Genomic DNA, 52,799 nt, shown 5'->3' on the forward strand with positions numbered 1-52,799 from the left:
GTACGCTGGTGTAGAGCAGCAGAAGCTGCATTATCAGGCTGCTGACGGCAAACAGACTACCGCCGATAATCAGGCGTTTAAAGAAGCGTTTGTGGGGTGTGTCCAGCCCGGCGATGTTGCAGCAGGCGGGAACTAATGAGAACAGCAGGCCGTTTTGCAGGCTGCCGAGTACCAGACCGACGGCGACGGGAAGGCACAGCACCAGCGTTTGCCGCAGGGCGTAGTTAACCTCGGGATGGTAAATTAATCTTTTCCACATAGCCTGAATTGTAGAGACAAAAAAGGCGTGTTACCGAAGCGACACGCCTTTTTTTGCACTGATTAACGAGTGCCGTAGACGACAATCGTTTTCCCGTGTGCGGAGATGAGGTTTTGATCTTCCAGCATTTTCAGAATACGGCCAACGGTTTCGCGGGAGCAGCCCACGATCTGGCCAATTTCCTGACGGGTGATTTTGATCTGCATACCGTCCGGGTGGGTCATCGCGTCCGGCTGTTTAGCCAGGTTGAGCAGCGTCTGTGCGATACGGCCGGTTACGTCGAGGAAGGCGAGGTTGCCGACTTTCTCGGAAGTTACCTGCAGACGGCGAGCCATCTGGGATGAGAGACGCATCAGGATATCCGGGTTAACCTGAATCAGCTGACGGAATTTTTTATAAGAAATTTCAGCTACTTCGCAGGCCGATTTGGCTCGAACCCAGGCGCTACGCTCCTGACCTTCTTCGAACAGCCCTAATTCACCAATGAAATCACCCTGATTCAGATAAGAAAGGATCATCTCCTTGCCTTCTTCATCTTTAATCAGAACAGCTACGGAGCCCTTGACGATGTAGTACAGCGTCTCCGCCTTTTCACCCTGGTGAATCAGCGTGCTCTTCGACGGATACTTATGAATGTGGCAATGAGACAAGAACCATTCGAGAGTCGGGTCTGTTTGCGGTTTGCCAAGCACCATGCGCGGTTATCCTCTGTTGTAAACTGGCTACCAAAGACAAGACTCGGAACCTCTTGTCTGGCGTTGCAATCGTGAAATTTTCCCAAGCCCTGGGAGCTGGCGAGCAGGTCAATCCTGCGGCCTGTAATTAGTCGTTTCCTCTGCTTACGTGCATCAACGTCTCTGTCCCGCAGCAGCATCCGGATTGTTTTAGCATAGCTTTTGGTAAGTGTCTTGTATTGTCTCGTTTCAGCATGACCTGGATCGCCTTACGTTGCCAGTTTTGGCCCAGGCGCGTAATCTGAAAGAAATTTTTCTCAACTGGGAGTACGCAAATGCAGGCACGAGTTAAATGGGTGGAAGGCATGACCTTCCTCGGTGAATCCGCTTCCGGCCACCAGGTTTTGATGGACGGTAACTCCGGAGATAAAGCACCAAGCCCGATGGAAATGCTGCTGATGGCCGCCGGGGGCTGTAGCTCGATTGACGTGGTTTCTATTTTGCAAAAAGGCCGCCACGCGGTGACCGACTGCGAAGTGAAGCTGACGTCCGAGCGCCGTGAAGAAGCGCCGCGCCTGTTCACGCATATCAACCTGCACTTTGTGGTTACCGGCAAAGACCTGAAAGACAGCGCGGTCGCTCGTGCCGTCGAGCTGACGGCAGAGAAATACTGCTCGGTCACGCTGATGCTGGAGAAAGCGGCAGAGATAAGCCACAGCTATGAAGTGATCGAAGGGTAATATTCGGGATGGGCGGTGTCGGCACCGCCCATGTCGGATTAAGCTATCTTCCTGCCCTGCGCCAATTTCTCTACCAGCGGCGCCATAATCAACTCCATCGCCAGCCCCATTTTCCCTCCCGGCACCACCAGCGTGTTGATGTGGGAAATAAACGATCCCTGCAACATTGCCAGTAAATACGGGAAGTCGATATCGTCGAGCCCGCGGAAGTGGATGACCACGAAGCTTTCATCGAGAGAAGGGATCGCGCGGGCGGCAAAGGGATTTGAGGTATCCACCGTGGGCACGCGCTGGAAGTTAATGTGTGTGCGGGAGAATTGCGGCGTAATGAAGTTGATGTAGTCTTCCATCGAGCGCACAACCGAGTCCATCACCGCCTCGCGTGAATGCCCGCGTTCGCCGGTGTCCCGCACCAGCTTTTGGATCCACTCCAGGTTGACGATAGGCACCACGCCAACCAGCAAATCTACGCAATCGGCCACGCTGTGTTGCGGCGTAACAACCCCGCCGTGTAGCCCTTCATAAAACAGCACATCGGTTGGCTCCGGCAGCGGCTGCCACGGGGTAAACGTTCCCGGCACCTGATTCCACGGCACGGCTTCGTCGTAGGTATGCAGGTATTTACGGGATTGGCCTTTGCCGCTCTGGCCGTATTCGATAAAGGTTTGCTCCAGCAGCCCAAAGTCGTTGGCTTCTGGCCCGAAGTAGCTGATATGGCGGCCTGAATCACGGGCTTTGCGGATCGCCATATCCATTTCAGGGCGGGTATAGCGATGAAAGCTGTCGCCTTCCAGTTCCGCAGCGCGCAGGCCGAGCTGCTGGAATATCTTACGAAAGGCGAGGCTGGTGGTGGTGGTTCCGGCACCGCTGGAACCTGTTACCGCAATAACCGGGTGTTTGGCTGACATAGGGCTACAACTCCATGGGTAATCAGAAAGGGAGCCTGCATCTGATAGTTATACTTTTTGGAAAGTATAGATTACCCCAGAGAGTCGCAGTTAGCCCCGAAGCTGGCCGCGCGGCATAATATTGACCGTTTCATGGAGTTCAGACCAGACCAGCACGGCTTCGCCGCTCTGCAATTGACGCTTCACGTCGGCGACTTTTTGCGTCAGCGATCGCTCCTGCTCACCATAATCCGTGCCTTCGCGTAATACAAAAGATTCGATCAGATTATCGAGAGTTTCCGGGTCCAGCTCTTGCCAGGGAAGAATCATTTCAGTTGTCCAGGTAGCGGGTTAGCCAGTCGGGAATACGCTGTTCCAGCCACATTTGCGGGCGCAGCAGCGTGCCGCCGACAAAGCCAACGTGGCCGCCGTAGGTGGTGAGCTGGTATTGGATGTTTGCCGGTAGCGACTCGCGGTCGGGGATGACGTGATGATCCATAAAGGGATCGTCCTTCGCGTGAATAATGAGGGTCGGGCTGGCGATGTCCGGCAGAAGCGGCATGGCGCTACACTGGCGGTAATAGTCCAGCGCGTCGGCAAAACCGTGGATCTTTGAGGTAATTAAATCATCAAATTCGCGTATCCGGCGCAGGCTTTTTAGCTTACGCAGGTCAATAGGCAGTGAGCCAGGGTAGCTTTTCAGCTTGCGCGCCGCGTTCTTCTTCAGCAGGTTCAACAGATAGTGCTGATAGAACCGCGAGAAGCCTTGCTCCATGTGGTAGCAGCACTGCTCGAGCATCAGCGGGGCGGAAACCACTACGCCCGCTTTGAGCGTGCAGGCCGCGCCCTGTTTAGCCATCAGGCAGGCAAGCATATTGCCGCCGAGCGAGAAACCTACCGCCGCGGTCGGTACTTCGCCATAGCGCTGATTCAGCCAGTCCAGGAAGTAGCTGCCGTCTTCGGTTTCGCCGGAATGATAGATGCGTTCTTTGCGGTTAGGTACGCCGCTACAGCCGCGAAAATGCATCACTACGCCTAACCAGCCGCGTTTTTTAGCGGCCTCAATCATGCCGTGGGCATAAGGACTGTGCAGGCTTCCCTCCAGTCCGTGAAACACCACCAGGCGCGGCTTGTGTGCGGCTGCCTGCGGGTCTTCGCTCCACGCGAGATCGACAAAATCCCCGTCCGGCATGTCCAGACGCTGCCAGTGGGGTTTGAAATTGATCCGTCTGCGAATCAAACGTGGGATCATGGTTTGCAGATGCGGGTTACTCAGCCCGCGCATAGGGCGGAAATCGTCACCTTCATCATGATGAATATTCAATTCTAAAGGGCTTGTACTGGCCATATCACACTGTTAGTTTCGTTTAGTTCGCTAATTATTCTATCGGGTGTGGAGCGCCCACTTAATGGACTCAACGCTTTTTCTTTCGATGCTGGGCTTTCTCTGGGTCGCCGCTATTACACCTGGCCCTAATAATACGTTACTTACCGCGTCCGGGGCGAATTACGGTTTCTTCCGCAGTCTGCCGCTGATGATAGGCATTATGCTGGGCATGCAGTGCATTTTAGTGCTGGTTGCCTTTGGCGTCGGCAGTTTGATCCTGCTGTACCCGGCTTTGCACCTTATCCTGAAGATTGCAGGGAGCGTTTATCTTTTGTGGCTGGCCTGGAAAATCGGCACCGCAAAATATGAGCGCCTGGAAACCGGTGCCGCGCCGCCTGCGCCTGTGCCGTTCTGGCAGGGCGGGCTGTTGCAGGTTATCAACCCCAAAGCCTGGTTAATGGCGCTCGGTGCGGTCGCCAGTTTTAGCCTTGCCGGTGCTACTTATCTGCATTCGGTGGCGATGATAAGCGTCGGCATTGCGCTGGTGAACATCGTCGCAGGCGTTATCTGGATTGCCTTTGGCAGCTTGATAGGCCTGTTCCTGCGCAGCCGTCGCTCCTGGGCTATTTTCAACGTCAGCATGGGCGTATTAACCGCCGCCTGCGTGCTGCTTATCTGGCGTTGATGCTGCTAACCCTCTCCCGCCGGGAGAGGGTTAATCTTAACTGTTACTCGCCCTGTAGCATCTGCTCGAGCTGTTCCTGAGCATCCAGCCATTCCATCTCGCACTCTTCCAGCGCCGATTTCACTTTTGCCTGCGTCTGCAAGCATTCGTTCATTTCAGCTTTGCGGCTTTGCTCGTAAATCGCGCTGTCCGCCAGTTTCTCTTCTACCTCAGCAAGCTGGGCGTTGAGCTTTTCCATCTGTTTTTCTAGCTGGGTAATTTGCTTGCGCAGCGGCTGGGTCTGAGTGCGAAGTTCTGCCTCGCGGCGCTTCTGATCTTTACGCGCCTGAGCGCTGTTGGCGTTGTCTTTTGCAGTATCCGCAGGCTGATTTTCCTGTTTTTGCAGGTCGCTCAGCCATTGCTGATAATCTTCCAGGTCGCCGTCGAAGGCCTCAACTTTACCATCGTGAACCAGATAGAGGTCATCGGTGGTGGAGCGCAGCAGGTGGCGGTCGTGCGAAACCACAACCAGCGCGCCTTCGAAGTCGATCAGCGCTTCGGTCAGCGCCTGACGCATATCGAGGTCGAGGTGGTTAGTCGGTTCATCAAGCAGCAGCAGGTTAGGGCGCTGCCAGACAACCAGAGCCAGTACCAGACGCGCTTTTTCACCGCCGGAAAAACGTGCCGTCACCTCGGTAACTTTGTCGCCCTGGAAGCCAAAGCCGCCAAGGTAGTCGCGCAGCTGCTGCTCCAGCTCGCGAGGAGCCAGGCGAGCAAGATGCTGAAGCGGTGACTCGTCGGCCCGTAGATACTCAAGCTGGTGCTGGGCGAAGTAGCCAAGTTTGATGCCCTTCGCCAGGCCAATTTCACCCTGCAATGGCTCAAGCTCACCGGCCAGCAGCTTGATAAGCGTAGATTTACCCGCGCCGTTACGACCCAGCAGGCCGATGCGAGAGCCGGGCACCAGGTTGAGCTTTATCGAGTTGAGAATAATGCGCTCGCCGTAACCGGCGCTCACTTTTTCCATTCTCAACAGCGGGTTCGGCAGGTTCTCCGGGGCGCGGAAGCTAAACTGGAACGGGTTATCGACGTGCGCAGGAGCAATCAGCTCCATGCGTTCCAGCATTTTCACGCGGCTTTGAGCCTGCTTGGCCTTGGACGCTTTAGCTTTAAAGCGGTCGATAAAGCTTTGCAGGTGCGCAACCTTCAACTGCTGGCTTTCATACATCGACTGCTGCTGAGACAGGCGCGTGGCGCGCTGGATCTCGAACGAAGAGTAGTTGCCGGTGTATTCGAACATGCTTTGCTGTTCGATATGGATAATTTTGTCCACCACCGGGTCAAGGAAATCGCGGTCGTGGGAGATAAGGATCAGCGTGCCCTGGTAGCTCTTCAGCCAGCGCTCGAGCCAGATTACCGCGTCTAGGTCGAGGTGGTTGGTTGGCTCATCGAGCAGCAGCAGGTCAGAGCGGCAAATCAGCGCCTGGGCCAGGTTAAGGCGCATGCGCCAGCCGCCCGAAAAGTCGCTGACCGGGCGCTCCAGCTGCTCATTGCTGAAGCCCAGACCGTGCAGCAGGCTGGAGGCGCGGGAGCGAATAGTCCACGCATCTACCGCATCCAGCTTGCCGTGAACCAGCGCGATGGCGTGGCCGTCGTTGCGCTCGTTGGCCTGCGCCAGCTCGGCTTCCAGCTTGCGGAATTCACGGTCGCCGTCGATGACATACTCAATGGCGGGCATGGCAAGAGCGGGCGTTTCCTGGTTAACCCAGGCGAGCTGCCAGTTGCCGGGGAAGCTTGCGCTGCCGCCGTCGGCGCTTATCTCGTTTTTTAATAACGCCAGCAGCGTGGATTTTCCGCAGCCGTTTTTACCCACCAGGCCGACTTTCTGCCCTGGGTTGATGGTGGCGGTGGCGTTATCCAGCAGAACGCGGGTGCCGCGACGAATTTGTAACGAGGAGAAAACAATCATAAAGCGCCGTATGTTCAGAGTATGTTAAATTGTCATTGTAATTCGTTAACATGTCGCCTCGGCAACAGGTCGGGCTGCATGGTAGCCCAAAATAATGACTATGACGACGCCCTGGAGGGTAATGATGTCGCAGCCGCCGAAAGTTTTGCTGCTATATACCCATCCGGAATCCCAGGACTCGGTTGCCAACCGGGTTTTGCTCAAACCGGCTCTGCAGCTTGCAAATGTTACCGTGCACGATCTTTACGCGCACTATCCTGATTTTTTTATCGACATTTATCACGAACAGTCATTGCTGCTGGAGCACGATGTCATTGTTTTTCAACACCCTCTCTACACCTATAGTTGCCCTGCGTTACTGAAAGAGTGGATGGATCGCGTTCTGAGCCGCGATTTTGCCAGCGGAGTGGGGGGCAATGCGCTGGCGGGAAAGTACTGGCGCAGCGTGATAACGACCGGTGAGCCGGAAGGTGCCTACCGCTACGATGGCTATAACCGCTTTCCGCTGACTGAAATTTTGCGCCCTTTTGAGCTGACTGCCGCGATGTGCAAAATGCACTGGATGACGCCTATCGTCGTTTACTGGGCTCGCCGCCAGTCTAAGCAGGAGCTGGAAAACCATGCAAAAGCCTATGGCGAATGGCTGGCGAATCCGCTGCCGATGGGAGGCCGCTAATGGAAGGTTCTGATTTATTGTTAGCCGGCGTGCTGTTTCTGTTTGCGGCGGTGGTGGCGGTGCCGATTGCGGCCCGCCTCGGCATTGGCGCGGTGCTGGGCTATTTGCTGGCCGGGATAGCGATTGGCCCATGGGGCCTGGGTTTTATCAGCGACGTCGATGAAATCCTGCACTTCTCCGAGCTTGGCGTTGTGTTTCTGATGTTTATCATCGGCCTTGAACTGAATCCCTCTAAGCTGTGGCAGCTCAGGCGTTCGATATTCGGCGTCGGCGCGGCACAGGTTATTTTAAGCGCCGTGGTGCTGGGCGGCCTGCTGATGCTGACAGATTTCTCCTGGCAGGCGGCGGTCATCGGCGGGATTGGTCTCGCTATGTCCTCTACGGCAATGGCGCTGCAGCTGATGCGCGACAAGGGCATGAACCGCAATGAGTCCGGGCAGCTGGGTTTTTCGGTGTTGTTATTCCAGGATCTCGCGGTTATTCCGGCGCTGGCGTTGGTGCCTTTGCTGGCGGGAAATGGCGATAATCATACCGACTGGATTAAAGTCGGGCTCAAGGCGCTGGCGTTTATCGGCATGTTGCTGGGCGGACGTTACCTGCTGCGCCCGGTGTTTCGCTTTATCGCCAGCTCCGGCGTGCGCGAAGTGTTTACCGCCGCGTCGCTGTTATTGGTGCTTGGCTCGGCGCTATTTATGGACGCGCTCGGTTTCTCAATGGCTCTGGGGACGTTTCTGGCTGGCGTACTACTGGCGGAAAGCGAGTATCGCCACGAGCTGGAAATCGCTATCGATCCCTTTAAAGGGTTGCTGCTGGGGCTGTTCTTTATCTCGGTGGGCATGGCCCTGAATCTTGGTGTGTTGTTTACCCATTTGCTGTGGATAGCGGTTAGCGTGCTTGGGCTGGTGGCGGTGAAGGCTTCCATTTTGTACGGCCTGTCACGCGTCTACGGCCTACGTAGCTCTGAGCGGCTCCAGTTTGCTGGCGTACTGAGCCAGGGCGGGGAGTTTGCCTTCGTGCTGTTTTCCGCCGCGGCCTCGCAGAAGCTTTTTCAGGGCGAGCAAATGCCGCTCCTGCTGGTGACTGTTACGCTGTCGATGATGACTACGCCGCTGTTGATGAAAGGCGTGGATGCCATTCTGGCTCGGCGCTTTAATAGCGGCGAAGAGACGGATGAAGCCCCTTATGTGGAAGACGATCAGCCGCAGGTCATTATCGTTGGTTTTGGGCGTTTCGGGCAGGTTATTGGCCGTTTGCTGATGGCCAATAAAATGCGCATTACGGTGCTGGAACGCGACATAAGTGCGGTAAGCCTGATGCGCAAATACGGCTATAAAGTCTATTACGGCGACGCGACCGAGCTGGAACTGCTGCGTTCGGCTGGCGCAGAGGCGGCAAAATCCATCGTCATTACCTGTAATGAGCCGGAAGATACGATGCGGATTGTGCATCTCTGTCAACAGCACTTTCCACATCTGGCCATTCTGGCCCGCGCTCGCGGGCGCGTTGAGGCGCACGAATTGCTCCAGGCCGGGGTTAAACTGTTCTCGCGTGAAACCTTCTCCAGCGCCCTTGAACTCGGGCGTAAGGCGCTGTTAACTCTGGGTATGCATCCGCATCAGGCGCACCGCGCTCAGCTGCACTTCCGCCGTCTGGATATGCGCATGCTGCGCGAGCTGATGCCCATCCATACCGACACTGCGCAGATTTCCAGGGTGCGTGAAGCCCGCCGCGAACTGGAGGAGATTTTTGAGCGAGAAATGCAGCAAGAACGGCGCCAGCTGGACGGCTGGGATGAATTTGAATAGTAAGCCAGCCCGTTGAAGAAATACCTACGATAGAGATTTGATCGGCGGAAGCAAGAAATAAACCAGGAAAATCAATTTATTGATTTTCGCCAGATAACCAAAAAGAGGGAAAAACCACGCTTTTTCCCTCTTTTTCAGAACATCAGGTGAAGCCAATGTCAGTGCGTAAACGTTTTATTGCCGGAGCGGTTTGTCCCAAGTGCCAGGCTAAGGATTCTCTCGCCCTGTGGCGCGAGAACAATGTTGATATCGTTGAATGTGTTAAGTGCGGCCACCAGATGCGCGAGGCGGATAAGCAGGTTCGCGAGCACGTTCGCGAACAGGAACAAGTGATAGGGATTTTTCATCCTGACTAGCGGGATGAGGCAGCTTTTTTTAAGCTAGAGGGTACAGCGGCGCAGATTTCCGTTACAATCTGCGCCAGTTTTTTCCCCACGCTCGTTCAGGAGATATCATGAAAGTAGCAAAAGACCTGGTGGTCAGCCTGGCTTATCAGGTACGTACAGAAGACGGTGTGTTGGTCGATGAGTCTCCGGTGAGCGCGCCGCTGGACTACCTGCACGGCCACGGCTCCCTGATTTCTGGCCTGGAAACAGCGCTGGACGGTCACGAAGTTGGCGATAAATTTGACGTTGAAGTGGGCGCAAACGACGCTTACGGCCAGTATGACGAAAACCTGGTGCAGCGCGTACCGAAAGACGTCTTCATGGGCGTTGACGAACTGCAAGTTGGTATGCGCTTCATGGCGGAAACCGATCAGGGCCCGGTGCCGGTAGAAATTACCGAAGTGGAAGACGAGCACGTAGTGGTTGACGGTAACCACATGCTGGCTGGTCAGAACCTGAAATTCAACGTTGAAGTTGTGGCGATCCGCGAAGCGACCGAAGAAGAGCTGGCTCACGGCCACGTTCACGGCGAACACGACCATCACCATGACCACGATCACGACGGCTGCTGCGGCGGTCACGGCCACGATCACGACCATGAGCACGGTAAAGGTGGTTGCGGTAACGGCGGGTGCGGCTGCCACTAATTGCAGCAAAAGAAAAAAGCGGTGATACCAATCACCGCTTTTTTTATGCCCGCAATTCAGTAATGCGGCGGCGGCGTCTCTTCCGCCTCAGAAGCAACCATTGACGGCTGGCTGGCCTTTAGCTTTTCAACCAGCAGACGGAAATGCTCGCGTAGTTTGGCCATCTCAAGTTCGTGCGCCGTGACGGTCTGGTTCAACTCTTCAATCGTTATCTCCTGAAACGCGAGACGACTTTCGAGCTCTTCCAGCCGCTGTTCGGTGGATTTAGTGTGCATGGCGATTCCTCTTTCTGCCTGCTCGATGGACAAGATGCGGCGATTTTACTGAAAATGACTCAGCTTTACAGCGCAGATGCACGTGGAAGGAAACTTCTTTAAACAAAAAGAATCTGAATTTGACTCGATAACGTACTGAGAGATTGTGTAGATTTCTTTCACGACGTTATAGTACGTCACTTAGTTTATTTGAAACCCTGGGGTGAGAGGCCCCGGCCCTGGAGAAATGGATGAAATCATTATTTAAAGTAACGCTTCTGGCGACCACGATGGCCGTTGTCCTTAATGCTCCTGCGTTTGCTGCTCCGGCTGCCGCAAAGGATGCCGCTCCTGCCGCCGCTCAGGCCGACAGCAAAGCCGCCTTTAAGAACGATGACCAGAAAGCAGCCTACGCACTGGGCGCATCGCTTGGCCGTTACATGGAAAACTCCCTTAAAGAGCAGGAAAAACTGGGCATCACCCTGGATAAAGCTCAGCTGATCGCAGGCGTGCAGGACGCGTTTGCCGACAAGAGCAAACTCTCTGACCAGGAAATTGAGAAAACCCTGCAGGCGTTTGAAACCCGCGTAAAAGCCTCCGCTCAGGAGAAGATGGAAAAAGACGCTAAAGAAAATGCGGACAAAGGCAAAGCCTACCGCGACACTTTCGCTAAACAGAAAGGCGTGAAAACCTCTTCTACCGGCCTGCTGTACAAAGTAGAGAAAGAAGGCACCGGCGATGCGCCGAAAGATACCGATACCGTGGTAGTAAATTACAAAGGTACGCTTATCGACGGTAAAGAGTTCGACAACTCCTATACCCGCGGCGAGCCGCTTTCCTTCCGTCTTGACGGTGTTATCCCTGGCTGGACCGAAGGCCTGAAAAACATCAAGAAAGGTGGCAAAATCGAGCTGGTTATCCCACCGGAGCTGGCTTACGGTAAAACCGGCGTTCCGGGCATTCCGGCTAACTCTACGCTGGTGTTCGAAGTTGAACTGCTGGACATCAAACAGGCACCAAAAGCTGACGCTAAGCCTGATGCAGCAGCGGCCGCCAAAGCCGGCGACGCGGCAAAAAGCAAATAATTTGCTGACCGTCTCCACCGCCGCCCTCCGGGCGGCGGTTTTGTTTTCAGGCTCCCACTTCGGCCATCTGACCCATCCAGGCTAGAATAAAGACTGGAAAGCACGTCTGACGTTGTATTACCTTAGCGGGCAGCGTTTCAACCGAGTATGAGTCTGCCCTGACACCAATAAAGCGCGACAGGCTCTCATTAGAGGGTGGTATTTTTACATGTCCAATTCGCTTTTAACCAACGAAACCAGTGAACTCGATTTACTGGACCAGCGTCCTTTTGAGCAAACCGACTTCGAAATCTTAAAATCCTATGAAGCGGTGGTGGACGGGTTAGCGATGCTGATTGGTTCACATTGCGAAATCGTTCTGCATTCTCTGCAGGATCTGAAATGCTCGGCAATTCGTATTGCCAACGGTGAGCATACCGGGCGAAAAATCGGCTCGCCGATTACCGACCTGGCGCTGCGTATGCTGCACGATATGACCGGCGCCGACAGCAGCGTGTCCAGATGTTACTTTACCCGCGCCAAAAGCGGAGTGCTGATGAAGTCGGTGACGATTGCTATCCGCAACCGTGACCAGCGCGTGATTGGCCTGCTGTGTATCAACATGAACCTCGATGTTCCGTTCTCCCAGATTATGTCGACCTTCATTCCGCCTGAGACTCAGGATCAGGAAGTGCCGTCTTCGGTTAACTTCGCTTCTTCCGTTGAAGACCTTGTGATGCAAACCCTTGAGTTCACAATCGAAGAGGTGAACGCCGATCGCAACGTGTCAAATAACGCGAAAAATCGCCAGATAGTTTTGAATCTGTACGAGAAGGGCATCTTCGATATTAAAGATGCGATTAACCAGGTGGCAGATCGCCTGAACATCTCCAAGCACACGGTTTATCTCTACATTCGCCAGTTCAAAAATGGCGATTTCCTCGGCCAGGACAAGTAATGCGGTTTGCGTTAATGGTTACCGGCCCCGCTTACGGTACGCAGCAGGCGAGCAGCGCGCTGCTGTTTGCCCGTGCGCTGTTGGCGGAAGGGCATACGCTGGAGAGTATTTTTTTCTATCGCGAAGGTATTTATAACGCGAACCAGCTAACTTCTCCGGCCAGCGATGAAGTTGACCTGGTGCGCGAGTGGCAGGCGCTGAACCAGCAGCATGGCGTAGCGCTGCATATCTGTGTTGCGGCGGCGCTGCGCCGCGGAGTGACGGATGAAGAGCAGGCGAAGTCGCTGGGGCTAAGCGGTAATAATCTTCAGCCGGGATTTACGCTGAGCGGCCTCGGCGCGCTGGCGGAAGCCGCGCTCACCTGCGAAAGAATGGTGCAATTCTGATGAAGCGTGTCGCATTTGTTTTTCGCACGGCGCCGCACGGCAGTACGGCCGGTCGTGAAGGTTTAGATGCGCTGCTAGCTACCTCCGCGCTTTCTGAGGATATCGGCGTGTTCTTTATCGGCGATGGCGTTTTGCAACTGTTGCCGGGCCAGCAGCCTGCGAAGGTGCTGGGGCGGGATTACATTGCTACTTTCCGTGTTCTGCCGCTTTACGATATCGAGCAATGCTTTCTGTGCGCAGACTCTCTGTGCGAGCGCGGCTTATCGACCGAGTCGCCGTGGGTTATCGAAGCTGAACCGCTGGCGTCCGATGTTTTGCGCGAAAAGCTGAACCAGTTCGATGTGGTATTAACTTTCTGAGGCGCCCATGCTCCATACCCTACGTCACTCGCCGTTTCAGTGCGATCTAGCTGAAATATTGCGCTTTATGCAGCCCGGAGATGACCTGTTGCTGATTGAGGACGGCGTGATTGCCGCGCTCGGTAACAGCAGGGCGCTTGAATTACTGCTTAGCGCCCCCATCTCTGTAAGCGCTCTGCAGGAAGATATCGAGGCCCGTGGCCTGATTGCTCAAATTTCATCCAAAGTTGAGTGTGTCAGCTATACTGATTTCGTCAGATTAGCGGTAAAACACGACCAGCAGTTCGCCTGGTGATGGCAGATTGTTGTATATTTCTTGACACCTTTTCGGCTCAGCCCTAAAATTCTGCGTCCTCATATTATATGAGGCCGTTTTATTACGTGTTTACGAAGCAAAAGCTAAAACCAGGAGCTATTTAATGGCAACAGTTAACCAGCTGGTTCGCAAACCACGCGCGCGCAAAGTTGCAAAAAGCAACGTGCCTGCGCTGGAAGCTTGCCCGCAGAAACGTGGTGTATGTACCCGTGTATATACCACCACTCCTAAGAAACCAAACTCCGCACTGCGTAAAGTTTGCCGTGTGCGTTTGACTAACGGTTTTGAAGTCACCTCCTACATCGGCGGTGAAGGTCACAACCTGCAGGAACACTCCGTGATCCTGATCCGTGGTGGTCGTGTAAAAGACTTGCCAGGTGTTCGTTACCACACCGTTCGTGGTGCGCTTGACTGCTCCGGCGTTAAAGACCGTAAGCAATCTCGCTCCAAGTATGGCGTGAAGCGTCCTAAGGCTTAATGGTTCTCCGTTAAGTAAGGCCAAACGTTTTAAATAAATGTCAAAATAAACTCTTTGAGTTTTGGACAATCCTGAATTAACAACGGAGTATTCCCATGCCACGTCGTCGCGTCATTGGTCAGCGTAAAATTCTGCCGGATCCTAAGTTCGGATCAGAACTGCTGGCCAAATTTGTAAATATCCTGATGGTAGATGGTAAGAAATCTACCGCAGAATCTATCGTTTATACCGCGCTGGAAACCCTGGCTCAGCGTTCTGGTAAAAACGAGCTGGAAGCATTCGAAGTCGCTCTGGACAACGTCCGTCCGACCGTCGAAGTTAAGTCCCGCCGCGTTGGTGGTTCTACTTATCAGGTTCCAGTTGAAGTTCGTCCGGTTCGTCGTAATGCCCTGGCAATGCGTTGGATCGTAGAAGCTGCTCGTAAACGCGGTGATAAATCCATGGCTCTGCGCCTGGCGAATGAACTGTCTGATGCTGCAGAAAACAAAGGTACTGCAGTTAAGAAACGTGAAGACGTTCACCGTATGGCAGAAGCCAACAAGGCGTTCGCTCACTACCGTTGGTAACAAATCCTTCGTAGTGTTAGTCCCAGAGCGGGTGCTTCATGTGAGCTGCCCGCTTTGGGTTACTTAACTTGAACGTCCCAGGATATAGAGGAATCAAATGGCTCGTACAACACCCATTGCACGCTACCGCAACATCGGTATCAGTGCACACATCGACGCCGGTAAAACCACTACTACCGAACGTATTCTGTTCTACACCGGTGTAAACCACAAAATCGGTGAAGTTCATGACGGCGCTGCAACCATGGACTGGATGGAGCAGGAGCAGGAGCGTGGTATTACCATTACCTCCGCTGCAACTACTGCATTCTGGTCTGGTATGGCTAAGCAGTATGAACCGCACCGCGTAAACATCATCGACACCCCAGGGCACGTTGACTTCACCATCGAAGTTGAACGTTCCATGCGTGTTCTTGACGGTGCAGTAATGGTTTACTGCGCAGTTGGTGGTGTTCAGCCACAGTCTGAAACCGTATGGCGTCAGGCTAACAAATACAAAGTTCCACGCATCGCGTTCGTTAACAAAATGGACCGTATGGGTGCAAACTTCCTGAAAGTTGTAGGCCAGATCAAATCCCGCCTGGGCGCGAACCCTGTTCCGCTTCAGCTGGCAATTGGTGCTGAAGAAGGTTTCACCGGCGTTATCGACCTGGTGAAAATGAAAGCCATCAACTGGAACGATGCAGATCAGGGCGTTACCTTCGAATACGAAGATATCCCGGCTGACATGCAGGACCTGGCTGACGAATGGCACCAGAACCTGATCGAGTCCGCTGCAGAAGCTTCTGAAGAGCTGATGGAAAAATACCTGGGCGGCGAAGAGCTGACCGAGGAAGAAATCAAGACTGCTCTGCGTCAGCGCGTTCTGAACAACGAAATCATCCTGGTTACCTGTGGTTCTGCATTTAAGAACAAAGGTGTTCAGGCGATGCTGGATGCGGTAATTGATTACCTGCCAGCACCAACTGACGTACCTGCTATCAACGGTATGTTGGACGACGGTAAAGACACTCCATCTGAGCGTCACGCTAGCGACGAAGAGCCATTTGCTGCTCTGGCATTCAAAATCGCTACCGACCCGTTCGTAGGTAACCTGACGTTCTTCCGCGTGTACTCTGGCGTGGTTAACTCCGGTGATACCGTATACAACCCGGTTAAATCGGCTCGTGAGCGTTTCGGTCGTATCGTTCAGATGCACGCTAACAAACGTGAAGAGATCAAAGAAGTTCGCGCGGGCGACATTGCTGCGGCAATCGGCCTGAAAGACGTGACTACAGGTGATACCATCTGTGATCCGGACAACGTGATCATTCTGGAGCGTATGGAATTCCCTGAACCGGTAATCTCCATCGCCGTTGAGCCGAAAACCAAAGCTGACCAGGAAAAAATGGGTCTGGCTCTGGGCCGTCTGGCTAAAGAAGACCCATCATTCCGCGTATGGACTGATGAAGAATCTAACCAGACCATCATCGCGGGTATGGGTGAGCTGCACCTCGACATCATCGTTGACCGTATGAAGCGTGAGTTCAACGTTGAAGCGAACGTCGGTAAACCACAGGTTGCTTACCGTGAAGCGATTCGCGCGAAAGTTACCGATATCGAAGGTAAACACGCCAAGCAGTCTGGTGGTCGTGGTCAGTACGGTCATGTTGTTATCGACATGTACCCACTGGAGCCGGGCTCTAACCCTAAAGGTTACGAGTTCATCAACGACATCAAAGGTGGTGTGATTCCTGGCGAATACATCCCTGCTGTTGATAAAGGCATCCAGGAGCAGCTGAAATCTGGTCCTCTGGCGGGCTACCCGGTAGTCGATCTCGGCGTGCGTCTGCACTTCGGTTCTTACCACGACGTTGACTCCTCCGAGCTGGCGTTTAAACTGGCCGCTTCTATTGCCTTTAAAGATGGCTTTAAGAAAGCTAAACCAGTTCTGCTTGAGCCTATCATGAAGGTTGAAGTTGAGACTCCGGAAGAGAACACTGGTGACGTTATCGGTGACCTTAGCCGTCGTCGTGGTCAGCTGAAAGGCCAGGAATCTAACGCTACTGGCGTACAGATTCATGCTGAAGTTCCGTTGTCTGAAATGTTCGGGTACGCAACTCAGCTGCGTTCTCTGACCAAAGGTCGTGCATCTTACTCCATGGAATTCCTGAAGTATGATGACGCACCTAACAACGTTGCTCAGGCCGTAATCGAAGCTCGTGGCAAATAAGCCAACGCTTTTAACACAATGATCCCGTGCTCTCTCCACGAGGGGCGAGCACAATAGTAAGGAATATAGCCGTGTCTAAAGAAAAATTTGAACGTAAAAAACCGCACGTCAACGTTGGTACTATCGGCCACGTTGACCACGGTAAAACCACTCTGACTGCTGCAATCACTACCGTTCTGGCTAAAACCTACGGTGGTTCTGCTCGTGCATTCGACCAGATCGATAACGCACCAGAAGAAAAAGCTCGTGGTATCACCATCAACACTTCCCACGTTGAATATGACACCCCGACTCGCCACTACGCGCACGTTGACTGCCCAGGGCACGCCGACTACGTTAAAAACATGATCACCGGTGCTGCTCAGATGGACGGCGCTATCCTGGTTGTTGCTGCGACTGATGGCCCAATGCCACAGACCCGTGAGCACATCCTGCTGGGTCGTCAGGTTGGCGTTCCGTACATCATCGTGTTCCTGAACAAATGCGACATGGTTGATGACGAAGAGCTGCTGGAACTGGTAGAAATGGAAGTTCGTGAACTTCTGTCCCAGTACGACTTCCCGGGCGACGATACTCCAATCGTTCGTGGTTCTGCTCTGAAAGCGCTGGAAGGCGAAGCAGAGTGGGAAGCTAAAATCGTTGAGCTGGCTGGCTACCTGGATTCTTACATCCCTGAGCCAGAGCGTGCTATCGATAAGCCGTTCCTGCTGCCAATCGAAGACGTATTCTCCATCTCCGGCCGTGGTACCGTTGTTACCGGTCGTGTAGAGCGCGGTATCATCAAAGTTGGTGAAGAAGTTGAAATCGTTGGTATCAAAGATACTGCGAAATCTACCTGTACCGGCGTTGAAATGTTCCGCAAACTGCTGGACGAAGGCCGTGCTGGTGAGAACGTTGGTGTTCTGCTGCGTGGTATCAAACGTGAAGAAATCGAACGTGGTCAGGTACTGGCTAAGCCAGGCTCTATCAAGCCACACACCAAGTTCGAATCTGAAGTGTACATCCTGTCCAAAGACGAAGGCGGCCGTCATACTCCGTTCTTCAAAGGCTACCGTCCACAGTTCTACTTCCGTACAACTGACGTGACCGGTACCATCGAACTGCCAGAAGGCGTTGAGATGGTAATGCCTGGCGACAACATCAAAATGGTTGTTACCCTGATCCACCCAATCGCGATGGATGACGGTCTGCGTTTCGCAATCCGTGAAGGCGGCCGTACTGTTGGCGCGGGCGTTGTTGCTAAAGTTATCGCTTAATCGCGGATAATCTTTGACACAATGTGCAAGAAAAGGGCATCTTCGGATGCCCTTTTTTATGCTCTAAATATCCCCCTGAACTCCGTTCGTCCCTCAATTTGCATTTAGCCACTTTTCTTAGCATTCTGCCATGCGGCAACCCTTGTAAAGCCAATCATTCTCATTTACACTTTGCGCAATTTTTGAGCGGGAGTGATTATGTACGTTTGCTTGTGTAACGGTGTAAGCGATAAGACAATTCGTCAGGCGGTGCGGCAGCACCATCCTCAGTCTTTTCAGCAGCTTAAAAAATTTATCCCGGTTGGAAACCAGTGTGGAAAGTGTGTTCGTCAGGCGCGAGAAATCATGCAGGATGAACTGATGCAGATCCCGGAATTTAAAGAGATCGCTTAAAATACGCCCATTTTTTTGACTTACTCTGTGCGACATCTACGCTTCATGTAGTGGAAGCGGAGGAAGTCAAAATGAAAGGTGATGTTAAGATAATAAATTATCTCAATAAATTATTGGGAAACGAGCTTGTCGCAATTAACCAGTATTTTCTGCATGCCCGCATGTTCAAAAACTGGGGTTTAAAACGTCTTAACGACGTCGAGTATCATGAGTCCATTGATGAAATGAAGCACGCAGATAAATACATCGAGCGTATTCTGTTTCTTGAAGGGCTACCGAATCTACAGGATCTTGGCAAGTTGGGCATCGGTGAAGATGTCGAAGAAATGTTGCGCTCCGACCTGAAGCTTGAGCTGGATGGCGTGAAGGATTTGCGTGAGGCAATAGCTTACGCCGATAAGGTTCATGATTACGTCAGTCGTGATTTGATGATTGAAATCCTGGCCGATGAAGAAGGCCATATTGACTGGCTTGAGACGGAACTGGATTTGATTCAGAAGCTGGGTATCCAGAACTATCTGCAGGCGCAGATACGCGACGAATAGCCCAGGACAGCCCGGACAGAGGGGCTCACCCTCTGTCTGCATACAGCACCTCACCAGAACGCCTGCCAGACGAACTCCCCCCAACCCGCAGCCGCCAGGCACGGTCCAAACGGTATAGTTTTTAGCAGCCGTTGTTTAGCGATATAAATGAAGCCCACTGAAGCCAGGCCCAACAGCGATGCCGCCGTAATCACTACCGGAAGGCTTTGCCAGCTGTTCCACGCCCCGATTGCCGCCAGTAACTTGAAGTCGCCATAGCCCAGCCCCTCCTGCCCGGTTTTCCAGCGGAATAGCTGAAACACGACCCACAGAGAAAGATAACCTGCGGCCGCGCCATAAACGGCATCATCCACGGTGCGAGGATCCATCAGGCAATGGAAAAGTAATCCCAGCCAGAGCAGGGGAAGGGTGAGTCTGTCGGGCAGCAGCTGGCTTCGAATGTCGATGAGGCTAAGCGCCAGAGCCAAAGCAAAATAGAGTAGCGTGCCGGCCATCAATAGCCAGAAGAGTGTGTCGCCGCTGTTTGTCATGTTTTCAACTCGCTGGCCAATAGGTTGCAGCATCCTGGCCCGTCAGGTTCTCCTGGCCAAGAAATAATAGATATCGGAGATGAATGCTGCGCAGCCTCTCGCAAAGAGGCCGGAATACGCCATCTGTGCCCCGCTGAAAAACTAAATTCAGGGAATCGGCGAAATTTCGACCCGGGCAGCTTGCAAGCGCGTTGGAAACCCGTATAATGCGCGGGCTGTCTTTATAGACAGCTGGTTCGATATGAACCCCGATAGTAGTCAGTTGAAGAGATTCAGTTGCTATCAAACAATGTCCCCAATTGGGGGACTATGTATGAACGATTACACTCCCCCATCAATCGTAATGGGTGCGAGTAGTAATTTTTTTCGTCTATAAAATAATTGGAGCTCTGGTCTCATGCAGAACCAAAGAATCCGTATCCGCCTTAAAGCGTTTGATCATCGTCTGATCGATCAATCAACTGCGGAAATCGTCGAGACTGCTAAGCGCACTGGTGCGCAAGTCCGTGGTCCGATCCCGCTGCCGACCCGCAAAGAGCGCTTTACCGTTCTGATCTCCCCGCACGTCAACAAAGACGCGCGCGATCAGTACGAGATCCGCACTCACAAGCGTCTGGTTGACATCGTTGAGCCAACTGAGAAAACCGTTGATGCTCTGATGCGTCTGGATCTGGCTGCCGGTGTAGACGTGCAGATCAGCCTGGGTTAATCAGGTCATTGACGATTGAGAGGTTGAAACAATGATTGGTTTAGTCGGTAAAAAAGTGGGTATGACCCGTATCTTCACTGAAGATGGCGTTTCTATCCCAGTAACCGTAATTGAAGTTGAAGCAAACCGTGTTACTCAGGTTAAAGACCTGGCTAACGACGGCTACCGTGCAGTTCAGGTTACCACCGGTGCTAAAAAAGCTAACCGCGTAACCAAGCCGGAAGCTGGTCACTTCGCTAAAGCTGGCGTTGAAGCTGGCCGTGGTCTGTGGGAATTCCGCCTTGCTGAAGGCGAAGAGTTCACCGTAGGTCAGGACATTAGCGTTGAGCTGTTTGCTGAAGTTAAAAAAGTTGACGTAACCGGTACCTCTAAAGGTAAAGGTTTCGCAGGTACCGTTAAGCGCTGGAACTTCCGTACCCAGGACGCTACTCACGGTAACTCCTTGTCTCACCGCGTTCCGGGTTCTATCGGTCAGAACCAGACTCCGGGCAAAGTGTTCAAAGGCAAGAAAATGGCAGGCCAGCTGGGTAACGAACGTGTGACCGTTCAGAGCCTGGACGTAGTACGTGTTGACGCTGAGCGCAACCTGCTGCTGGTGAAAGGTGCTGTTCCGGGTGCAACCGGTAGCGACCTGATCGTTAAACCAGCTGTGAAGGCGTAAGGGGATAGCAATGGAATTAGTATTGAAAGACGCGCAAAGCGCGCTGACTGTTTCCGAAACTACCTTCGGTCGTGACTTCAACGAAGCGCTGGTACACCAGGTTGTTGTTGCTTATGCAGCTGGTGCTCGTCAGGGTACTCGTGCTCAGAAGACCCGTGCTGAAGTAACTGGTTCCGGCAAAAAGCCGTGGCGCCAGAAAGGTACCGGCCGTGCGCGTTCAGGTTCTATCAAGAGCCCGATCTGGCGTTCCGGTGGCGTAACCTTCGCTGCACGCCCGCAGGACCACAGTCAAAAAGTTAACAAAAAGATGTACCGCGGCGCGCTGAAAAGCATCCTGTCCGAACTGGTACGTCAGGATCGTCTGATCGTTGTTGAGCAGTTCTCTGTTGAAGCACCGAAAACCAAGCTGCTGGCTCAGAAACTGAAAGATATGGCTCTGGAAGATGTGCTGATCGTGACCGGTGAACTGGATGAGAATCTGTTCCTGGCAGCTCGCAACCTGCACAAGGTTGACGTGCGCGATGTAGCAGCAATCGACCCAGTTAGCCTGATCGCCTTCGACAAAGTCGTTATGACTGCGGAAGCAGTTAAGCAAGTTGAGGAGATGCTGGCATGATCCGTGAAGAACGTCTGCTGAAAGTAGTGCGTGCACCGCACGTATCTGAAAAAGCATCTACCGCGATGGAAAAAACCAATACCATCGTACTCAAAGTTGCGAAAGACGCGACCAAAGCAGAGATCGTTGCTGCTGTACAGAAGCTGTTCGAAGTTGAAGTTAAAGACGTGAACACCCTGGTTGTTAAAGGGAAAACTAAACGTCACGGACAGCGTGTTGGTCGTCGTAGCGACTGGAAAAAAGCTTACGTCACCCTGAAGGAAGGCCAGAACCTGGACTTCGTCGGCGGCGCTGAGTAAGTCGGAGGAGAAAGACAATGGCAGTTGTTAAATGTAAACCGACATCTCCGGGTCGTCGCCACGTAGTTAAAGTGGTTAACCCTGAGCTGCATAAGGGCAAGCCTTTTGCTCCGTTGCTGGAAAAAAACAGCAAATCCGGTGGCCGTAACAACAATGGTCGTATCACTACCCGTCATATCGGTGGTGGTCACAAGCAGGCTTACCGTATTGTTGACTTTAAACGCAACAAAGATGGTATCCCGGCAGTTGTTGAGCGTCTTGAGTACGATCCGAACCGTTCCGCGAATATCGCGCTGGTTCTGTACAAAGATGGCGAACGCCGTTACATCCTGGCCCCTAAAGGCCTGAAAGCTGGCGACCAGATTCAGTCTGGCGTTGATGCTGCAATCAAAGCTGGTAACACCCTGCCGATGCGCAACATCCCGGTTGGTTCTACTGTTCATAACGTAGAAATGAAACCTGGTAAAGGCGGTCAGCTGGCACGTTCCGCTGGTACCTACGTGCAGATCGTTGCGCGTGATGGTGCTTACGTTACCCTGCGTCTGCGTTCTGGTGAAATGCGTAAAGTCGAAGCTGACTGCCGCGCGACCCTGGGCGAAGTTGGCAACGCTGAGCATATGCTGCGCGTTCTGGGTAAAGCGGGTGCTGCTCGCTGGCGTGGTGTTCGTCCTACCGTTCGCGGTACTGCGATGAACCCAGTAGACCACCCACATGGTGGTGGTGAAGGTCGTAACTTTGGTAAGCACCCGGTTTCTCCGTGGGGCGTTCAGACCAAAGGTAAGAAGACCCGCAGCAACAAGCGTACTGATAAATTTATCGTACGTCGCCGTAGCAAATAATTTTAGAGGATAAGCCATGCCACGTTCTCTCAAGAAAGGTCCTTTTATTGACCTGCACTTGCTGAAGAAGGTAGAGAAAGCGGTGGAAAGCGGTGACAAGAAGCCCCTGCGCACTTGGTCCCGTCGTTCAACGATCTTTCCTAACATGATCGGTTTGACCATCGCTGTCCATAATGGTCGTCAGCACGTTCCAGTCTTTGTTTCCGACGAAATGGTCGGCCACAAGCTGGGTGAATTCGCACCGACTCGTACTTATCGCGGCCACGCTGCTGATAAAAAAGCGAAGAAGAAATAAGGTAGGAGGAAGAGATGGAAACTTTAGCTCAACATCGCCATGCTCGTTCTTCTGCTCAGAAGGTTCGCCTTGTTGCTGACCTGATTCGCGGTAAGAAAGTGTCGCAGGCTCTGGATATTCTGACCTACACCAACAAGAAAGCGGCTGTATTGGTTAAGAAAGTACTGGAATCTGCCATTGCTAACGCTGAACACAACGATGGCGCTGACATTGACGATCTGAAAGTCGCGAAAATCTTCGTAGACGAAGGCCCTAGCATGAAGCGCATTATGCCTCGTGCAAAAGGTCGTGCAGATCGCATCCTGAAGCGCACCAGCCACATTACTGTGGTTGTGTCCGATCGCTGAGACTCTGGAGACTAGCAATGGGTCAGAAAGTACATCCTAATGGTATTCGCCTGGGTATTGTAAAACCATGGAACTCTACTTGGTTTGCGAACACCAAAGAATTCGCTGACAACCTGGACAGCGATTTTAAAGTACGTCAGTACCTGACTAAGGAACTGGCTAAAGCGTCTGTATCTCGTATCGTTATCGAGCGTCCAGCTAAGAGCATCCGTGTGACTATTCACACCGCTCGCCCTGGCATCGTTATCGGTAAGAAAGGCGAAGACGTTGAAAAACTGCGCAAGGTCGTAGCGGATATCGCTGGCGTTCCTGCACAGATCAATATCGCCGAAGTACGTAAGCCTGAACTGGACGCAAAACTGGTTGCTGACAGCATCACTTCACAGCTGGAACGTCGTGTTATGTTCCGTCGTGCTATGAAGCGTGCTGTACAGAACGCCATGCGTCTGGGCGCTAAAGGTATTAAAGTTGAAGTTAGCGGCCGTCTGGGCGGCGCCGAGATCGCACGTACCGAATGGTACCGTGAAGGTCGCGTGCCGTTGCACACTCTGCGTGCTGACATTGACTACAACACCTCTGAAGCGCACACCACTTATGGTGTAATCGGCGTTAAAGTGTGGATCTTCAAAGGTGAGATCCTGGGTGGGATGGCTGCTGTTGAACAACCGGAACCGGCTGCTCAACCTAAAAAGCAGCAGCGTAAAGGCCGTAAGTAAGGAGAGTCGCTGATGTTACAACCAAAGCGTACAAAATTCCGTAAAGTGCACAAAGGCCGCAACCGTGGTCTGGCGCAGGGTACGGATGTTAGCTTCGGCACTTTCGGTCTGAAAGCTGTTGGCCGTGGTCGTCTGACTGCACGTCAGATCGAAGCAGCACGTCGTGCAATGACCCGTGCAGTTAAGCGTCAGGGTAAGATCTGGATCCGTGTATTCCCGGACAAACCGATCACCGAAAAGCCGCTTGAAGTGCGTATGGGTAAAGGTAAAGGTAACGTGGAGTATTGGGTTGCCTTAATCCAGCCGGGCAAAGTCCTGTATGAAATGGACGGCGTTCCTGAAGAGCTGGCCCGTGAAGCCTTCAAGCTGGCAGCAGCGAAACTGCCGATCAAAACCACCTTTGTAACTAAGACGGTGATGTAATGAAAGCAAAAGAGCTGCGTGAAAAGAGCGTCGAAGAGCTGAACACCGAGCTGCTGAACCTGCTGCGCGAGCAGTTCAACCTGCGTATGCAGGCTGCAAGTGGCCAGCTGCAACAGACTCACCTGCTGAAGCAGGTTCGTCGTGATGTTGCTCGTGTTAAGACTTTACTGACTCAGAAGGCGGGTGCGTAATGACCGATAAAATCCGTACTCTGCAAGGTCGCGTTGTCAGCGACAAAATGGAGAAATCCATTGTTGTTGCCATCGAACGTTTTGTGAAGCACCCAATTTACGGGAAATTCATCAAGCGTACGACCAAACTGCACGTACATGACGAGAACAACGAATGCGGTACCGGTGACGTGGTTGAAATCCGCGAATGCCGTCCGCTGTCCAAGACTAAGTCCTGGACGCTGGTTCGCGTTGTAGAGAAAGCGGTTCTGTAATACAGTAAGCCTTCTCAAACAGATAAACGGCTCAGCGATGAGCCGTTTATTTTTTCTACCCATTCACAGGAACCGGTGTTATAATGCCGCGCCCTCGTTTATGGGGCTTTTTAACGACCTGAATTTCAGGTCCCGAAGTAGTAGTTGACATTAGCGGAGCACTGAAATGATCCAAGAACAGACTATGCTGACCGTGGCCGACAACTCCGGCGCACGTCGCGTAATGTGTATCAAGGTTCTGGGTGGCTCGCACCGTCGCTACGCAGGCGTCGGCGACATCATCAAGATTACCATCAAGGAAGCAATTCCTCGCGGTAAGGTGAAGAAAGGCGATGTGCTGAAAGCGGTAGTGGTGCGCACCAGGAAGGGTGTTCGTCGCCCGGACGGTTCTGTCATTCGCTTCGATGGTAATGCATGCGTTATTTTAAACAATAACAGCGAGCAGCCAATCGGCACGCGTATTTTTGGGCCGGTAACTCGTGAACTGCGTAATGAGAAGTTCATGAAAATTATCTCTCTGGCACCAGAAGTACTCTAAGGAGCGAATCATGGCAGCGAAAATCCGTCGTGATGACGAAGTTATCGTGTTAACCGGTAAAGACAAAGGTAAACGCGGTAAAGTAAAAAATGTTCTGTCTTCCGGCAAGATCATTGTTGAAGGTATCAACCTGGTTAAGAAACATCAGAAGCCGGTTCCGGCCCTGAACCAACCAGGTGGCATCGTTGAAAAAGAAGCTGCAATTCAAGTTTCTAACGTTGCGCTCTTCAACGCGGCAACCGGCAAGGCTGACCGTGTAGGCTTTAGATTCGAAGACGGCAAAAAAGTCCGTTTCTTCAAGTCTAACAGCGAAACTATCAAGTAATTTGGAGTAGTACGATGGCGAAACTGCATGATTACTACAAAGACGAAGTAGTTAACAAACTCATGACTGAGTTTAGCTACAATTCTGTCATGCAAGTCCCTCGGGTCGAGAAGATCACCCTGAACATGGGTGTTGGTGAAGCGATCGCTGACAAGAAACTGCTGGATAATGCAGCAGCAGACCTGACAGCAATCTCCGGTCAAAAGCCGTTGATCACCAAAGCACGCAAATCTGTTGCAGGCTTCAAAATCCGTCAGGGCTATCCGATCGGCTGTAAAGTAACTCTGCGTGGCGAACGCATGTGGGAGTTCCTTGAGCGTCTGATCACTATTGCTGTACCGCGTATCCGTGACTTCCGTGGCTTGTCCGCTAAGTCTTTCGACGGTCGTGGTAACTACAGCATGGGTGTCCGTGAGCAGATCATCTTCCCAGAAATCGATTACGACAAAGTCGATCGCGTCCGTGGTTTGGATATTACCATTACCACTACTGCGAAATCTGATGATGAAGGCCGTGCTCTGCTGGCTGCCTTTAACTTCCCGTTCCGCAAGTAAGGTAGGGTTACTTCATGGCTAAGCAATCAATGAAAGCACGCGAAGTAAAGCGCGTTGCTTTGGCTGATAAATTCTTCGCTAAACGCGCAGAATTGAAAGCTATCATTTCTGATGTGAACGCGTCCGACGAAGACCGTTGGAGCGCTGTTCTCAAGCTGCAAACTCTGCCGCGTGATTCCAGCCCGTCCCGTCAGCGTAAACGCTGCCGCCAGACTGGTCGTCCACATGGTTATGTGGGCAAGTTCGGGTTGAGCCGTATCAAGCTGCGTGAAGCCGCCATGCGCGGTGAAGTGCCTGGCTTGAAAAAGGCTAGCTGGTAATTGTCACCAATTGAATCACGGGAGTAGAGACAGATGAGCATGCAAGATCCGATCGCGGATATGCTGACCCGTATCCGTAACGGTCAGGCCGCGAACAAAGTTGCGGTCACCATGCCTTCCTCCAAGCTGAAAGTGGCAATCGCCAACGTGCTGAAGGAAGAAGGTTATATTGAAGAATTTAAAATTGAAGGCGACATCAAGCCTGAACTGGAACTGACTCTTAAGTATTTCCAGGGCAAGGCTGTGGTAGAGAGCATTCAGCGAGTCAGCCGCCCAGGCCTGCGCATCTATAAGAAAAAAGATGAGCTGCCTAAAGTTATGGCCGGTATGGGTATTGCTGTCGTTTCTACCTCTAAAGGTGTTATGACTGATCGTGCAGCGCGCCAGGCTGGTCTTGGTGGCGAAATTATCTGCTACGTAGCGTAATTGGAGGAATAAAATGTCTCGTGTTGCTAAAGCACCGGTCGTTGTTCCTGCAGGCGTAGAGGTAAAACTCAACGGTCAGGTTATTTCGATCAAAGGTAAAAACGGCGAGCTGACTCGTACTATCAACGATGCTGTTGAAGTAAAACACGCTGAAAATGCACTGACTTTCGCTCCGCGCGAAGGTTTTGCAAACGCGTGGGCCCAAGCGGGTACCACTCGTGCGTTGTTGAACTCAATGGTTGTCGGTGTTACCGAAGGCTTCACTAAGAAGCTGCAGCTGGTTGGTGTAGGTTATCGTGCAGCCGTTAAAGGCGACGTGGTGAATTTAGCCCTGGGCTTCTCTCACCCTGTTGAGCATAAGCTGCCTGCGGGTATCACTGCTGAATGTCCGACTCAAACTGAAATCGTGCTGAAAGGCGCTGATAAGCAGGTGATCGGTCAGGTTGCAGCTGATCTGCGCGCCTACCGTCGTCCTGAGCCTTATAAAGGCAAGGGTGTTCGTTACGCCGACGAAGTCGTGCGTACCAAAGAGGCTAAGAAGAAGTAAGGTAACACTATGGATAAGAAATCTGCTCGTATCCGTCGTGCGACCCGCGCACGTCACAAGCTCAAGGAACTGGGCGCGACTCGTCTGGTGGTACATCGTACCCCGCGTCATATTTACGCACAGGTAATCGCTCCAAATGGTTCTGAAGTTCTGGTAGCTGCATCTACTGTAGAAAAAGCTATCACTGAGCAACTGAAGTACACTGGAAACAAAGACGCCGCTGCAGCTGTAGGTAAAGCTGTCGCTGAGCGCGCACTGGAAAAAGGCATCACCGTTGTTGCTTTTGACCGTGCTGGTTTCCAATATCATGGTCGTGTCCAGGCACTGGCAGATGCTGCCCGTGAAGCTGGCCTTCAGTTCTAAGGTAGAGGTGTAAGATGTCTCACATCGAAAAACAAGCTGGCGAACTGCAGGAAAAGCTGATCGCGGTAAATCGCGTATCTAAAACCGTTAAAGGCGGTCGTATTTTCTCCTTCACTGCTCTGACAGTGGTAGGCGACGGTAACGGTCGTATTGGTTTTGGTTACGGTAAAGCGCGTGAAGTTCCAGCAGCGATCCAGAAAGCGATGGAAAAAGCCCGTCGCAACATGATTAACGTCGCGCTGAACCACGGCACCCTGCAGCACCCTGTTAAAGGTGTGCACACAGGTTCTCGTGTGTTCATGCAGCCGGCTTCCCAGGGTACCGGTATTATCGCCGGCGGTGCAATGCGTGCCGTTCTGGAAGTCGCTGGAGTTCATAACGTTCTGGCTAAAGCGTATGGTTCTACAAACCCGATTAACGTGGTTCGTGCAACTATCGATGGCCTGGCGAATATGAAGTCTCCAGAAATGGTCGCTGCCAAGCGTGGTAAATCCGTTGAAGAAATTCTGGGGTAATTGACCATGGCAAAGACTATTAAAATAACTCAAACCCGCAGTGCAATCGGTCGTCTGCCGAAACACAAGGCAACGCTGCTTGGCCTGGGTCTGCGTCGTATTGGCCACACCGTAGAGCGCGAGGATACTCCTGCTGTACGTGGTATGGTCAACGCGGTTTCCTACATGGTTAAAGTTGAGGAGTAAGAGATGCGTTTAAATACTCTGTCTCCGGCCGAAGGGTCTAAGCACGCGTCTAAGCGTCTGGGTCGTGGTATCGGTTCTGGCCTCGGTAAAACCGGCGGTCGTGGTCACAAAGGTCAGAACTCTCGTTCTGGCGGTGGCGTACGTCGTGGTTTCGAAGGTGGTCAGATGCCGTTATACCGTCGTCTGCCGAAATTCGGTTTCACCTCTCGCAAAGCAATGATCACGGCAGAAGTTCGTCTGTCCGATCTGGCGAAAGTTGAAGGCGACGTAGTTGACCTGAACACGCTGAAAGCAGCAAACATTATCGGTATTCAGATCGAGTTCGCGAAAGTGATCCTGTCTGGTGAGGTAACTCGTCCGGTAACTGTTAGCGGCCTGCGTGTCACCAAAGGCGCTCGTGCTGCTATCGAAGCTGCTGGCGGTAAAATCGAGGAATAAGTAGCAGATGGCAAAACAACCGGGATTAGATTTTCAAAGTGCTAAAGGCGGCCTCGGCGAGCTGAAACGCAGACTGATGTTTGTTATCGGTGCGCTGATTGTGTTTCGTATTGGCTCTTTTATTCCGATCCCTGGTATTGATGCCGCTGTGCTTGCCAAACTGCTTGAGCAACAGCGAGGCACCATCATTGAAATGTTCAACATGTTCTCTGGTGGTGCTCTCAGCCGTGCTTCTATCTTCGCGCTGGGTATCATGCCGTATATTTCGGCATCGATCATTATACAGCTGCTTACCGTGGTTCACCCCGCGCTGGCAGAGCTGAAGAAAGAAGGGGAATCTGGTCGTCGTAAGATTAGCCAGTACACCCGTTACGGCACTCTGGTGCTGGCAATATTCCAGTCAATCGGTATTGCTACCGGTTTACCGAATATGCCTGGTATGCAGGGCCTGGTGTTAAACCCAGGCTTTGCATTCTATTTCACCGCTGTTGTAAGTCTGGTTACCGGGACAATGTTCCTGATGTGGCTGGGCGAACAGATTACTGAACGCGGTATCGGCAACGGTATCTCAATCATAATCTTCGCGGGTATCGTTGCGGGTCTTCCGCCGGCCATTGGCCATACCATCGAGCAAGCAAGGCAAGGCGACCTGCACTTCCTCCTGTTGCTGTTGGTTGCAGTATTAGTATTTGCAGTGACCTTCTTCGTTGTTTTTGTTGAGCGTGGCCAGCGCCGTATTGTGGTCAACTACGCTAAACGTCAACAGGGTCGTCGTGTCTATGCTGCGCAGAGCACACATTTACCGCTGAAAGTGAACATGGCCGGGGTTATCCCTGCGATCTTCGCCTCCAGTATTATCCTGTTCCCGGCAACCATCGCGTCATGGTTCGGGGGCGGTACCGGTTGGAACTGGCTGACAACAATTTCGCTGTATTTGCAGCCTGGGCAACCGCTTTATGTGTTACTCTATGCGTCTGCAATCATCTTCTTCTGTTTCTTCTACACGGCGTTGGTTTTCAACCCGCGTGAAACAGCAGATAACCTGAAGAAGTCCGGTGCATTTGTACCAGGAATTCGTCCGGGAGAACAAACGGCGAAGTATATCGATAAAGTAATGACCCGCCTGACTCTGGTTGGTGCGCTCTACATTACCTTTATCTGCCTAATCCCGGAGTTCATGCGCGATGCAATGAAAGTGCCGTTCTACTTCGGTGGGACCTCACTGCTTATCGTTGTTGTCGTTATCATGGACTTTATGGCTCAAGTGCAAACTCTAATGATGTCAAGTCAGTACGAGTCTGCATTGAAGAAAGCGAACCTGAAAGGCTACGGCCGTTAATTGTCGCTTGAGAAGTTACGGAGAGTAAAAATGAAAGTTCGTGCTTCCGTCAAGAAATTATGTCGTAACTGCAAAATCGTTAAGCGTGAAGGTGTTATTCGCGTGATTTGCAGCGTCGAACCGAAGCATAAACAGCGTCAAGGCTGATTATCTCGCATATTTTTCTTGCAAAGTTGGGTTGAGCTGGCTAGATTAGCCAGCCAATCTTTTGTATGTCTATGCGTTTCCATTTGAGTATCCTGAAAACGGGCTTTTCGGCATGGGACGCATAATCTAAATAGTAGGAGTGCATAGTGGCCCGTATAGCAGGCATTAACATTCCTGATCAGAAACATGCCGTGATCGCATTAACTTCGATCTACGGTGTCGGCAAGACTCGATCCAAAGCCATCTGCGCTGCGGCGGGTATCGCTGAAGATGTTAAGATCAGTGAGCTGTCTGAAGAACAAATCGACACGCTGCGTGACGAAGTTGCCAAATTTGTCGTTGAAGGTGATCTGCGCCGTGAAGTGAGTATGAGCATCAAGCGTCTGATGGACCTTGGTTGCTATCGCGGTTTGCGTCATCGTCGTGGTCTGCCAGTGCGCGGTCAGCGTACTAAGACCAACGCCCGTACCCGTAAGGGTCCGCGCAAACCGATCAAGAAATAATCGGGGTGATTGAATAATGGCAAAGGCACCAATTCGTGCACGTAAACGTGTAAGAAAAACAGTCTCTGACGGCGTGGCTCATGTCCATGCTTCTTTCAACAACACCATCGTTACTATTACCGATCGTCAGGGTAATGCGTTGGGTTGGGCAACTGCCGGTGGTTCCGGTTTCCGTGGTTCTCGCAAATCCACTCCGTTTGCAGCTCAGGTTGCAGCAGAGCGTTGCGCAGAAGCCGTGAAAGAATACGGTATCAAGAACCTGGAAGTTATGGTTAAGGGACCGGGTCCGGGTCGCGAATCTACCATTCGTGCTCTGAACGCCGCTGGTTTCCGCATCACTAATATTACTGATGTGACTCCGATCCCTCACAACGGTTGTCGTCCGCCGAAAAAACGCCGCGTATAACGCGTTCGTTTTCTAGGATTGTTGGAGAAAGAAAATGGCAAGATATTTGGGTCCTAAGCTCAAGCTGAGCCGTCGTGAGGGCACAGACCTGTTCCTTAAGTCTGGCGTTCGCGCGATCGATACCAAGTGTAAAATTGAACAAGCTCCTGGCCAGCACGGTGCGCGTAAACCGCGTCTGTCTGACTATGGTGTGCAGTTGCGTGAAAAGCAGAAAGTTCGCCGTATCTATGGTGTGCTGGAGCGTCAGTTCCGTAACTATTATAAAGAAGCAGCTCGTCTGAAAGGCAACACCGGTGAAAACCTGTTGGCTCTGCTGGAAGGTCGTCTGGACAACGTAGTTTACCGTATGGGCTTTGGCGCTACTCGTGCAGAAGCACGTCAGCTGGTTAGCCATAAAGCAATTATGGTAAATGGTCGCGTTGTTAACATCGCTTCTTATCAGGTAACTCCGAATGACGTAGTCAGCATCCGTGAGAAAGCCAAAAAGCAATCTCGCGTTAAGGCCGCTCTGGAGCTGGCTGAGCAGCGTGAAAAGCCAACCTGGCTGGAAGTTGATGCTGCCAAGATGGAAGGTGTGTTTAAGCGTAAGCCTGAGCGTACCGATCTGTCTGCCGACATTAACGAACACCTGATCGTCGAGCTTTACTCCAAGTAAAGCTTAGTACCAAAGAGAGGACACAATGCAGGGTTCTGTGACAGAGTTTCTAAAACCACGCCTGGTAGATATCGAGCAAGTGAGTTCGACGCACGCCAAGGTGACCCTTGAGCCGTTAGAGCGTGGCTTTGGCCATACTCTTGGTAACGCACTGCGCCGTATTCTGCTTTCATCGATGCCGGGTTGCGCGGTGACTGAGGTTGAGATTGATGGTGTACTGCACGAGTACAGCACCAAAGAAGGCGTTCAGGAAGATATCCTGGAAATCCTGCTCAACCTGAAAGGGCTGGCGGTAAGAGTTCAAGGCAAAGATGAAGTTATTCTTACCCTGAATAAATCTGGCATTGGCCCTGTGACCGCAGCCGACATCACCCATGATGGTGATGTCGAAATCGTCAAGCCGCAGCATGTGATCTGCCACCTGACCGATGAGAACGCCGCTATTAGCATGCGTATCAAAGTTCAGCGCGGTCGCGGTTATGTGCCGGCTTCTGCCCGAATTCATTCGGAAGAAGATGAGCGCCCAATCGGCCGTCTGCTGGTCGACGCCTGCTACAGCCCTGTAGAGCGTATTGCCTACAATGTTGAAGCAGCGCGTGTAGAACAGCGTACCGACCTGGACAAGCTGGTCATCGAAATGGAAACCAACGGCACAATCGATCCTGAAGAGGCGATTCGTCGTGCGGCAACCATCCTGGCAGAACAACTTGAAGCTTTCGTTGACTTACGTGATGTTCGTCAGCCGGAAGTTAAAGAAGAGAAACCAGAATTCGATCCGATCTTGCTGCGCCCTGTTGACGATCTGGAATTGACTGTCCGCTCTGCTAACTGCCTTAAGGCAGAAGCTATCCACTATATCGGTGATCTGGTACAGCGTACCGAGGTTGAGCTGCTTAAAACGCCTAACCTGGGTAAAAAATCTCTTACCGAGATTAAAGACGTGCTGGCTTCCCGTGGTCTTTCTCTGGGCATGCGCCTGGAAAACTGGCCACCGGCAAGCATCGCTGACGAGTAACCGGATCACAGGTTAAGGTTTTACTGAGAAGGATAAGGTCATGCGCCATCGTAAGAGTGGTCGTCAACTGAACCGCAACAGCAGCCATCGCCAGGCTATGTTCCGCAACATGGCAGGTTCACTGGTTCGTCATGAGATAATCAAGACGACCCTGCCTAAAGCGAAAGAGCTGCGTCGCGTAGTTGAGCCGCTGATTACTCTTGCCAAGACTGACAGCGTTGCTAATCGTCGTCTGGCATTCGCCCGCACTCGTGATAACGAGATCGTGGCAAAACTGTTTAATGAACTGGGTCCGCGTTTTGCGAGCCGTACCGGTGGTTACACTCGTATTCTGAAGTGTGGCTTCCGTGCAGGTGACAATGCTCCGATGGCTTACATCGAGCTGGTTGATCGCGCCGAGTCTCAAACAGAAGCTGCTGCAGAGTAATCTGTAGTAACGTAGAAAAACCGGGCTTGCCCGGTTTTTTTATATCCAAAATATCCCTTTCCTCACGCTTTCCTCGTATTCTTGTAGAACTCCCTGCTAACCAGAGGTTGTTATGTGGTTGCTCGATCAATGGGCCGAGCGGCATATTCTCGATGCCCAGCGCAATGGTGATTTTGATAGCCTGCCCGGCAGCGGCGAACCGATAATGCTTGATGATGACAGCCACGTACCGCCCGAACTACGAGCGGGTTACCGTTTGCTGAAAAATGCGGGCTGTTTACCGCCTGAATTACAGCAACGAAGAGAGGCTCTGGAGCTGGTTGACCTGCTAAAAACGGTCCATGCTCAAAGCAAGGAATATCAGGAAATCAGTAAAAAGCTCAGTTTGCTTGAGCTTAAACTGCGGCAGGCCGGGGTTAATACCGATTTTCTTCGTGGTGAGTACGGGGCTAAATTAATGCAGCACATTGGCGAGGAAAAATGATGTTTCGCATAGGTGAGTTGGCAAAACTGGCGAACGTGACGCCGGACACTATTCGTTACTACGAAAAGCAAAACATGATGGATCACGAAGTTCGCACGGAAGGTGGCTTCCGACTGTATAACGACAGCGACCTGCAGCGGCTTAAGTTCATTCGTTATGCCAAGCAGTTAGGATTTACCCTTGAGGCCATCCGCGAGTTGCTTTCGATCCGCATCGATCCGGAACATCACACCTGCCAGGAGTCAAAAGGCATTGTGCAAAGCAGGCTGACTGAAGTGGAAGCAAAGATTAAAGAGCTACAAAATATGCGCCGTTCCCTGCAGCGTTTGAATGATGCATGCTGCGGAAGCGCGCACAGCAGCGTTTACTGCTCAATTCTGGAAGCCCTGGAGCAGGGAGCCAGCATCCGAAAATAGCCGCTTGATCTTTTATTGAGCGAGGAATAGACTCGCGCCGTTAATTTAACCGATATGGAGTGGATATGAGCAACAAATACCGCCATCAAAAAGGGCAAATCAAGGATAACGCCATCGAGGCGCTGTTACATGACCCATTGTTCAGGCAGAGAATTGAGAAGAATAAGAAAGGGAAAGGGAGCTATCAGCGCAACGAGAAACATGGCAAACGGGGTAACTGGGAGGCCAGTGGCAAACAAGCAAAACGCTTTTTTACCACTGGCCTTCTGCTTTTAGCAGCCTGGATTAATCGCGTTGGTTCTGCTGTTTCAGCAGATCGCGAATTTCGCCCAGCAGAACTTCTTCTTTAGAAGGCGCTGCAGGTGCAGCCGGCTCTTCAGTCTTCTTACGGTTCAGCTTATTAATAACTTTAATTGCCATGAAAATAGCAAAAGCGACAATTACGAAATCAAAGATGTTCTGAATAAACACGCCGTAATGCATGACAACTGCAGGCACATCGCCCTGTGCGTCGCGCAGCGTTAACGCAAACTGTTTGAAATCAACACCACCAATCAGCAAGCCCAGCGGAGGCATAATTATATCCGCCACCAGTGAGGAAACGATTTTCCCGAATGCTGCCCCAATAATCACACCCACTGCCAAATCGACAACATTTCCGCGCATCGCGAATTCGCGGAATTCTTTTAAAATACTCATTTATCTCTCCTTGTACCGGCTGGCAGTTTTAATTCTAACAAAGGATGTCTTAATTTCCATAACCGTAGAAAATAAGAATGCTTTGTTAATTCCTTAATATTAAGAAGGGCTTATTACATTAAAGCGAGGCAACAACAACGGCTGCCCCGATTCTTTTACAGGAAGAAAGGACTTGGCTGGAACAACCGTTCAACGTCGCTGACAAACTTCTTATCCGTCAGGAACATAATGACGTGGTCGCCCTGCTCAATACGCAGATTGTCATTGGCAATCATCACATCGTTGCCGCGAACAACGGCGCCGATAATCGTACCCGGCGGCAGTTTTATCTCGTCTATTACGCGCCCAACAACGCGGGAAGTACTTTCATCCCCGTGAGCTACCGCTTCTATTGCCTCGGCAACGCCACGGCGTAAAGAGGAAACACCTACAATATCAGCTTTTCGAACGTGACCAAGTAGAGCGGAAATTGTCGCCTGCTGCGGCGATATAGCGATATCAATCACGCTGCCCTGAACCAGGTCGACATAGGCTTTACGCTGTATCAGCACCATTACTTTCTTGGCACCCATGCGTTTTGCCAGCATTGCAGACATGATATTTGCTTCATCGTCGTTTGTGACAGCGATAAACAAATCGACTTGCTCAATATGTTCTTCGGCCAGCAGCTCCTGATCGGACGCATCACCGTAAAATACGATGGTATTTTGCAGCATTTCAGCCAGCTCGGAGGCTCGCTGCTGGTCGCGCTCGATAAGCTTTACGCTGTAATCCTTTTCCAGTCTGTGAGCCAAGCCAGCACCGATATTACCGCCGCCGACCAGCATAATGCGCTTATAAGGCTTCTCGAGACGCTGTAGCTCGCTCATAACGGCACGAATATTTTGCGAAGCAGCGATAAAGAACACCTCATCGCCCGCTTCCACTATCGTTGAACCCTGAGGGCGAATGGGGCGATCGTGACGGAAAATGGCTGCTACACGCGTATCGATGTGCGGCATATGCTCGCGCATTGTGGAGAGCGCATTACCCACCAGCGGGCCGCCATAATAAGCTTTTACCACGGCGAGGCTGACTTTCCCTTCCGCGAAATTCACAACCTGCAACGCCCCCGGGTACTCAATCAGCCGGTAGATATTGTCGATAACCAGCTGCTCGGGCGCTATCAAGTGGTCGATAGGAACAGCTTCTGCATTGAAAAGCTTTTCCGCATCGCGCACGTAGTCCGGCGCACGAATCCGTGCGATACGGTTTGGCGTGTTAAACAGCGAATAGGCAACCTGGCAGGCTATCATGTTCGTTTCATCGGAACTGGTAACCGCAACCAGCATATCTGCGTCATCGGCACCGGCTTCACGCAGCACCCGGGGATGAGAACCATGCCCCTGCACTACGCGCAAATCAAACTTATCCTGCAGAATACGCAGGCGAGCCTGGTTGGTGTCGACCACGGTAATATCGTTGTTCTCGCCAACCAGGTTTTCCGCCAGAGTGCCGCCAACCTGACCGGCACCCAGAATAATTATTTTCATCGTTTATCGCTTCACGAGTGATGAAACCTAAGACTCAGCCTGAGGGGGAGTCAGCTCTTAATTAGCTTAGCGTAATAGAAGCCGTCGCCGTCTTCCGCCGCCGGCAGATTTTGAATACCCGGCGTTTTTTCATCACCGGTTTCAACCAGTTTCGCATCCGCATGGCGTGCCAGGAACGCGGTAACCTGTTCCTTGTTTTCTTCCGGCAGTACGGAGCACGTTGCGTACACCATCGTGCCGCCTGATTTCAGGTGAGGCCAGATAGCGTCCAGAATCTCTTTTTGCAAAGCAACCAGTTCAGGAATATCTCTGTCGCGGCGCAGCCATTTAATATCCGGGTGACGGCGAATAACACCGGTAGCCGAACATGGCGCGTCCAGCAGAATACGGTCGAACTTAGCATCACCGCACCATTGAGCCGGGAAGCGGCCGTCGCCCAGTTTTACTTCGGCGTTCATACCCAGGCGCTCAAGGTTTTCATGCACGCGCTTCAGGCGCTGGGCGTCGACATCTACCGCCATAACCTTCGCGCCCGGAGCTGCTTCCAGGATATGAGTGGTTTTGCCGCCCGGAGCTGCGCAAAGATCCAAAATCGTTTCGCCGTTTTGCGGATCTAAAAGATCAACACAGCCCTGAGCCGAGGCATCCTGCACCGTAACCCAACCCTGTTCGAAACCGGGCAATGCGAGAACCGGAGCCGGTGAGTCAAGGCGTACAGCATCACGATACTCAGGATGAACGTGGCCTTCCAGGCCTGCTTCTGCAAGCAGTTGCAGCCAGGCTTCTCGGGTGTGGTGCTGGCGATTCACGCGCAGCCACATCGGTGGACGTTGGTTGTTCGCTTCTATAATGGCCTGCCAGCAATCCGGATAAGCCTTCTTCAGGCGCTGCAATAGCCAGGAAGGATGCAGGAAGCGGCTTTCATGCTTAGCCGCTTCAGCCATCAGGCTTTCCTGTTGGCGCTGGAACTGGCGCAGCACGCCGTTGATCAGGCCTTTAAAGGCCTGTCGCTTGATAGCGATTGCACCTTCAACGGTTTCCGCCAGGGCAGCATGAGCAGGAATACGGGTATACAGCAGCTGATAGAAGCCGACCATAATTAAGTAATGGATCGTACGCTGTTTGCCGGTCATCGGGCGGGACATCAACTTGCCAACCAGCCACTCAAGCTGCGGCAGAGTACGCAGCACGCCAAAGCACAGCTCCTGGAGCAGCGCTCTGTCTTTGTCAGACACTTTTTGCTGCATCGCAGGCAGTACATTACTTAATGATTGTCCCTGTTCGACAACCTGTTCAATCGTTTGGGCAGCCAGGCTGCGAAGGTTTTGTGTTTTTTTCATTACCGTGCTCTGGTTTTTCCAGCGCTATAAACAAAAATGCCCAGGTTACCCCGGGCGTATAGATTCAACTGCTTCAGGCGAGAAGGCTTCCCGGCTCGAACCATTCACGGCGCGAGTTAAGAAGATCCTGAGCTTTCATGGCTTTTTTACCGGCAGGCTGCAGCTCTTCAAGATTGAGGATCCCGTCAGCGGTAGCGACCTGAATTCCTGCCTTACTGACTGCAACAATAGTGCCCGGTGCAGCGCCTGCCTGAGCAGGAATAACCGAGGCGCGCCAGACTTTCAGCGGCTGGCCGTCAATCTCGAGCCAGCTCATTGGCCACGGATTAAAAGCACGAATGCAGCGCTCCAGCTGTACCGCGGAGAGGTTCCAGTCAATTCTTGCTTCTTCCTTACTGAGCTTTTCAGCGTAGGTAACCAGCGCTTCATCCTGAACTTCCGGTTTTGCCGTTCCGCTGGCTAACTGTTGCAACGTGTTCAGCAGGCCTTCAGGGCCCAGACCGGCCAGCTTGTCGTACAGCGTACCGCTGGTGTCGTCCGCTTCAATCGGGCAGGAGAGCTTATACAGCATGTCGCCGGTATCCAGGCCAACGTCCATCTGCATGATGGTCACGCCGGTTTCAGCATCGCCAGCCCACAGAGAACGCTGGATAGGCGCCGCGCCGCGCCAGCGAGGCAGCAGAGAACCGTGTACGTTCACGCAGCCAAGGCGAGGCATCTCAAGTACGGCCAGGGGTAAAATCAGGCCATAAGCGACAACGACCATAACATCAGCATTGAGGTCGGCGACCAGCTGCTGGTTCTCGGCTTTGCGCAGAGTCGCAGGTTGGAATACAGGAATACCTTTCTCTTCTGCCAGCACTTTTACCGGGCTGGGCATGAGTTTTTTACCGCGGCCAGCCGGGCGGTCTGGCTGGGTGAATACGCCAACCACCTGGTGCTGAGAAGACAACAGCGCGTCAAGATGACGCGCTGCAAAATCGGGCGTTCCGGCGAAGATAATACGCAGTGAATCTGACACGTTGATTGTTGTCCTTAAGCTTTCGCTTTCAAACGGTCGAGTTTTTCAACTTTCTGACGAATACGTTGTTGCTTAAGCGGCGACAGATAATCAATAAACAGTTTACCGACCAGGTGATCCATTTCATGCTGAATACAGATAGCCAGCAGGCCGTCGGCTTCCAGCTCAAAAGGCTTACCGTTGCGATCCAGCGCGCGGATTTTCACTTTTTCGGCGCGCGGCACCAGAGCACGCTGCTCCGGAATCGACAGGCAGCCTTCTTCGATACCGGTCTCGCCGCTTTTTTCCAGCAGCTCCGGGTTGATCAGCACCAGCTGCTGGTCACGATTTTCGGAAACATCAATAACAATGATGCGTTGATGAATATCAACCTGCGTAGCCGCCAGGCCGATACCTTCTTCGTCATACATTGTTTCGAACATATCATCGACGATGCGCTGAATGTCCGCATTCACTTCTTCAACCGGCTTAGCGACTTTGCGAAGGCGCTCGTCGGGAATATGTAATACTTGCAAAACTGCCATAAATATCCAGAGCTGTGTTCAGTAGTAGAAAGGATTATTCCCTCTATTCTAGACATTTCCCCGGCTGATTGACAGCATCAGTGACCAATCGCAAGGATTGCTTTTACGGCCTGTGGCAGGGGGAAATGGTGTCGCGAACCGAGATTTGGCTGCGTCTTATGGCAGTTAAGGGACTGGGTGGAGATAAGTGCTTAAAAATAGCCCATTTCCTGCAACGATGCCCCGTGGTAGACGGAGAAAGCCTGCATGCATCGGGGTTAACCGCACGCGAACGGGCGTTATTTAAGGCCGTCGATGAGCGCCAGCTGGAGGCCAGCTTTGACTGGCTGAACAAGTCCGGTCAGTCACTCCTTACGGCAGAAGATGCTCATTATCCCGACCAGCTCAGGGCGATAAACGACTACCCGGCAGCGCTCTTTATCATAGGAAGCCCGGAGTTGCTCAGGCAGCATCAGCTGGCGGTGGTCGGGAGCCGCAATCTTTCCGATTATGGGGAGCGCAACTGTAGGCAATTTTGTGAAGTTCTGGCCCAGTCAGGGCTGATTATTACCAGCGGGCTGGCGCTGGGAATAGACGGCATTGCCCACCGCGCGGCGCTGCGGGTAAAGGGTAAAACAATTGCGGTATTGGGTAACGGCCTCGCGGGCGTGCACCCCAGGCGCCATTCGGCGCTGGCCAGGCAGATAGCCGAACAAGGGGGCATCGTTCTTTCCGAGTTTCCTTTAGCCTGTACGCCATGGCCGTCGAACTTCCCGTGGCGCAATCGAGTTATCAGCGGCCTGAGCCGCGCCGTATTTGTGGTTGAGGCGGGAGAAAGAAGCGGGTCTTTGGTTACCGCTCGCTGCGCCATTGAGCAGGGAAGAGAGGTTTTTGCTTTGCCGGGCCCGGTCGGTAGCCCCGGCAGCGAAGGGCCGCACTGGCTTATCCAGCAAGGGGCCAATCTGGTACGTCATCCGCAGGATATCCTTGATTATCTGACATCGGAGCTATGCTGGCTCAGCGCTTCGCACGAAGTGCCAATATATTCACCAAATGAACAGGAAGGCGCATTGCCATTTCCCCATCTGTTGGCTAACGTAGGAGATGAGGTTACACCTGTTGACGTCGTCGCTGAACTTGCCGGCCAACCTGTGCCAGAGACGGTAGCCCAACTGCTCGAACTGGAGTTAGCAGGATGGATCGCAGCTGTACCCGGCGGCTATGTCCGATTGAGGAGGGCATGCCATGTTCGACGTACTAATGTACTTATTTGAAACCTACATCCACAGCGAAGCAGAGATGCGCGTTGATCAGGATAAGTTGACGAGCGATCTCACCGACGCCGGTTTTGATCGTGAGGACATTTATAACGCGTTAGTGTGGCTTGAGAAGCTGGCCGACTACCAGGAGGGGTTGACCGAGCCGATGCAGCTTGCTGCCGACCCTCTTTCTATGCGGATCTTTACCGCAGAGGAGAGCCAGAGGCTGGATGCAGACTGCCGGGGTTTCTTATTATTCCTTGAGCAGATTCAGGTGCTGAACCTCGAAACCCGTGAAATGGTCATTGAGCGCGTGCTGGCGCTGGATACCGCTGAATTTGAACTGGAAGACCTGAAGTGGGTTGTACTGATGGTGCTGTTCAATATTCCGGGTTGTGAAAACGCTTACCAGCAAATGGAAGAATTACTCTTCGAGGCAAATGAAGGTATGCTGCACTAAATTGAGTTGCAGCATGAGATGTTATGGCCAAGTCAGCACTGTTTACGGTGCCCAAAAATGAGCCCTGCCCCCAGTGTGGGGCAGAGCTGCTTATTCGTTCCGGCAAACACGGTCCCTTTTTGGGCTGTTCCCACTACCCGGAATGCGATTATGTGCGCCCGCTAAAAAGCCAGGCCGACGGGCACATTGTTAAGGTGCTCGACGGTCAGCAATGCCCGCTTTGCCAGGCGACGCTCGTCCTGCGTCAGGGGCGCTTCGGCATGTTTATCGGCTGCAGTAATTATCCTGAATGCGAACACACTGAAATCATCGACAAACCTGATGAGACGGCAATCGCCTGCCCGCAGTGCCGGAAAGGACAGCTGGTTCAGCGCCGTTCGCGTTACGGGAAAACATTCTGGTCTTGTGATTGCTATCCTGAATGCCAGTTTGTCATCAATTTTAAACCGGTCGCGGGCGTTTGCTCTGAATGCCAGTACCCGCTGCTTATTGAAAAGAAAACGGCGCAAGGCCTGAAGCGCTTCTGTGCCAGTAAACAATGTGGAAAGCCGGCAACGGTGGAACAAGCCAGTGAATAAAAACCTGCCTGAAGGCCAGCTCGCCCAGATCGTAGCGGCCCTGAAACAACAACAAGTCATCGCTTACCCAACCGAGGCCGTTTTCGGCGTAGGTTGTGACCCGGATAGTGAACTCGCCGTCACCCGGCTGCTGGAGTTAAAGCAGCGCCCGGTAGAAAAAGGCCTGATCCTGATTGCGGCTGATTTCGAGCAACTGAAACCTTATATAGATGAGGCTGTGTTAACTGAAGAGCAGCGTCAGGCGGTTTTTGCTAGCTGGCCAGGTCCGGTCACCTTTGTCTTTCCTGCGCTGGCGAATACGCCGAAATGGCTGACCGGCCGCTTTGACTCGCTCGCGGTACGTGTTACCGACCATCCGCTGGTTAAAGAGCTGTGCCTCGCTTACGGCAAGCCTCTGGTTTCAACCAGCGCCAATCTTACCGGGCTGCCGCCGTGCCGTAGCGCCGAAGAAGTGCAGCAGCAATTTGGCAACGACTTCCCGGTGTTGATGGGCGATACCGGCGGGCGTCTGAATCCTTCCGAAATTCGCGATGCCTTAACCGGCGAACTGTTCCGCCAGGGGTAAATATGGAAACCTACGCCGTTTTTGGTAACCCAATTCAGCACAGCAAATCGCCGCTGATCCATCGCCTTTTTGCGGAGCAGATGGCAATTGAGCATCCTTACGGGCGAGTACTTGCCCCGCTGGATGCCTTTATTGAAACACTTGAAGCCTTTTTTGCCGAAGGTGGAAAGGGGGCCAACGTAACGGTTCCATTTAAAGAGCAGGCTTTTGCCCACGCGGATGAGCTAACCGAGCGTGCGGCGCTTGCGGGGGCAGTGAATACCCTGAAGCGTTTAGAAGACGGGCGTTTACTCGGGGATAATACCGACGGCATTGGCCTGCTGAGCGACCTTGAACGTCTTAAACTTATCAAGCCGGGTGCTCGCGTTCTGCTGGTGGGTGCAGGTGGTGCCGCTCGTGGCGTGTTGCTGCCGCTGCTGTCTCTGGATTGTGCGGTGACGATAACTAACCGGACATTTGCCAAAGCAGAAGAGCTCGCGCAGCTGTTTGGCCACACCGGAAGCGTGAATGCCGTAGCAATGGATGCCCTTGGCGGGCATGAGTTCGATCTGCTGATCAACGCGACCTCCAGCGGGATCGGCGGCGAGATCCCTGCGCTACCGTCCTCCCTTCTTTCTCATCGCGTCAGCTGTTATGACATGTTTTACCGTAAAGGGTTAACGCCTTTCCTTTCGTGGGCGGTAGAGGGTGGCGTTGTACACTATGCTGATGGGCTGGGTATGCTGGTGGGCCAGGCGGCGCATGCTTTTATGCTCTGGCATGGCAAACTGCCGGAAGTGGCACCGGTTATTACCGCGCTGAAAAGAGAAATGGCTGAATGAACCAGGCGATTCAATTCCCCGACCGTGAAGTCTGGGATGAATCTCTCCAGGCAATCTGCTTCCCGGCTCTGGTAAACGGCTTTCAGGTTAACTGTGCGATTTCGGCCGCCGCCGTTGCCACCCGCTTTGGTGGCAACAGTGCACAACAGTGGCTGGCGTTATTTCGCGAAAGCCGCTGGGATGTGGAAGAAGAGTTTGAAACTTTGATCCGCAGCGAACAGGAAGACTCTCAGGGTTGGTACTGGTTATCCTGAGCCAGGTATTCATCTTTCCAGCGTACATAGTTGTTGGCGGAATAAATTAACCCGGCCAGTTCGGCCTCCGTTAAACGACGAATCTGTTTCACCGGGCTGCCAAGATAGAGGTAGCCGCTTTCCAGACGCTTATTTTGCGGCACCAGGCTACCGGCTCCGATCATAACGTCGTCTTCTATTACTACTCCATCCAGCAGAATCGAACCCATTCCTACTAACACGCGGTTGCCGATGGCGCAGCCGTGCAGCATAACTTTATGCCCAACCGTCACATCTTCCCCAACCACCAGTGGATTGCCCTCGGGCTTATATGAAGATTTGTGCGTAACGTGCAGCACGCTGCCGTCCTGAATATTGGTTCGCGCGCCGATGGAGACAGAGTTTACGTCGCCGCGAATGGCGACCAGCGGCCAGATACTGACATCATCAGCAAGTTTCACATCGCCGATAACCACGCTGGTGGGGTCAACCATCACTTTTTGCCCAAGTTGGGGAAAGGTTTTTTGAAAAGCACGTAATACCGCAGACATAAACACCTCGGGAAATTCATTGCGTAACCAGACTCTGGCCGCTTTCTTGAGCAATGGCAAGGGAGTAAAGCGCTATAAAGGGGGCAGATCGAACAGGATCTCGACGAAAAGAGTGAAAACTAAACATTCGGAAAAAAAGATCGAAAAAGTACTTGTGCTAAAAATCGTGATCCCTATAATGCGCCTCCATCGAGACGGAACAGTGAATGACTTCACAAAATGTCCGGTTCGATAAAGAGAAAAAATCCTGAAAATCGGGGTTGACTCTGAAAGAGGAAAGCGTAATATACGCCACCTCGAGTTAGCAAGCGAAAGCGCGTAACTCACTGCTCTTTAACAATTTATCAGACAATCTGTGTGGGCACTCGCAGGATTGATATCTCAAGCATCTTCGGATGCAAAAAAATATCAAGTCTTGAAGAGTGACTACTGATTTTATAAACAGTTTTAATTCTTTGAGCATCAAACACTTTTAAATTGAAGAGTTTGATCATGGCTCAGATTGAACGCTGGCGGCAGGCCTAACACATGCAAGTCGAGCGGTAACAGGGAGTAGCTTGCTACTCCGCTGACGAGCGGCGGACGGGTGAGTAATGTCTGGGGATCTGCCTGATGGAGGGGGATAACTACTGGAAACGGTAGCTAATACCGCATAACGTCGCAAGACCAAAGAGGGGGACCTTCGGGCCTCTTGCCATCGGATGAACCCAGATGGGATTAGCTAGTAGGTGGGGTAATGGCTCACCTAGGCGACGATCCCTAGCTGGTCTGAGAGGATGACCAGCCACACTGGAACTGAGACACGGTCCAGACTCCTACGGGAGGCAGCAGTGGGGAATATTGCACAATGGGCGCAAGCCTGATGCAGCCATGCCGCGTGTGTGAAGAAGGCCTTCGGGTTGTAAAGCACTTTCAGCGAGGAGGAAGGCATTAAGGTTAATAACCTTAGTGATTGACGTTACTCGCAGAAGAAGCACCGGCTAACTCCGTGCCAGCAGCCGCGGTAATACGGAGGGTGCAAGCGTTAATCGGAATTACTGGGCGTAAAGCGCACGCAGGCGGTTTGTTAAGTCGGATGTGAAATCCCCGGGCTCAACCTGGGAACTGCATTCGAAACTGGCAAGCTTGAGTCTTGTAGAGGGGGGTAGAATTCCAGGTGTAGCGGTGAAATGCGTAGAGATCTGGAGGAATACCGGTGGCGAAGGCGGCCCCCTGGACAAAGACTGACGCTCAGGTGCGAAAGCGTGGGGAGCAAACAGGATTAGATACCCTGGTAGTCCACGCCGTAAACGATGTCGACTTGGAGGTTGTGCCCTTGAGGCGTGGCTTCCGGAGCTAACGCGTTAAGTCGACCGCCTGGGGAGTACGGCCGCAAGGTTAAAACTCAAATGAATTGACGGGGGCCCGCACAAGCGGTGGAGCATGTGGTTTAATTCGATGCAACGCGAAGAACCTTACCTACTCTTGACATCCAGAGAACTTTCCAGAGATGGATTGGTGCCTTCGGGAACTCTGAGACAGGTGCTGCATGGCTGTCGTCAGCTCGTGTTGTGAAATGTTGGGTTAAGTCCCGCAACGAGCGCAACCCTTATCCTTTGTTGCCAGCGGTTCGGCCGGGAACTCAAAGGAGACTGCCAGTGATAAACTGGAGGAAGGTGGGGATGACGTCAAGTCATCATGGCCCTTACGAGTAGGGCTACACACGTGCTACAATGGCGCATACAAAGAGAAGCGACCTCGCGAGAGCAAGCGGACCTCATAAAGTGCGTCGTAGTCCGGATTGGAGTCTGCAACTCGACTCCATGAAGTCGGAATCGCTAGTAATCGTAGATCAGAATGCTACGGTGAATACGTTCCCGGGCCTTGTACACACCGCCCGTCACACCATGGGAGTGGGTTGCAAAAGAAGTAGGTAGCTTAACCTTCGGGAGGGCGCTTACCACTTTGTGATTCATGACTGGGGTGAAGTCGTAACAAGGTAACCGTAGGGGAACCTGCGGTTGGATCACCTCCTTACCTAAAAGATACAAACCCGCGTAGTGCTCACACAGATTGTCTGATAGAAAACGAGCAGTAAAACCTTATAGGCTTGTAGCTCAGGTGGTTAGAGCGCACCCCTGATAAGGGTGAGGTCGGTGGTTCAAGTCCACTCAGGCCTACCAAATTTTCCCCTGTTCTGCGTTGCACCTCCGGCTCGCATAGTTCACTATGCGTCGCGAAGTTGCGCCTTGACCAGATGAAAATTAACGGTAATCAAAGGTTTTACGAAATCGATGGGGCTATAGCTCAGCTGGGAGAGCGCCTGCCTTGCACGCAGGAGGTCAGCGGTTCGATCCCGCTTAGCTCCACCATCATTTCATGCACCAAACCTACTTCAGAGTGTACCGGCAACGGTGTACTGCGAAGTATTTGCTCTTTAACAATCCGGAACAAGCTGAAAATTGAAACGACATGTCGTCTCATTCTTCCGTAATAAAGAATGAGGTTAAGACATGTTCGAGTCTCTCAAATTTTCATAATTCGAAGCGAAACATCTTCGGGTTGTGAGGTTAAGCGACTAAGCGTACACGGTGGATGCCCTGGCAGTCAGAGGCGATGAAGGACGTGCTAATCTGCGATAAGCGTCGGTAAGGTGATATGAACCGTTATAGCCGGCGATTTCCGAATGGGGAAACCCAGTGTGATTCGTCACACTATCGTTAAGTGAATACATAGCTTAACGAAGCGAACCGGGGGAACTGAAACATCTAAGTACCCCGAGGAAAAGAAATCAACCGAGATTCCCCCAGTAGCGGCGAGCGAACGGGGAGCAGCCCAGAACCTGAATCAGTTTGTGTGTTAGTGGAAGCGTCTGGAAAGTCGCAGGGTACAGGGTGATACTCCCGTACACTAAAATGCACATACTGTGAGTTCGAAGAGTAGGGCGGGACACGTGGTATCCTGTCTGAATATGGGGGGACCATCCTCCAAGGCTAAATACTCCTGACTGACCGATAGTGAACCAGTACCGTGAGGGAAAGGCGAAAAGAACCCCGGCGAGGGGAGTGAAACAGAACCTGAAACCGTGTACGTACAAGCAGTGGGAGCCTCATTTATGGGGTGACTGCGTACCTTTTGTATAATGGGTCAGCGACTTATATTCTGTAGCAAGGTTAACCGTATAGGGGAGCCGCAGGGAAACCGAGTCTTAACTGGGCGTTAAGTTGCAGGGTATAGACCCGAAACCCGGTGATCTAGCCATGGGCAGGTTGAAGGTTGGGTAACACTAACTGGAGGACCGAACCGACTAATGTTGAAAAATTAGCGGATGACTTGTGGCTGGGGGTGAAAGGCCAATCAAACCGGGAGATAGCTGGTTCTCCCCGAAAGCTATTTAGGTAGCGCCTCGTGAACTCATCTTCGGGGGTAGAGCACTGTTTCGGCTAGGGGGCCATCCCGGCTTACCAACCCGATGCAAACTACGAATACCGAAGAATGTTATCACGGGAGACACACGGCGGGTGCTAACGTCCGTCGTGAAGAGGGAAACAACCCAGACCGCCAGCTAAGGTCCCAAAGTCATGGTTAAGTGGGAAACGATGTGGGAAGGCACAGACAGCCAGGATGTTGGCTTAGAAGCAGCCATCATTTAAAGAAAGCGTAATAGCTCACTGGTCGAGTCGGCCTGCGCGGAAGATGTAACGGGGCTAAACCATGCACCGAAGCTGCGGCAGCGACACTTAGGTGTTGTTGGGTAGGGGAGCGTTCTGTAAGCCGTCGAAGGTGGACTGTGAGGTCTGCTGGAGGTATCAGAAGTGCGAATGCTGACATAAGTAACGATAAAGCGGGTGAAAAGCCCGCTCGCCGGAAGACCAAGGGTTCCTGTCCAACGTTAATCGGGGCAGGGTGAGTCGACCCCTAAGGCGAGGCCGAAAGGCGTAGTCGATGGGAAACAGGTTAATATTCCTGTACTTGGTGTTACTGCGAAGGGGGGACGGAGAAGGCTATGTTAGCCGGGCGACGGTTGTCCCGGTTTAAGCATGTAGGCGGAGAGTTTAGGTAAATCCGGACTCTTGTTAACGCTGAGGTGTGATGACGAGGCACTACGGTGCTGAAGTAACAAATGCCCTGCTTCCAGGAAAAGCCTCTAAGCATCAGGTAACATTAAATCGTACCCCAAACCGACACAGGTGGTCAGGTAGAGAATACCAAGGCGCTTGAGAGAACTCGGGTGAAGGAACTAGGCAAAATGGTGCCGTAACTTCGGGAGAAGGCACGCTGTCGGTAGGTGAAACCCCTTGCGGGTGGAGCTGAAGGCAGTCGAAGATACCAGCTGGCTGCAACTGTTTATTAAAAACACAGCACTGTGCAAACACGAAAGTGGACGTATACGGTGTGACGCCTGCCCGGTGCCGGAAGGTTAATTGATGGGGTTATCCGCAAGGAGAAGCTCTTGATCGAAGCCCCGGTAAACGGCGGCCGTAACTATAACGGTCCTAAGGTAGCGAAATTCCTTGTCGGGTAAGTTCCGACCTGCACGAATGGCGTAATGATGGCCAGGCTGTCTCCACCCGAGACTCAGTGAAATTGAAATCGCTGTGAAGATGCAGTGTACCCGCGGCAAGACGGAAAGACCCCGTGAACCTTTACTATAGCTTGACACTGAACATTGAGCCTTGATGTGTAGGATAGGTGGGAGGCTTTGAAGCGTGGACGCCAGTCTGCGTGGAGCCAACCTTGAAATACCACCCTTTAATGTTTGATGTTCTAACGTAGACCCGTGATCCGGGTTGCGGACAGTGTCTGGTGGGTAGTTTGACTGGGGCGGTCTCCTCCTAAAGCGTAACGGAGGAGCACGAAGGTTAGCTAATCACGGTCGGACATCGTGAGGTTAGTGCAAAGGCATAAGCTAGCTTGACTGCGAGAGTGACGGCTCGAGCAGGTGCGAAAGCAGGTCTTAGTGATCCGGTGGTTCTGAATGGAAGGGCCATCGCTCAACGGATAAAAGGTACTCCGGGGATAACAGGCTGATACCGCCCAAGAGTTCATATCGACGGCGGTGTTTGGCACCTCGATGTCGGCTCATCACATCCTGGGGCTGAAGTAGGTCCCAAGGGTATGGCTGTTCGCCATTTAAAGTGGTACGCGAGCTGGGTTTAGAACGTCGTGAGACAGTTCGGTCCCTATCTGCCGTGGGCGCTGGAGAATTGAGGGGGGCTGCTCCTAGTACGAGAGGACCGGAGTGGACGCATCACTGGTGTTCGGGTTGTCATGCCAATGGCATTGCCCGGTAGCTAAATGCGGAAGAGATAAGCGCTGAAAGCATCTAAGCGCGAAACTTGCCCCGAGATGAATTCTCCCTGGGAACTTGATTCCCCTGAAGGGACGTTGAAGACTACGACGTTGATAGGCTGGGTGTGTAAGCGTAGCGATACGTTGAGCTAACCAGTACTAATGACCCGTGAGGCTTAACCTTACAACACCAAAGGTGTTTTGCGAGACAAATCGATTTTCAGCGAAGTTCAGGATTAGACTGATGGTCACGAAGTGACGGTCAGTAAACAGAATTTGCCTGGCGGCCGTAGCGCGGTGGTCCCACCTGACCCCATGCCGAACTCAGAAGTGAAACGCCGTAGCGCCGATGGTAGTGTGGGGTCTCCCCATGCGAGAGTAGGGAACTGCCAGGCATCAAATTAGCAGTAATGGTAGTAATACGAGGCAGTTCTCTACTCTGAGATAGTAGGACTGACGAACCGAAAGGTGAGTCTGAACGCTGCGAAGCAGCGGCCCGTAGGGTGAACGCAAGTTCATCAACTGCCAGGCATCAAATTAAGCGTGCTGATATGGCTCAGTTGGTAGAGCGCACCCTTGGTAAGGGTGAGGTCCCCAGTTCGACTCTGGGTATCAGCACCAGTTTTTAGGTTTAAGTTCGGCACGTAGAAAAGAATTTGCCTGACGGCCGTAGCGCGGTGGTCCCACCTGACCCCATGCCGAACTCAGAAGTGAAACGCCGTAGCGCCGATGGTAGTGTGGGGTCTCCCCATGCGAGAGTAGGGAACTGTCAGGCATCAAATAAAACAAAAGACCTCAGCCTGACGGCTGGGGTTTTTTGTTTTCTGGTATCTGGCAGCCTCTGCTACTCAGAGAGCAGGACAAACGTGTCGGAACACGTTTGAACGCCGCGTGCGGCGGCCCCGGAGGGGCGAGTATCAGGATGATACGAGTACTAAATCGGGAACGGATTTGCACAGCCGGAGGCTGCCCGAAGGGTGACGGGCAGGACAGCCCGGCATATAACTGTCAGGCATCAAATAAGCAAAAAGCCCCGCACATTAGTGCGGGGCTTTTTGCTTTGTACAATCGAAAAATAAAGGCTGCGTCAGCAGCCTATATGGCGTCAGTGAATAACCTGAGAAAGAAAGGCACGAGTGCGCTCTGACTCTGGATGAGCAAAGAACACCTCAGGTGGTGCCTGCTCCACGATCTCCCCGCGATCCATAAAGATAACCCGGTCGGCAACGGTTCGTGCAAAGCCCATTTCGTGGGTCACGCAGAGCATTGTCATCCCCGATTCCGCCAGCCCTATCATGGTATCCAGCACCTCTTTCACCATCTCCGGATCGAGCGCCGAGGTGGGTTCGTCAAATAACATGATCTTTGGCTTCATGCACAGAGAACGGGCGATCGCCACGCGCTGCTGCTGGCCGCCGGAGATTTGCCCGGGGAATTTATGGGCATGCTCGGCAATCCGAACTCGCTCCAGATAATGCATGGCCAACGCCTCGGCCTCTTTCTTCGACATCTTGCGTACCCAAATTGGCGCGAGGGTACAGTTTTGCAGCACGGTTAAATGTGGGAACAGATTAAAATGTTGGAATACCATGCCGACTTCGGTGCGTACTTTCTCTATATTGCGTAGATCGTCGTTTAACTCGGTTCCATCAACCACGATGCGCCCTTGCTGATGCTCTTCAAGGTGATTGATGCAGCGGATCGTGGTCGATTTACCGGAGCCGGATGGTCCACACAGCACGATACGCTCTCCCTGCTTCACGTTGAGATTAATATCTTTTAAAACATGGAACTGCCCGTACCACTTATTCACATTTTCAAGCGTGATCATTGCGTCGGCAGGCTGCAGCGTTATTTTACTCATATTCATCCTTAGTGCGGCGTACGCCCGGTGTGGAAGCGCTTTTCCAGGTGCTGGCTATAGCGCGACATGCTGAAACAGAAAACCCAATAAATAAGGGCAGCAAAAACATAGCCTTCGGTCGACATGCCGAGCCATGCCGGGTCGACCGTTGCCTGTTGAACGCTGCTGAACAAGTCGAACAGGCCGATGATGATGACCAGGCTGGTATCTTTAAACAGGGCGATAATGGTGTTCACCAGCCCCGGAATAACCAGCTTCAGCGCCTGGGGTAAAATCACCAATCCCTGCGTTTTCCAGTAGCCCAGAGCTAATGACTCCGCCGCTTCGTACTGTCCTTTCGGTAGCGCCTGAAGACCGCCGCGAACAACTTCTGCGACATAAGCTGACTGAAATAAGATAACGCCCACCAGAGCGCGGATGAGCTTGTCGATGCTGGTTCCTTCCGGAAGAAACAGCGGCAGCATCACGGAGGACATAAACAGCACCGTAATCAGCGGCACGCCGCGCCAAAATTCGATAAACATAATCGAGAGCACTCTTACCACCGGCATGCCCGAACGCCTGCCAAGCGCCAGCAAAATGCCCAGCGGCAATGCACCTGCTATGCCTACCGAAGCAACGATTAGCGTGAGCGTTAACCCGCCCCACTGCCGGGTTTCAACCCTCTCCAGGCCGAGAAAACCGCCGTACATCAGCCACCAGACCGCAAGAGGATAGAGTACCGCCCAGCCTGCGATATAGCGTCCACGCTGTGGAAGCGATTTCCAGAACATCGCGGTAATAGAGAGCAGGCCGACAGCCAACGCAAGGTTTATACGCCAGCGCTGATCGTGCGGATAAAGTCCGTACATAAACTGGCCAAAACGTGCATGGATAAATACCCAGCAGGCACCTTCTTTGGTGCAGTCGGTGCGCGTTTCGCCTACCCAGTTAGCCTGTAAAATCGCCCAGTTAAGCAGAGGAGGGATTAGCTCCCACATCAGCCAGGCGCAGGCTAAAGTGAGTAATGTATTCAGCCAGCTGGAGAACAGATTTTTACGCATCCATTGCCAGACTCGCGCAGGTCGGGCGGTAGCCGGACTAACCTGGTGCGCCGTTAATGTTTTAATCATCGGGATTCCTTAGCGCTCAACCAGGGCGATACGGCGGTTATAAACGTTCATCAGCAGGGAGATAACGAGGCTGATAATCAAATAGACCGACATGGTGATAGCGATGGTTTCAATTGCCTGCCCGGTCTGGTTCAGTACGCTTCCGGCAAACAGCGACACCATATCCGGGTAGCCGGTAGCGGCCGCAAGAGATGAGTTTTTGACGATATTCAGATACTGGCTGGTCAGCGGAGGGATGATGACTCTCAGCGCCTGGGGCACAATAACCTGACGCAGCGTCACCTGATTTGGCAGGCCGAGCGAACGGGCTGCTTCATGCTGTCCATAAGGCACGGACTGAATGCCGGAACGGATAATCTCGGCGATAAACACCGAGGTATAGACCGATAACGCCAGGGTTAATGCGGCAAGCTCAGGGATCAGCACAATACCGCCGCTGAAGTTGAATCCATGCAGGGCGGGAATATCCCAGTGCAGAGCCGCGCCTAAGATCCAATGCGCTATCAACGGCATCAGCACGATCAGCAGGATCGCTACCGGCCAGCTGCGGCGAATTTCGCCGGTTCTTACCTGATGCATTTTGTTATAGCGATACAAACCGGCTGAAATAGCCAGCGCTATCAGGAAGGCGGCAATAAAAGCCAGCAAGCCTTCGCCCATGACCGGAGCCGGTAGAGATAAGCCT

Annotated in this window: 71 protein-coding genes, 3 tRNA genes and 4 rRNA genes (2 of these 78 running past the window's edge); 61 read left to right on the forward strand and 17 right to left on the reverse strand. The window is 52.5% G+C overall.

Translation table 11 applies throughout. From position 1 onward, the window contains the following. Both ACG1VR_RS01430 and crp read right to left on the reverse strand, forming a co-directional pair. Positions 1-259, reverse strand: the 5' end (the start) of a protein-coding gene (locus ACG1VR_RS01430) for a YccS/YhfK family putative transporter (protein WP_395490030.1). The gene continues 1,826 nt to the left of window position 1, outside the view; 259 of the gene's 2,085 nt are visible here — the first part of the coding sequence; its start codon is at positions 257-259; its stop codon lies off the left edge, out of view. 62 nt (positions 260-321) lie between these two features. Next, a complete protein-coding gene (gene crp / locus ACG1VR_RS01435) occupies positions 322-954 on the reverse strand; it encodes a cAMP-activated global transcriptional regulator CRP (RefSeq protein ID WP_003852956.1) in 633 nt (210 codons plus the stop codon). A gap of 314 nt (positions 955-1,268) precedes the next feature. On the opposite strand from crp, the gene ACG1VR_RS01440 reads away from it, so the two are divergent. After that, positions 1,269-1,673 carry an OsmC family protein gene (locus ACG1VR_RS01440; protein ID WP_216375936.1) on the forward strand — a complete coding sequence of 135 codons (405 nt, stop codon included), beginning with the start codon at positions 1,269-1,271 and terminating at the stop codon, positions 1,671-1,673. A gap of 38 nt (positions 1,674-1,711) precedes the next feature. On the opposite strand, the gene ACG1VR_RS01445 is transcribed toward ACG1VR_RS01440, so the two are convergent. From ACG1VR_RS01445 to ACG1VR_RS01455, 3 genes are all read right to left on the reverse strand, one after another. Continuing rightward, positions 1,712-2,581: a phosphoribulokinase gene (locus ACG1VR_RS01445; protein ID WP_016538488.1), complete on the reverse strand. Its 870-nt coding sequence runs from the start codon at positions 2,579-2,581 to the stop codon at positions 1,712-1,714. Positions 2,582-2,671: 90 nt separating this feature from the next. Beyond that, positions 2,672-2,890: a YheU family protein gene (locus ACG1VR_RS01450; RefSeq protein ID WP_016538487.1), complete on the reverse strand. Its 219-nt coding sequence runs from the start codon at positions 2,888-2,890 to the stop codon at positions 2,672-2,674. Position 2,891: 1 nt separating this feature from the next. Then, the gene (locus ACG1VR_RS01455) at positions 2,892-3,908 is read right to left on the reverse strand and encodes a hydrolase (protein WP_016538486.1); all 1,017 of its coding nucleotides are present in this window, start codon (positions 3,906-3,908) and stop codon (positions 2,892-2,894) included. Positions 3,909-3,969: 61 nt separating this feature from the next. Here ACG1VR_RS01455 and ACG1VR_RS01460 point away from each other — a divergent pair, with 61 nt between their 5' ends. Next, on the forward strand, positions 3,970-4,572 hold the full coding sequence (locus tag ACG1VR_RS01460) for a LysE family translocator (protein ID WP_395490033.1): 603 nt from the start codon (positions 3,970-3,972) through the stop codon (positions 4,570-4,572). Between the two features lie 43 nt (positions 4,573-4,615). On the opposite strand, the gene ACG1VR_RS01465 is transcribed toward ACG1VR_RS01460, so the two are convergent. Next, a complete protein-coding gene (locus tag ACG1VR_RS01465) occupies positions 4,616-6,520 on the reverse strand; it encodes an ABC transporter ATP-binding protein (protein WP_016538484.1) in 1,905 nt (634 codons plus the stop codon). Positions 6,521-6,644: 124 nt separating this feature from the next. Between ACG1VR_RS01465 and kefG the strand changes: the two genes are divergently transcribed. The 4 genes from kefG to slyD all read left to right on the forward strand — a co-directional run bounded on the left by kefG (position 6,645) and on the right by slyD (position 10,034). Further along, on the forward strand, positions 6,645-7,196 hold the full coding sequence (gene kefG, locus ACG1VR_RS01470; RefSeq protein WP_172570351.1) for a glutathione-regulated potassium-efflux system ancillary protein KefG: 552 nt from the start codon (positions 6,645-6,647) through the stop codon (positions 7,194-7,196). Then, entirely contained in the window at positions 7,196-9,001 is a 1,806-nt protein-coding gene (kefB, locus tag ACG1VR_RS01475; RefSeq protein WP_172568875.1) for a glutathione-regulated potassium-efflux system protein KefB, read from the forward strand. Before kefG ends, kefB begins: the two co-directional genes overlap by 1 nt. A gap of 155 nt (positions 9,002-9,156) precedes the next feature. Further along, a complete protein-coding gene (locus ACG1VR_RS01480; RefSeq protein WP_016538480.1) occupies positions 9,157-9,357 on the forward strand; it encodes a YheV family putative zinc ribbon protein in 201 nt (66 codons plus the stop codon). Positions 9,358-9,455: 98 nt separating this feature from the next. After that, entirely contained in the window at positions 9,456-10,034 is a 579-nt protein-coding gene (gene slyD / locus ACG1VR_RS01485) for a peptidylprolyl isomerase (RefSeq protein WP_227318498.1), read from the forward strand. Between the two features lie 56 nt (positions 10,035-10,090). Here slyD and ACG1VR_RS01490 read toward each other — a convergent pair whose 3' ends face one another. After that, positions 10,091-10,309 (reverse strand): protein SlyX, encoded by a 219-nt coding sequence (locus ACG1VR_RS01490; protein ID WP_039898891.1) that lies wholly within the window; start codon positions 10,307-10,309, stop codon positions 10,091-10,093. A gap of 230 nt (positions 10,310-10,539) precedes the next feature. Between ACG1VR_RS01490 and fkpA the strand changes: the two genes are divergently transcribed. The 11 genes from fkpA to bfr all read left to right on the forward strand — a co-directional run bounded on the left by fkpA (position 10,540) and on the right by bfr (position 18,821). Beyond that, on the forward strand, positions 10,540-11,373 hold the full coding sequence (gene fkpA / locus ACG1VR_RS01495) for an FKBP-type peptidyl-prolyl cis-trans isomerase (protein ID WP_172568876.1): 834 nt from the start codon (positions 10,540-10,542) through the stop codon (positions 11,371-11,373). A gap of 208 nt (positions 11,374-11,581) precedes the next feature. After that, the gene (locus ACG1VR_RS01500) at positions 11,582-12,310 is read left to right on the forward strand and encodes a transcriptional regulator (protein WP_016538476.1); all 729 of its coding nucleotides are present in this window, start codon (positions 11,582-11,584) and stop codon (positions 12,308-12,310) included. Then, the gene (gene tusD, locus ACG1VR_RS01505; protein WP_216375930.1) at positions 12,310-12,696 is read left to right on the forward strand and encodes a sulfurtransferase complex subunit TusD; all 387 of its coding nucleotides are present in this window, start codon (positions 12,310-12,312) and stop codon (positions 12,694-12,696) included. Before ACG1VR_RS01500 ends, tusD begins: the two co-directional genes overlap by 1 nt. After that, on the forward strand, positions 12,696-13,055 hold the full coding sequence (gene tusC / locus ACG1VR_RS01510; RefSeq protein WP_016538474.1) for a sulfurtransferase complex subunit TusC: 360 nt from the start codon (positions 12,696-12,698) through the stop codon (positions 13,053-13,055). The genes tusD and tusC overlap by 1 nt, the downstream gene beginning before the upstream one ends. A 7-nt stretch (positions 13,056-13,062) precedes the next feature. Beyond that, positions 13,063-13,350: a sulfurtransferase complex subunit TusB gene (tusB, locus tag ACG1VR_RS01515; protein WP_016538473.1), complete on the forward strand. Its 288-nt coding sequence runs from the start codon at positions 13,063-13,065 to the stop codon at positions 13,348-13,350. Positions 13,351-13,474: 124 nt separating this feature from the next. After that, positions 13,475-13,849 (forward strand): 30S ribosomal protein S12, encoded by a 375-nt coding sequence (gene rpsL, locus ACG1VR_RS01520; protein ID WP_003023654.1) that lies wholly within the window; start codon positions 13,475-13,477, stop codon positions 13,847-13,849. Positions 13,850-13,944: 95 nt separating this feature from the next. Continuing rightward, positions 13,945-14,415 (forward strand): 30S ribosomal protein S7, encoded by a 471-nt coding sequence (rpsG, locus tag ACG1VR_RS01525; RefSeq protein ID WP_008457106.1) that lies wholly within the window; start codon positions 13,945-13,947, stop codon positions 14,413-14,415. 97 nt (positions 14,416-14,512) lie between these two features. Continuing rightward, positions 14,513-16,627: an elongation factor G gene (fusA, locus tag ACG1VR_RS01530; RefSeq protein ID WP_154189066.1), complete on the forward strand. Its 2,115-nt coding sequence runs from the start codon at positions 14,513-14,515 to the stop codon at positions 16,625-16,627. Positions 16,628-16,698: 71 nt separating this feature from the next. Beyond that, entirely contained in the window at positions 16,699-17,883 is a 1,185-nt protein-coding gene (gene tuf, locus ACG1VR_RS01535) for an elongation factor Tu (protein ID WP_115586309.1), read from the forward strand. Positions 17,884-18,081: 198 nt separating this feature from the next. Then, positions 18,082-18,276, forward strand: a complete 195-nt coding sequence (bfd, locus tag ACG1VR_RS01540; RefSeq protein WP_016538470.1) for a bacterioferritin-associated ferredoxin — start codon at positions 18,082-18,084, stop codon at positions 18,274-18,276. A 71-nt stretch (positions 18,277-18,347) separates the two neighbouring features. Next, positions 18,348-18,821, forward strand: coding sequence for a bacterioferritin (bfr, locus tag ACG1VR_RS01545; protein ID WP_395490038.1), 474 nt, complete (start codon positions 18,348-18,350; stop codon positions 18,819-18,821). 50 nt (positions 18,822-18,871) lie between these two features. On the opposite strand, the gene ACG1VR_RS01550 is transcribed toward bfr, so the two are convergent. Next, a complete protein-coding gene (locus ACG1VR_RS01550; RefSeq protein WP_395490040.1) occupies positions 18,872-19,384 on the reverse strand; it encodes a prepilin peptidase in 513 nt (170 codons plus the stop codon). 364 nt (positions 19,385-19,748) lie between these two features. Between ACG1VR_RS01550 and rpsJ the strand changes: the two genes are divergently transcribed. The 31 genes from rpsJ (at position 19,749) to ACG1VR_RS01705 (ending at position 34,655) form a co-directional block, all read left to right on the forward strand. After that, positions 19,749-20,060 (forward strand): 30S ribosomal protein S10, encoded by a 312-nt coding sequence (rpsJ, locus tag ACG1VR_RS01555; protein WP_001181005.1) that lies wholly within the window; start codon positions 19,749-19,751, stop codon positions 20,058-20,060. Between the two features lie 31 nt (positions 20,061-20,091). After that, positions 20,092-20,721 (forward strand): 50S ribosomal protein L3, encoded by a 630-nt coding sequence (gene rplC, locus ACG1VR_RS01560; protein WP_016538466.1) that lies wholly within the window; start codon positions 20,092-20,094, stop codon positions 20,719-20,721. A gap of 10 nt (positions 20,722-20,731) precedes the next feature. Next, a complete protein-coding gene (rplD, locus tag ACG1VR_RS01565) occupies positions 20,732-21,337 on the forward strand; it encodes a 50S ribosomal protein L4 (RefSeq protein WP_008457145.1) in 606 nt (201 codons plus the stop codon). Further along, a complete protein-coding gene (gene rplW / locus ACG1VR_RS01570; RefSeq protein WP_016538465.1) occupies positions 21,334-21,636 on the forward strand; it encodes a 50S ribosomal protein L23 in 303 nt (100 codons plus the stop codon). The genes rplD and rplW overlap by 4 nt, the downstream gene beginning before the upstream one ends. Positions 21,637-21,653: 17 nt before the next feature. Continuing rightward, entirely contained in the window at positions 21,654-22,475 is an 822-nt protein-coding gene (rplB, locus tag ACG1VR_RS01575; protein WP_008457150.1) for a 50S ribosomal protein L2, read from the forward strand. Between the two features lie 16 nt (positions 22,476-22,491). After that, the gene (rpsS, locus tag ACG1VR_RS01580; protein WP_001138115.1) at positions 22,492-22,770 is read left to right on the forward strand and encodes a 30S ribosomal protein S19; all 279 of its coding nucleotides are present in this window, start codon (positions 22,492-22,494) and stop codon (positions 22,768-22,770) included. Positions 22,771-22,784: 14 nt separating this feature from the next. Further along, the gene (gene rplV / locus ACG1VR_RS01585; RefSeq protein WP_002919773.1) at positions 22,785-23,117 is read left to right on the forward strand and encodes a 50S ribosomal protein L22; all 333 of its coding nucleotides are present in this window, start codon (positions 22,785-22,787) and stop codon (positions 23,115-23,117) included. Between the two features lie 17 nt (positions 23,118-23,134). Beyond that, positions 23,135-23,833: a 30S ribosomal protein S3 gene (rpsC, locus tag ACG1VR_RS01590; protein WP_006817277.1), complete on the forward strand. Its 699-nt coding sequence runs from the start codon at positions 23,135-23,137 to the stop codon at positions 23,831-23,833. Positions 23,834-23,845: 12 nt separating this feature from the next. Then, the gene (rplP, locus tag ACG1VR_RS01595) at positions 23,846-24,256 is read left to right on the forward strand and encodes a 50S ribosomal protein L16 (protein WP_002438716.1); all 411 of its coding nucleotides are present in this window, start codon (positions 23,846-23,848) and stop codon (positions 24,254-24,256) included. Next, complete coding sequence (gene rpmC, locus ACG1VR_RS01600; RefSeq protein ID WP_008457158.1) at positions 24,256-24,447, forward strand: 50S ribosomal protein L29; 192 nt, start codon at positions 24,256-24,258, stop codon at positions 24,445-24,447. Before rplP ends, rpmC begins: the two co-directional genes overlap by 1 nt. Then, positions 24,447-24,701: a 30S ribosomal protein S17 gene (gene rpsQ / locus ACG1VR_RS01605; RefSeq protein WP_003031120.1), complete on the forward strand. Its 255-nt coding sequence runs from the start codon at positions 24,447-24,449 to the stop codon at positions 24,699-24,701. The genes rpmC and rpsQ overlap by 1 nt, the downstream gene beginning before the upstream one ends. Before the next feature lie 166 nt (positions 24,702-24,867). Beyond that, positions 24,868-25,239, forward strand: a complete 372-nt coding sequence (gene rplN, locus ACG1VR_RS01610) for a 50S ribosomal protein L14 (RefSeq protein ID WP_002438705.1) — start codon at positions 24,868-24,870, stop codon at positions 25,237-25,239. Between the two features lie 10 nt (positions 25,240-25,249). Beyond that, the gene (gene rplX, locus ACG1VR_RS01615) at positions 25,250-25,564 is read left to right on the forward strand and encodes a 50S ribosomal protein L24 (protein ID WP_016538464.1); all 315 of its coding nucleotides are present in this window, start codon (positions 25,250-25,252) and stop codon (positions 25,562-25,564) included. A 14-nt stretch (positions 25,565-25,578) separates the two neighbouring features. Continuing rightward, complete coding sequence (rplE, locus tag ACG1VR_RS01620; RefSeq protein WP_016538463.1) at positions 25,579-26,118, forward strand: 50S ribosomal protein L5; 540 nt, start codon at positions 25,579-25,581, stop codon at positions 26,116-26,118. Between the two features lie 14 nt (positions 26,119-26,132). Next, entirely contained in the window at positions 26,133-26,438 is a 306-nt protein-coding gene (gene rpsN, locus ACG1VR_RS01625) for a 30S ribosomal protein S14 (protein WP_016538462.1), read from the forward strand. 33 nt (positions 26,439-26,471) lie between these two features. Continuing rightward, entirely contained in the window at positions 26,472-26,864 is a 393-nt protein-coding gene (gene rpsH, locus ACG1VR_RS01630) for a 30S ribosomal protein S8 (RefSeq protein WP_008457173.1), read from the forward strand. A gap of 13 nt (positions 26,865-26,877) precedes the next feature. Continuing rightward, on the forward strand, positions 26,878-27,411 hold the full coding sequence (gene rplF / locus ACG1VR_RS01635; protein WP_016538461.1) for a 50S ribosomal protein L6: 534 nt from the start codon (positions 26,878-26,880) through the stop codon (positions 27,409-27,411). Positions 27,412-27,420: 9 nt separating this feature from the next. Then, entirely contained in the window at positions 27,421-27,774 is a 354-nt protein-coding gene (gene rplR / locus ACG1VR_RS01640; RefSeq protein WP_008457177.1) for a 50S ribosomal protein L18, read from the forward strand. A 14-nt stretch (positions 27,775-27,788) separates the two neighbouring features. Next, positions 27,789-28,289 (forward strand): 30S ribosomal protein S5, encoded by a 501-nt coding sequence (gene rpsE, locus ACG1VR_RS01645; RefSeq protein WP_016538460.1) that lies wholly within the window; start codon positions 27,789-27,791, stop codon positions 28,287-28,289. A gap of 6 nt (positions 28,290-28,295) precedes the next feature. Next, positions 28,296-28,475 carry a 50S ribosomal protein L30 gene (gene rpmD, locus ACG1VR_RS01650; RefSeq protein ID WP_004846568.1) on the forward strand — a complete coding sequence of 60 codons (180 nt, stop codon included), beginning with the start codon at positions 28,296-28,298 and terminating at the stop codon, positions 28,473-28,475. Between the two features lie 3 nt (positions 28,476-28,478). Then, on the forward strand, positions 28,479-28,913 hold the full coding sequence (gene rplO / locus ACG1VR_RS01655; RefSeq protein ID WP_008457184.1) for a 50S ribosomal protein L15: 435 nt from the start codon (positions 28,479-28,481) through the stop codon (positions 28,911-28,913). Between the two features lie 7 nt (positions 28,914-28,920). Then, on the forward strand, positions 28,921-30,252 hold the full coding sequence (gene secY / locus ACG1VR_RS01660) for a preprotein translocase subunit SecY (protein ID WP_008457186.1): 1,332 nt from the start codon (positions 28,921-28,923) through the stop codon (positions 30,250-30,252). 30 nt (positions 30,253-30,282) lie between these two features. Beyond that, positions 30,283-30,399: a 50S ribosomal protein L36 gene (gene rpmJ, locus ACG1VR_RS01665; RefSeq protein WP_039898881.1), complete on the forward strand. Its 117-nt coding sequence runs from the start codon at positions 30,283-30,285 to the stop codon at positions 30,397-30,399. 146 nt (positions 30,400-30,545) lie between these two features. Beyond that, positions 30,546-30,902 (forward strand): 30S ribosomal protein S13, encoded by a 357-nt coding sequence (gene rpsM, locus ACG1VR_RS01670; RefSeq protein ID WP_008457189.1) that lies wholly within the window; start codon positions 30,546-30,548, stop codon positions 30,900-30,902. Between the two features lie 16 nt (positions 30,903-30,918). Then, positions 30,919-31,308, forward strand: a complete 390-nt coding sequence (rpsK, locus tag ACG1VR_RS01675) for a 30S ribosomal protein S11 (protein ID WP_008457192.1) — start codon at positions 30,919-30,921, stop codon at positions 31,306-31,308. A 34-nt stretch (positions 31,309-31,342) separates the two neighbouring features. Further along, entirely contained in the window at positions 31,343-31,963 is a 621-nt protein-coding gene (gene rpsD / locus ACG1VR_RS01680) for a 30S ribosomal protein S4 (protein WP_008457194.1), read from the forward strand. 25 nt (positions 31,964-31,988) lie between these two features. Continuing rightward, on the forward strand, positions 31,989-32,978 hold the full coding sequence (locus tag ACG1VR_RS01685) for a DNA-directed RNA polymerase subunit alpha (protein WP_002919219.1): 990 nt from the start codon (positions 31,989-31,991) through the stop codon (positions 32,976-32,978). A gap of 40 nt (positions 32,979-33,018) precedes the next feature. After that, positions 33,019-33,405: a 50S ribosomal protein L17 gene (gene rplQ, locus ACG1VR_RS01690; protein WP_039898879.1), complete on the forward strand. Its 387-nt coding sequence runs from the start codon at positions 33,019-33,021 to the stop codon at positions 33,403-33,405. 112 nt (positions 33,406-33,517) lie between these two features. Further along, positions 33,518-33,889 carry a DUF1992 domain-containing protein gene (locus ACG1VR_RS01695; RefSeq protein WP_395490046.1) on the forward strand — a complete coding sequence of 124 codons (372 nt, stop codon included), beginning with the start codon at positions 33,518-33,520 and terminating at the stop codon, positions 33,887-33,889. After that, complete coding sequence (gene zntR / locus ACG1VR_RS01700) at positions 33,889-34,305, forward strand: Zn(2+)-responsive transcriptional regulator (protein ID WP_039898877.1); 417 nt, start codon at positions 33,889-33,891, stop codon at positions 34,303-34,305. Before ACG1VR_RS01695 ends, zntR begins: the two co-directional genes overlap by 1 nt. Before the next feature lie 65 nt (positions 34,306-34,370). Continuing rightward, the gene (locus tag ACG1VR_RS01705; protein WP_071704118.1) at positions 34,371-34,655 is read left to right on the forward strand and encodes an alternative ribosome-rescue factor A; all 285 of its coding nucleotides are present in this window, start codon (positions 34,371-34,373) and stop codon (positions 34,653-34,655) included. On the opposite strand, the gene mscL is transcribed toward ACG1VR_RS01705, so the two are convergent. The 5 genes from mscL to def all read right to left on the reverse strand — a co-directional run bounded on the left by mscL (position 34,591) and on the right by def (position 39,421). Then, positions 34,591-35,004 carry a large-conductance mechanosensitive channel protein MscL gene (mscL, locus tag ACG1VR_RS01710; RefSeq protein WP_016538455.1) on the reverse strand — a complete coding sequence of 138 codons (414 nt, stop codon included), beginning with the start codon at positions 35,002-35,004 and terminating at the stop codon, positions 34,591-34,593. The genes ACG1VR_RS01705 and mscL overlap by 65 nt on opposite strands. A gap of 155 nt (positions 35,005-35,159) precedes the next feature. Next, the gene (trkA, locus tag ACG1VR_RS01715; RefSeq protein WP_016538454.1) at positions 35,160-36,536 is read right to left on the reverse strand and encodes a Trk system potassium transporter TrkA; all 1,377 of its coding nucleotides are present in this window, start codon (positions 36,534-36,536) and stop codon (positions 35,160-35,162) included. A gap of 50 nt (positions 36,537-36,586) precedes the next feature. Further along, complete coding sequence (gene rsmB / locus ACG1VR_RS01720) at positions 36,587-37,876, reverse strand: 16S rRNA (cytosine(967)-C(5))-methyltransferase RsmB (protein ID WP_395490048.1); 1,290 nt, start codon at positions 37,874-37,876, stop codon at positions 36,587-36,589. Between the two features lie 73 nt (positions 37,877-37,949). Continuing rightward, positions 37,950-38,897, reverse strand: coding sequence for a methionyl-tRNA formyltransferase (gene fmt, locus ACG1VR_RS01725; protein WP_395490050.1), 948 nt, complete (start codon positions 38,895-38,897; stop codon positions 37,950-37,952). Positions 38,898-38,911: 14 nt separating this feature from the next. Continuing rightward, positions 38,912-39,421, reverse strand: a complete 510-nt coding sequence (gene def, locus ACG1VR_RS01730) for a peptide deformylase (RefSeq protein WP_016538451.1) — start codon at positions 39,419-39,421, stop codon at positions 38,912-38,914. 128 nt (positions 39,422-39,549) lie between these two features. On the opposite strand from def, the gene dprA reads away from it, so the two are divergent. The 6 genes from dprA to ACG1VR_RS01760 are packed head-to-tail and all read left to right on the forward strand — an operon-like array spanning position 39,550 to position 43,337. Continuing rightward, complete coding sequence (dprA, locus tag ACG1VR_RS01735; RefSeq protein WP_395491145.1) at positions 39,550-40,674, forward strand: DNA-protecting protein DprA; 1,125 nt, start codon at positions 39,550-39,552, stop codon at positions 40,672-40,674. Then, a complete protein-coding gene (gene smg, locus ACG1VR_RS01740; protein ID WP_039898875.1) occupies positions 40,646-41,119 on the forward strand; it encodes a DUF494 family protein Smg in 474 nt (157 codons plus the stop codon). Before dprA ends, smg begins: the two co-directional genes overlap by 29 nt. A gap of 23 nt (positions 41,120-41,142) precedes the next feature. Next, positions 41,143-41,697, forward strand: a complete 555-nt coding sequence (locus tag ACG1VR_RS01745; protein ID WP_395490052.1) for a type I DNA topoisomerase — start codon at positions 41,143-41,145, stop codon at positions 41,695-41,697. After that, the gene (tsaC, locus tag ACG1VR_RS01750; RefSeq protein ID WP_279052008.1) at positions 41,690-42,262 is read left to right on the forward strand and encodes an L-threonylcarbamoyladenylate synthase type 1 TsaC; all 573 of its coding nucleotides are present in this window, start codon (positions 41,690-41,692) and stop codon (positions 42,260-42,262) included. Before ACG1VR_RS01745 ends, tsaC begins: the two co-directional genes overlap by 8 nt. Positions 42,263-42,264: 2 nt before the next feature. Next, the gene (aroE, locus tag ACG1VR_RS01755) at positions 42,265-43,083 is read left to right on the forward strand and encodes a shikimate dehydrogenase (protein WP_016538446.1); all 819 of its coding nucleotides are present in this window, start codon (positions 42,265-42,267) and stop codon (positions 43,081-43,083) included. Further along, entirely contained in the window at positions 43,080-43,337 is a 258-nt protein-coding gene (locus ACG1VR_RS01760; RefSeq protein ID WP_016538445.1) for a DUF1488 domain-containing protein, read from the forward strand. Before aroE ends, ACG1VR_RS01760 begins: the two co-directional genes overlap by 4 nt. On the opposite strand, the gene ACG1VR_RS01765 is transcribed toward ACG1VR_RS01760, so the two are convergent. Beyond that, on the reverse strand, positions 43,313-43,867 hold the full coding sequence (locus tag ACG1VR_RS01765) for a gamma carbonic anhydrase family protein (protein ID WP_039898873.1): 555 nt from the start codon (positions 43,865-43,867) through the stop codon (positions 43,313-43,315). The genes ACG1VR_RS01760 and ACG1VR_RS01765 overlap by 25 nt on opposite strands. 474 nt (positions 43,868-44,341) lie before the next feature. Here ACG1VR_RS01765 and ACG1VR_RS01770 point away from each other — a divergent pair. The 7 genes from ACG1VR_RS01770 to rrf (ACG1VR_RS01800) all read left to right on the forward strand — a co-directional run bounded on the left by ACG1VR_RS01770 (position 44,342) and on the right by rrf (ACG1VR_RS01800) (position 49,913). Beyond that, positions 44,342-45,883, forward strand: a 16S ribosomal RNA gene (locus ACG1VR_RS01770). 69 nt (positions 45,884-45,952) lie between these two features. Next, positions 45,953-46,029, forward strand: a tRNA-Ile gene (locus tag ACG1VR_RS01775). 113 nt (positions 46,030-46,142) lie between these two features. Further along, a tRNA-Ala gene (locus tag ACG1VR_RS01780) sits at positions 46,143-46,218 on the forward strand. 196 nt (positions 46,219-46,414) lie between these two features. After that, positions 46,415-49,322: ribosomal RNA gene (locus ACG1VR_RS01785) — 23S ribosomal RNA — on the forward strand. A gap of 95 nt (positions 49,323-49,417) precedes the next feature. Continuing rightward, positions 49,418-49,533 (forward strand): 5S ribosomal RNA (rrf, locus tag ACG1VR_RS01790). 150 nt (positions 49,534-49,683) lie between these two features. Next, positions 49,684-49,759 (forward strand) — tRNA-Thr (locus tag ACG1VR_RS01795). Positions 49,760-49,797: 38 nt separating this feature from the next. Further along, positions 49,798-49,913 (forward strand): 5S ribosomal RNA (gene rrf / locus ACG1VR_RS01800). The 16S, 23S and 5S rRNA genes sit together here with 3 tRNA genes alongside, the layout of an rRNA operon. 330 nt (positions 49,914-50,243) lie before the next feature. Here the strand turns inward: rrf (ACG1VR_RS01800) and ACG1VR_RS01805 are convergent. From ACG1VR_RS01805 to ACG1VR_RS01815, 3 genes are all read right to left on the reverse strand, one after another. Then, a complete protein-coding gene (locus tag ACG1VR_RS01805; RefSeq protein WP_039898872.1) occupies positions 50,244-51,002 on the reverse strand; it encodes an amino acid ABC transporter ATP-binding protein in 759 nt (252 codons plus the stop codon). 8 nt (positions 51,003-51,010) lie between these two features. Then, entirely contained in the window at positions 51,011-52,045 is a 1,035-nt protein-coding gene (locus ACG1VR_RS01810; RefSeq protein WP_395491047.1) for an amino acid ABC transporter permease, read from the reverse strand. Positions 52,046-52,123: 78 nt separating this feature from the next. Further along, positions 52,124-52,799: the 3' portion of an amino acid ABC transporter permease gene (locus tag ACG1VR_RS01815; RefSeq protein ID WP_395490055.1), read on the reverse strand. It continues 506 nt past the right edge of the window; 676 of the gene's 1,182 nt are visible here — the last part of the coding sequence; its start codon lies beyond the right edge, outside the window; it ends in the stop codon at positions 52,124-52,126.

The organism is Cedecea davisae, from assembly GCF_044095835.1.
Taxonomy (GTDB): domain Bacteria; phylum Pseudomonadota; class Gammaproteobacteria; order Enterobacterales; family Enterobacteriaceae; genus Cedecea; species Cedecea davisae.

Coding starts and splice junctions, on each gene's coding strand:
- crp (WP_003852956.1), bottom strand. CDS start 954: ATGGTGCTTGGCAAACCGCAAACAGACCCGACTCTCGAATGGTTCTTG.
- ACG1VR_RS01440 (WP_216375936.1), top strand. CDS start 1,269: ATGCAGGCACGAGTTAAATGGGTGGAAGGCATGACCTTCCTCGGTGAA.
- ACG1VR_RS01445 (WP_016538488.1), bottom strand. CDS start 2,581: ATGTCAGCCAAACACCCGGTTATTGCGGTAACAGGTTCCAGCGGTGCC.
- ACG1VR_RS01450 (WP_016538487.1), bottom strand. CDS start 2,890: ATGATTCTTCCCTGGCAAGAGCTGGACCCGGAAACTCTCGATAATCTG.
- ACG1VR_RS01455 (WP_016538486.1), bottom strand. CDS start 3,908: ATGGCCAGTACAAGCCCTTTAGAATTGAATATTCATCATGATGAAGGT.
- ACG1VR_RS01460 (WP_395490033.1), top strand. CDS start 3,970: ATGGACTCAACGCTTTTTCTTTCGATGCTGGGCTTTCTCTGGGTCGCC.
- ACG1VR_RS01465 (WP_016538484.1), bottom strand. CDS start 6,520: ATGATTGTTTTCTCCTCGTTACAAATTCGTCGCGGCACCCGCGTTCTG.
- kefG (WP_172570351.1), top strand. CDS start 6,645: ATGTCGCAGCCGCCGAAAGTTTTGCTGCTATATACCCATCCGGAATCC.
- kefB (WP_172568875.1), top strand. CDS start 7,196: ATGGAAGGTTCTGATTTATTGTTAGCCGGCGTGCTGTTTCTGTTTGCG.
- ACG1VR_RS01480 (WP_016538480.1), top strand. CDS start 9,157: ATGTCAGTGCGTAAACGTTTTATTGCCGGAGCGGTTTGTCCCAAGTGC.
- slyD (WP_227318498.1), top strand. CDS start 9,456: ATGAAAGTAGCAAAAGACCTGGTGGTCAGCCTGGCTTATCAGGTACGT.
- ACG1VR_RS01490 (WP_039898891.1), bottom strand. CDS start 10,309: ATGCACACTAAATCCACCGAACAGCGGCTGGAAGAGCTCGAAAGTCGT.
- fkpA (WP_172568876.1), top strand. CDS start 10,540: ATGAAATCATTATTTAAAGTAACGCTTCTGGCGACCACGATGGCCGTT.
- ACG1VR_RS01500 (WP_016538476.1), top strand. CDS start 11,582: ATGTCCAATTCGCTTTTAACCAACGAAACCAGTGAACTCGATTTACTG.
- tusD (WP_216375930.1), top strand. CDS start 12,310: ATGCGGTTTGCGTTAATGGTTACCGGCCCCGCTTACGGTACGCAGCAG.
- tusC (WP_016538474.1), top strand. CDS start 12,696: ATGAAGCGTGTCGCATTTGTTTTTCGCACGGCGCCGCACGGCAGTACG.
- tusB (WP_016538473.1), top strand. CDS start 13,063: ATGCTCCATACCCTACGTCACTCGCCGTTTCAGTGCGATCTAGCTGAA.
- rpsL (WP_003023654.1), top strand. CDS start 13,475: ATGGCAACAGTTAACCAGCTGGTTCGCAAACCACGCGCGCGCAAAGTT.
- rpsG (WP_008457106.1), top strand. CDS start 13,945: ATGCCACGTCGTCGCGTCATTGGTCAGCGTAAAATTCTGCCGGATCCT.
- fusA (WP_154189066.1), top strand. CDS start 14,513: ATGGCTCGTACAACACCCATTGCACGCTACCGCAACATCGGTATCAGT.
- bfd (WP_016538470.1), top strand. CDS start 18,082: ATGTACGTTTGCTTGTGTAACGGTGTAAGCGATAAGACAATTCGTCAG.
- bfr (WP_395490038.1), top strand. CDS start 18,348: ATGAAAGGTGATGTTAAGATAATAAATTATCTCAATAAATTATTGGGA.
- ACG1VR_RS01550 (WP_395490040.1), bottom strand. CDS start 19,384: ATGCTGCAACCTATTGGCCAGCGAGTTGAAAACATGACAAACAGCGGC.
- rpsJ (WP_001181005.1), top strand. CDS start 19,749: ATGCAGAACCAAAGAATCCGTATCCGCCTTAAAGCGTTTGATCATCGT.
- rplC (WP_016538466.1), top strand. CDS start 20,092: ATGATTGGTTTAGTCGGTAAAAAAGTGGGTATGACCCGTATCTTCACT.
- rplD (WP_008457145.1), top strand. CDS start 20,732: ATGGAATTAGTATTGAAAGACGCGCAAAGCGCGCTGACTGTTTCCGAA.
- rplW (WP_016538465.1), top strand. CDS start 21,334: ATGATCCGTGAAGAACGTCTGCTGAAAGTAGTGCGTGCACCGCACGTA.
- rplB (WP_008457150.1), top strand. CDS start 21,654: ATGGCAGTTGTTAAATGTAAACCGACATCTCCGGGTCGTCGCCACGTA.
- rpsS (WP_001138115.1), top strand. CDS start 22,492: ATGCCACGTTCTCTCAAGAAAGGTCCTTTTATTGACCTGCACTTGCTG.
- rplV (WP_002919773.1), top strand. CDS start 22,785: ATGGAAACTTTAGCTCAACATCGCCATGCTCGTTCTTCTGCTCAGAAG.
- rpsC (WP_006817277.1), top strand. CDS start 23,135: ATGGGTCAGAAAGTACATCCTAATGGTATTCGCCTGGGTATTGTAAAA.
- rplP (WP_002438716.1), top strand. CDS start 23,846: ATGTTACAACCAAAGCGTACAAAATTCCGTAAAGTGCACAAAGGCCGC.
- rpmC (WP_008457158.1), top strand. CDS start 24,256: ATGAAAGCAAAAGAGCTGCGTGAAAAGAGCGTCGAAGAGCTGAACACC.
- rpsQ (WP_003031120.1), top strand. CDS start 24,447: ATGACCGATAAAATCCGTACTCTGCAAGGTCGCGTTGTCAGCGACAAA.
- rplN (WP_002438705.1), top strand. CDS start 24,868: ATGATCCAAGAACAGACTATGCTGACCGTGGCCGACAACTCCGGCGCA.
- rplX (WP_016538464.1), top strand. CDS start 25,250: ATGGCAGCGAAAATCCGTCGTGATGACGAAGTTATCGTGTTAACCGGT.
- rplE (WP_016538463.1), top strand. CDS start 25,579: ATGGCGAAACTGCATGATTACTACAAAGACGAAGTAGTTAACAAACTC.
- rpsN (WP_016538462.1), top strand. CDS start 26,133: ATGGCTAAGCAATCAATGAAAGCACGCGAAGTAAAGCGCGTTGCTTTG.
- rpsH (WP_008457173.1), top strand. CDS start 26,472: ATGAGCATGCAAGATCCGATCGCGGATATGCTGACCCGTATCCGTAAC.
- rplF (WP_016538461.1), top strand. CDS start 26,878: ATGTCTCGTGTTGCTAAAGCACCGGTCGTTGTTCCTGCAGGCGTAGAG.
- rplR (WP_008457177.1), top strand. CDS start 27,421: ATGGATAAGAAATCTGCTCGTATCCGTCGTGCGACCCGCGCACGTCAC.
- rpsE (WP_016538460.1), top strand. CDS start 27,789: ATGTCTCACATCGAAAAACAAGCTGGCGAACTGCAGGAAAAGCTGATC.
- rpmD (WP_004846568.1), top strand. CDS start 28,296: ATGGCAAAGACTATTAAAATAACTCAAACCCGCAGTGCAATCGGTCGT.
- rplO (WP_008457184.1), top strand. CDS start 28,479: ATGCGTTTAAATACTCTGTCTCCGGCCGAAGGGTCTAAGCACGCGTCT.
- secY (WP_008457186.1), top strand. CDS start 28,921: ATGGCAAAACAACCGGGATTAGATTTTCAAAGTGCTAAAGGCGGCCTC.
- rpmJ (WP_039898881.1), top strand. CDS start 30,283: ATGAAAGTTCGTGCTTCCGTCAAGAAATTATGTCGTAACTGCAAAATC.
- rpsK (WP_008457192.1), top strand. CDS start 30,919: ATGGCAAAGGCACCAATTCGTGCACGTAAACGTGTAAGAAAAACAGTC.
- rpsD (WP_008457194.1), top strand. CDS start 31,343: ATGGCAAGATATTTGGGTCCTAAGCTCAAGCTGAGCCGTCGTGAGGGC.
- ACG1VR_RS01685 (WP_002919219.1), top strand. CDS start 31,989: ATGCAGGGTTCTGTGACAGAGTTTCTAAAACCACGCCTGGTAGATATC.
- rplQ (WP_039898879.1), top strand. CDS start 33,019: ATGCGCCATCGTAAGAGTGGTCGTCAACTGAACCGCAACAGCAGCCAT.
- ACG1VR_RS01695 (WP_395490046.1), top strand. CDS start 33,518: ATGTGGTTGCTCGATCAATGGGCCGAGCGGCATATTCTCGATGCCCAG.
- zntR (WP_039898877.1), top strand. CDS start 33,889: ATGTTTCGCATAGGTGAGTTGGCAAAACTGGCGAACGTGACGCCGGAC.
- ACG1VR_RS01705 (WP_071704118.1), top strand. CDS start 34,371: ATGAGCAACAAATACCGCCATCAAAAAGGGCAAATCAAGGATAACGCC.
- mscL (WP_016538455.1), bottom strand. CDS start 35,004: ATGAGTATTTTAAAAGAATTCCGCGAATTCGCGATGCGCGGAAATGTT.
- trkA (WP_016538454.1), bottom strand. CDS start 36,536: ATGAAAATAATTATTCTGGGTGCCGGTCAGGTTGGCGGCACTCTGGCG.
- rsmB (WP_395490048.1), bottom strand. CDS start 37,876: ATGAAAAAAACACAAAACCTTCGCAGCCTGGCTGCCCAAACGATTGAA.
- def (WP_016538451.1), bottom strand. CDS start 39,421: ATGGCAGTTTTGCAAGTATTACATATTCCCGACGAGCGCCTTCGCAAA.
- smg (WP_039898875.1), top strand. CDS start 40,646: ATGTTCGACGTACTAATGTACTTATTTGAAACCTACATCCACAGCGAA.
- ACG1VR_RS01745 (WP_395490052.1), top strand. CDS start 41,143: ATGGCCAAGTCAGCACTGTTTACGGTGCCCAAAAATGAGCCCTGCCCC.
- aroE (WP_016538446.1), top strand. CDS start 42,265: ATGGAAACCTACGCCGTTTTTGGTAACCCAATTCAGCACAGCAAATCG.
- ACG1VR_RS01760 (WP_016538445.1), top strand. CDS start 43,080: ATGAACCAGGCGATTCAATTCCCCGACCGTGAAGTCTGGGATGAATCT.
- ACG1VR_RS01765 (WP_039898873.1), bottom strand. CDS start 43,867: ATGTCTGCGGTATTACGTGCTTTTCAAAAAACCTTTCCCCAACTTGGG.
- ACG1VR_RS01805 (WP_039898872.1), bottom strand. CDS start 51,002: ATGAGTAAAATAACGCTGCAGCCTGCCGACGCAATGATCACGCTTGAA.
- ACG1VR_RS01810 (WP_395491047.1), bottom strand. CDS start 52,045: ATGCGTAAAAATCTGTTCTCCAGCTGGCTGAATACATTACTCACTTTA.